The following is a 57,671-nucleotide window of genomic DNA, read 5'->3' on the forward strand; positions in this document are numbered from 1 at the left end:
ATAATTTTCTTAATATGCTGCCTACTGCCCTACGCTTCTCTCCATAGAACGCTTGTCTTCGGTATTTGGGCGCGAAAACTATGTGATATTTACAGTTCCATCGGGTGTGCGCTAAGCTCTTTTCGTCCCCCATTGGGACCCCCTTTTGATTTCTTGTTGAACTTTTGCAGTTGCCAGACCGCAAGATGTTTTAACAAATCAAAAGGGGTTTTAATAACTGGCTTAAAGCTGAAAGCTTTCCGGAACCCCCAGCCTAGCTGGGGGTTTTCCATAGACAACAAAAAAACGGCTCCTGAATCAGGAGCCGTTGATGTTTCTGGCAAACGGATTTCAGGCCGCGCTGTCTTCTTTACCTTGCGCATCGGGCAGTTTCGGCGCCGGTACGTTGCTTTTATTGTCGAGACGCGTCACCAGCAACTGATCGATACGGTAGTTGTCGATATCCACCACTTCAAATTTGTAGCCGGAAAACTTCACCGAATCAGTACGTTTTGGGATCTTGCGCAGCATAAACATCATAAAGCCGCCAATGGTTTCATAGTTGCCGGATTGCGGAAACTCATCGATATCCAGCACGCGCATGACGTCGTCAATCGGCGTGCCGCCGTCAACCAGCCAGGAATTTTCATCGCGCGCCACAATTTGCTCTTCCAGTCCCTGGCCGACCAGGTCACCCATTAGCGTGGTCATCACATCGTTCAGCGTAATGATACCGACGACCAGCGCGTATTCATTCATAATGACCGCGAAATCTTCGCCCGCCGTTTTGAAACTTTCCAGCGCCTCAGAAAGGGTCAGCGTATCCGGCACAATCAAGGTATTGCGAATTTGCACGCCGCTATTCAGCGCCATACTTTGGTTCGCCAGCACGCGGTTCAGCAGATCTTTGGAATCTACATAGCCGATGATGTGGTCGATATCTTCATTACACACCAAAAATTTTGAGTGCGGATGTTCGGCTACCTTTTTCTTCAGGCTTTGTTCGTCTTCGTGTAGATCAAACCAGATGATACTTTCGCGCGACGTCATAGAAGACGGTACGGTGCGGGATTCAAGTTCAAACACATTTTCAATCAGTTCGTGCTCTTGCTTGCGCAAGACGCCCGCCAGCGCGCCGGCTTCCACCACCGCGTAAATATCATCAGAAGTAATGTCGTCTTTCCGCACCATTGGAATTTTGAACAGGCGGAAGATGTTGTTTGCCATGCCGTTAAACAGCCACACCAGCGGGCGAAAAACGAACAGGCAGAAGCGCATCGGGTTGATGATACGCAAAGCCACAGCTTCTGGCGCAATCATACCGATGCGTTTCGGGGTTAAATCCGCGAACAGGATAAACAGCCCCGTCACCAGCGAGAAAGAGAGAATAAAGCTCAACTGCTCGGAGAGTTCTGGCGACATATAGTGCGAGAAAAGGGCGGAAAAGGCGGGCGAAAATGCCGCATCGCCGACGATACCGCCAAGAATAGCGACGGCGTTCAGGCCAATTTGCACAACGGTGAAAAACATGCCGGGATTTTCCTGCATTTTCAATACGCGTTGTGCGTTGATACTGCCTTCATCAGCTAATAACTTAAGTTTAATCTTACGTGATGCGGCAAGCGAGATCTCGGAGATGGAGAAGAACGCACTTACAGCGATCAGGCAGAATATAATGAATATACTGTTTAACATATCTTATCCGGCGAAACGCCAGATCCTCGGAAGGGAAGTTTATAAATCCGTGTGGTAACGTTTAATGAAAACCGGCTCGTAGCAGTGAGCCGATAAGTTCAGGGCTAGTATAGCGTAAGCTACTGTAAAGTCGCCAGAGGGTTCATTTTCAACTCCGACAAGTTCCCCCTACGCCTGCGTCGTCACGCGTCACGCGTCAGGCGGCAGGCAAACGCCGATCCCGCCAATCCCGCAGTAACCGTATGGATTTTTGTGCAGATACTGTTGGTGTTCATCCTCGGCGTAGTAAAACGGCGTCGCATGGGCGATTTCCGTGGTAATAGGGCGATGGTCTCCGGCGGCGGCCATTGCCGACTGAAAGCGCTCGCGACTGGCGTGAGCGGCGGCATTCTGTTCCGGCGTTAAGGGATAAATCGCAGAACGGTATTGCGTACCGTGATCGTTACCCTGTTGCATCCCCTGCGTCGGATCGTGATTTTCCCAGAAGGTCTGTAAAAGCTGCTCATAACGGATAACGGCAGGATCGTACACTATCCGTACCGCTTCGGCATGACCGGTCTGCCCGGAGCAGACTTCCCGGTAGGTTGGATTAGGCGTGTAACCGCCCGCATACCCTGCTGCGGTGCTATATACGCCGGGCAATTGCCAGAATAAACGTTCTACGCCCCAGAAACAGCCCATCGCGAAGTAGGCGATCTCCATCCCGGCAGGGACATTGGTCATAGAGTGTTCATTTACCGCATGCAGAGTGGCGATTGGCATCGGGGTGTTGCGTCCTGGTAACGCATCTGCTTGAGTAACCAGATGTTTTTTATCAAATAAACTCATGAACTATTCTCCCGAAAGCGTTAATTGGCGTTAAGGTTGTAACGAGACGCATCTTTGCACACAATAACAACATTAATGTATCTGGATTTAACCATAAGAAATATTTGGGCAGTCGTCTGCTTTTCAATCGAAATTGTTGATTTTATGTTAAGCCGCGGAGCGGTAGTGTGATTTTTTCCAGGGGTGGGAATAGGGGATATTCAGGAGAAAATGTGCCACATATCCGTCAGTTATGTTGGGTTAGCTTACTGTGCCTGAGCAGTTCTGCGGTAGCCGCAAATGTTCGTCTGAAAGTCGAAGGGCTATCCGGAGAGCTGGAAAAAAACGTTCGCGCACAGCTCTCTACGATTCAGAGCGATGAGGTGACGCCGGATCGGCGCTTTCGCGCCCGAGTTGATGATGCGATTCGCGAAGGGCTTAAAGCGTTAGGCTATTACGAACCCACTATCAAATTCGACTTGCTTCCACCGCCTGCGAAAGGACGGCAGGTATTAATCGCCAGGGTTACGCCCGGCCAGCCGGTGTTGATTGGCGGTACAGAAGTCATTTTACGCGGCGGCGCGCGTACGGACAAAGATTATCTGGCCTTACTGAAAACGCGTCCGGCAATCGGCACGGTGCTCAACCAGGGGGACTATGACAATTTTAAAAAGTCGTTAACCAGCGTGTCGCTACGCAAAGGCTATTTCGACAGCGAATTCATTAAAAGTCAGTTGGGAATTGCTCTGGGCCGTCATCAGGCGTTTTGGGATATTGATTATGATAGCGGTGAGCGCTATCGCTTCGGGCCTGTCACCTTCGAAGGTTCGCAGATTCGTGATGAATATTTACAAAATCTGTTGCCGTTTAAAGAGGGTGATGAGTACGAATCGAAAGATTTGGCGGAACTAAACCGCCGGCTTTCCGCTACCGGATGGTTTAATTCTGTTGTGGTGGCGCCGGAATTTGAGAAATCGCGTAAAACAAAAATTCTGCCGTTAAAAGGCGTGGTATCACCGCGAACCGAAAACACGATTGAAACCGGGGTGGGGTACTCCACCGACGTCGGGCCGCGCGTGAAAGCGTCGTGGAAAAAACCGTGGATGAACTCCTACGGTCATAGCCTGACCACCAGCACCAGTATTTCTGCGCCGGAACAGGTGCTGGATTTTAGTTATAAAATGCCGCTGCTGAAAAACCCGCTGGAGCAATACTATCTGGTACAGGGCGGTTTTAAACGTACCGATTTGAATGATACGGAGCAGGACTCGACCACGCTTGCCGTGTCGCGTTACTGGGACCTTTCCAGCGGTTGGCAGCGGGCGATTAACCTGCGCTGGAGTTTCGACCACTTTACCCAGGGGAACGTCACCAATACCACCATGCTGTTCTACCCGGGCGTGATGATCAGCCGAACCCGCTCGCGAGGGGGACTGATGCCAACCTGGGGCGATTCGCAGCGCTACTCGGTAGACTATTCGAATACGGCCTGGGGCTCCGACGTGGATTTCTCCGTACTGCAGGCGCAAAACGTCTGGATTCGGACTTTGTACGATCGCCACCGTTTTGTGATGCGCGCCAATTTGGGCTGGATAGAAACCGGTGATTTCGACAAAGTTCCGCCGGATTTACGTTTCTTCGCCGGGGGCGACCGCAGTATTCGCGGCTATAAATACAAATCTATTTCGCCTAAAGATAGCGACGGCAATCTTAAAGGCGCCTCAAAACTGGCAACCGGATCGCTGGAGTACCAGTATAACGTCACCGGCAAATGGTGGGGGGCGGTGTTTGTCGATAGCGGCGAGGCGGTTAGTGATATTCGCCGTAGCGATTTCAAAACCGGGACCGGGGTCGGCGTGCGCTGGGCGTCGCCGGTTGGGCCTGTCAAACTCGATTTTGCCGTACCGGTCGGCGACAAAGACGAACACGGTTTACAGTTTTATATCGGTCTGGGGCCTGAATTATGAGTTTATGGAAGAAAATAAGCCTCGGCGTGTTGATTTTCATTGTGGTGTTACTGGCGAGCGTTGCGTTTCTGGTCGGGACGACGACGGGGCTGCATCTGGTATTCGGTGCGGCGAACCGCTGGGTGCCGGGGCTGGATATTGGGCAGGTCACCGGCGGCTGGCGGGACTTATCGTTAAAAAATATCCGCTATGAGCAGCCGGGCGTTGCGGTAAATGCGGGCGAAATTCATCTGGCCGTCGGGCTTGATTGCCTGTGGCGCAGTAGCCTGTGCGTCAATGATCTGGCGCTAAAAGACATTAATGTCGCTATCGACAGCAAAAAAATGCCTCCTTCCGAACCGGCGCAAGAAGAGGAAGAAAGCGGGCCGCTGAACCTCTCCACGCCCTGGCCCATCACGCTGTCGCGCGTGGCGCTGAATAACATCAATATCAAGATTGATGACACTACCGTTTCGGTGCTGGATTTTACCTACGGGCTGGCATGGCAGGAGAAAAACCTGACCCTGAAACCGACGCGGCTTCAGGGACTGCTGATCGCGCTGCCGAAGGTCGCTGAGGTGGCGCAGGAAGAGGTGGTTGAACCCAAAATCGAGAAACCTCAACCGGATGAAAAGCCGCTTGGCGAAACGCTAAAAGATCTGTTTGCAAAACCGGTAATGCCGGAGATGACCGATGTTCACCTGCCGCTCAATCTGAATATCGAGTCATTTCGCGGCGAGCAGCTACGCATCACCGGCGATACCGATCTGACGGTGCGCACGATGCTGCTTAAAGTCAGCAGTATCGACGGTAATATGAAGCTGGATACTCTGGATATCGACGCCAACCAGGGCACGGTGAAAGCCTCCGGTACGGCGCAGCTCGCCAATAACTGGCCGGTTGATATTACGCTCAACAGTACGCTGAATATCGATCCGCTAAAGGGTGAAAAGATCAAACTCAAGGTCGGCGGCGCGTTACGCGAACAACTGGAGGTCAGGGTGAACCTTTCCGGGCCGATGGATGTCGCGCTTCGCGCCCAGACGCGGCTGGCGGAGGCCGGTTTACCGCTCAATCTTGAGGTCGTCAGCCAACGCATTGCCTGGCCATTGACGGGTGATACCCAGTTTCAGGCTGACGATCTGAAGCTCAAACTGAGCGGTAAGATGACCGACTATACGTTGTCGATGCGAACCGCCGTGAAAGGACAAGATATTCCGCCGGCGACCATCACGCTGGATGCTAAAGGGAATGAGCGGCAGATTAATCTCGATAAACTCACCGTCGCCGCTCTGGAGGGAAAAACCGAACTGAAAGCGCTGGTGGACTGGCAGCAGGCGATTAGCTGGCGTGGCGAACTGACGCTGAATGGCATCAATACCGCTAAAGAGATCCCGGACTGGCCCGCGAAACTTAACGGCGTCATGAAAACCAAAGGCAGCCTCTACGGCGGCACCTGGCAGATGGATGTCCCGGAGCTCAAGCTGACCGGTAATGTGAAGCAGAACAGCGTTAACGTCAACGGGACGCTAAAGGGCAACAGCTACATGCAGTGGACGATCCCGGGGCTGCACCTTGCGCTGGGCCCAAACAGCGCCGATATAAAAGGCGAGCTTGGCGTTAAGGAGCTGAATCTTGACGCCGCCATCGATGCGCCAGGGCTGGATAATGCGCTGCCAGGGCTGGGCGGCATGGCAAAAGGAATCGTTAAAGTCCGCGGTACGGTAGAAGCGCCGCAGCTGTTGGCGGATATCACCGCCCACGGTCTGCGCTGGCAGGAGCTGTCTATCGCCCAGGCGCGCATCGAGGGCGATATTAAATCCACCGATCAGATAGCGGGCCATCTCAACGTTCGCGTAGAGCGGATTTCGCAGCCCGACGTTAACATCAATCTGGTGACGCTTGACGCCAAAGGCAGCGAGAAGCAGCATCAGCTACAGCTCCGTGTTCAGGGAGAACCGGTATCCGGTCAACTCTCCCTGACAGGCAGTTTTGATCGCGAGGAGGCGCGCTGGAAAGGGACGTTAAGCGACACCCGTTTCCAGACGCCAGTGGGGCCATGGTCGTTGACCCGCGCGATTGCGCTGGACTACCGTAATAAAGAACAGGAAATCAGTATCGGGCCACATTGTTGGCTGAACCCGAACGCCGAGCTGTGCATCCCGCAAACCATTGATGCGGGCGCCGCAGGACGGGCGTTGGTCAATCTCAACCGCTTTGATCTGGCGATGCTGAAGCCATTTATGCCTGATACCACTCAGGCCAGCGGGGTCTTTAGCGGGAAAGCGGACGTGTCGTGGGACACCACCCAGGAGGGATTGCCGCAGGGGAAGGTCACACTTTCCGGTCGTAACGTGAAGGTCACGCAGACCGTCAATGACGCGCCGTTACCGGTCGCGTTTGAGACGCTGAACCTCAGCGCCGATCTGCACAATAATCGCGCCGAGCTGGGATGGCTGATTCGCCTGACGAACAATGGTCAATTCGATGGCCAGGTGCAGGTAACCGATCCTCAGGGGCGGCGCAATCTCGGCGGTAACGTCAACATGCGCAATCTCAATCTGGCGATGGTCAACCCTGTCTTTTTGCGCGGCGAAAAAGCGGCGGGAATGTTAAACGCCAGGCTACGTCTGGGCGGCGATGTGCAAAGCCCGCAGTTGTTTGGTCAGTTGCAGCTTAGCGCGCTGGATATTGACGGTAATTTTATGCCGTTTGAGATGCAGCCGAGCCAGCTCGCCATGAACTTTAGCGGTACGCGCTCGACGCTCGCTGGTATCGTGCGAACACAACAAGGGCAAATTAACCTGAACGGTAACGCCGACTGGAGCCAGATTGACAACTGGCGCGCGCGGGTGACGGCGAAAGGCAGTCGGGTGCGGATTACCGTTCCGCCGATGGTGCGCCTGGATGTCTCGCCGGATGTGGTCTTTGACGCGACGCCTTCGCTGTTCACGTTGGATGGGCGTGTGGACGTTCCGTGGGCACGAATTGTGGTGCACGACCTGCCGGAGAGCGCGGTCGGCGTCTCCAGCGATGTGGTTATGCTCAATAATGACCTGCAACCAGAAACGCCGCAGACAGCATCTATTCCCATCAACAGTAATCTGACGGTACATGTCGGCAACAACGTGCGCATCGACGCCTTCGGGCTTAAAGCGCGTTTGACCGGCGATTTGAAAGTCGCGCAGGATAAGCAGGGGCTGGGGCTAAATGGTCAAATCAATATTCCTGACGGCCGATTCCGCGCCTACGGCCAGGACCTGCTTGTTCGTAAAGGCGAGCTGCTGTTCTCCGGCCCGCCGGATCAGCCGCTGCTCAATATCGAAGCGATCCGTAACCCTGACGCCACCGAAGACGATGTCATTGCGGGCGTGCGCGTCACAGGCACAGCTGATGAACCCAAAGCGGAAATCTTCTCCGATCCGGCGATGCCGCAGGCTGAAGCGCTTTCTTATCTGCTGCGTGGGCAGGGGTTGGACAGCAATCAGAGTGATAGCGCAGCAATGACTTCCATGCTTATTGGCCTGGGGGTTGCGCAAAGTGGTCAGGTTGTGGGTAAAATCGGAGAGACATTCGGTGTAAGTAATCTGGCGCTGGACACGCAAGGGGTGGGCGATTCGTCCCAGGTTGTGGTCAGCGGCTATGTACTGCCGGGTCTACAGGTGAAGTATGGTGTAGGGATATTTGACTCTCTGGCGACGCTCACGTTACGTTATCGCCTGATGCCTAAGCTATATCTGGAAGCAGTGTCTGGCGTAGATCAGGCACTTGATTTGCTCTATCAGTTTGAGTTTTAGCAATGCGAATATTTGTCTATGGCAGTTTACGACAGAAACAAGGCAACAGTCACTGGATGACCAATGCCCAATTGCTTGGCGATTACCGTATCGATAACTACCAGTTGTATAGTCTGGGCCACTATCCAGGCGCAGTTCCGGGAAACGGAGCGGTATACGGTGAAGTTTATCGAATTGATAACGCCACGCTGGCCGAACTTGATGCTTTGCGCACCAGGGGCGGTGAATACGCACGCCAGTTAATCCAGACGCCTTACGGCAGCGCATGGATGTATGTATATCAACGTCCTGTTGATGGGTTAACTCTGATTGAAAGCGGTGACTGGTTAGACAGAAACCAGCCCTGAACTGAACACGCCACCCTCGGGTGGCGTTGTTTTTTACATTCTGGCTGATGGCGTTAACGCCGGGCATGGTGAGCTCTTATTCTGCCGTAGATCAATAATGACGCGCCGCCCAGGATAACAATGCATCCGAGAACCATAAATCCCTGCATATAGCTGCCGGTTGTCCGGTAAAAATAGCCGACCATTAGGCCTGCCAACGTACCGCCGCCGCCGGCGCCGATGCCATTAATAATACCGGAGGCTGGGCCAATCGCATGGGGTTTAACGTTCGACTGGATAATCGACCAGATATTGGGGGTAAAGCTGGCGGCATAATAACCCATCGCCAGGGTAATGAGCGTGATTTTAAAGCCCGGCGCATCGACAAATGGCAGGAGAAATAACATCACGCCGGGGATTAGTAGGCCCAGTGAAGCAATAAGTACACGTTTTTGTGTCTTATCACTGATCCATGAGATGGGGATTGCCAGTATAACCGCAGTCAGATAAGGCAGAGAACTGACCAATGCTTTACTGAATCCGGTATAGCCGAGAGAATTGACAACCATGGGGATCCATAACGTAATTCCCCAGAACAACATCCCTTGAGTGATGTAGGTAAAAATAAGGAGTAGGAAGGGGGTTCCGCCCAGCGATTCCAGAGTAAGTTTAGTTTTCTCTGTTGGCGCCGGCGCACGATAATAAGGCGCTTCTTCCTGTTTTTTCAGCATTGTTATATAAAGTGGAACCACAACAACAATGCCGATCATACCAGTGATAATAAAAACATTTCGCCAACCGAAGGCAGCATCCAGCGGGGACAAAATCATAAATCCCAGGCCTAATGCCAGGAACTGTCCATAATACTGGATAATGCTGTTCGCCTGCGTCCGTTCTTTGTCTGAAAACCAGTCGCTGGCGAAGCGGGACTGCTGCGGCCAATAAATGCCTTCGGTAATGCCAAGCACCAGCCGACAAATCAAAATAACGTACACTGACGAGGTAAATCCGACAAAAACGGTCGCAATCGACCAGATTAGCACCATCAGAATGACTATTTTTTTCGGATCGTATCGCTGGGTAAATACGCCGCCAAAAATATTTGAAAAGGCATAGCCAATAAGAAATATGGTTAATACAATGCTGGCCGTTGCGCCATCAATATTCAGGTCGTGTGTAATCGTAGGTAACGTAACGGAAAGATTAGAACGGTCAAGATAAGCAACAAAAAGGCCGAACATTAATGTCGCGCCGATCCGTAGCCATTTTTGCATTGAGGTCATTTTTCAACTCCGTTTGGCCGCGTGCCAAAATCAATTTGACGAAATAATATCTCACCGGATTTTATGGTCATTTGTGGTACCAGCACATGCGTCCCCGTGAGCGTTTCACCATGAATATCGGCAAATTCAACATGCCTGTTTTTTAATTTAAAGATGGCGATATCGGCAAATGCCCCAGGGGCCAGCGTACCAATTTCTGCTGCCATACCCATTAAAACTGCTGGGGTATGGGTACAGGCGTTAATGACATCGGCAAGCGTGACGCCGAGTGCTAAATATTTCGATAAAATCCATGGTAAGGCGTAAACAGGCCAGGCGAGTTTAGTGATGGTTGAGAGATCGCTACTGATGATATCCGGAAGAAAGCCATTGGCGATGGCCCGGCGTGCCGTGTTCATTGAAAAATGGCTGCGACCATTGGCGGCATCAAATATAACGCCTCGTTCTCTTGCATGACGGACTTCGGCTAAGACCGCGCCTTCATTAGTAAGAATGGTGCTACCTTTGCCGTGAAACGCATGAGCGATAATATCGCCGCGGCGTAGCAAGGAGACAAGTTCTTTCATGGGAACGACGGGATGAGTCGAGTGTATTGCTACGGGGCACCTTAAATCGTTGGCAATACGAAGGGATTCAGTCAGCGGTTTTAAGCCATATTCAGCAATGTCCTCAGTCTGAACCTTGAGTTTTAATCCCTGAAGAACGTTGCGATACTGGCGAAACAGCGCGTGGATCTTATTTTCATCAATATTGTCAGGATCATAATTTTCTTGTGACCAGATTTGGCCCGGCGGCGACACGGTCAGAAACGCTTTGATTCGAACTTTGCTGGCGCAAATCACCGTTCGGTAGAAGGCATCAAAGTTTGCCGTACCGGCAGAACCTGCATCCACGACGGTGGTGACGCCATTCGGCGGCATGTACATATCAGGCCTGACGCCGCCTTCCGTCGCATCATAAAAAACATGCGTGTGATAATCGATAAGACCGGGAGTGACGATCATGCCGTCGGCATGGATAATCCGGGTCTCCGAAGTTACAGGATATTTATCGGCATCAACGATAATATCGTTAATGATGCGTAACTTGTTAATCTCATTAATATTACGAGCGGGATCGATGATATGTCCACCGGTAATTAATATATCATTTTTCATCATAATCTCTTAAAATAGTAAATAATTATGGCAGCCCTTGAAAATATATTAAAAAGTGTGTTTTGAGCGGATGTTATGTTGGATTGAAAATACAGTTATTGGTAGGGAGAGCTTAGGATACCTTATTAAAAAGGTAATCGGGCTTATGCACTAAATAAGAATTTAGCGCTTGCTAATATTTAGGGCGTAAGTCCATGGGAGTCTGGGGGCATTCGCAAAACAATTATTATCTTAAGCTTTTTAGAGAAAACGTGAGCGTATTCAACCCTTTTTAATAAAAAATAAGGTAAAGTCTTATTCATTCTGTGAATGTTAAACTAATAATGATAAAAATTGTGTTCTATTCATTAGCCAATAAAAAGGCCCTCATTACTATGAGAGCCTTTATCTTGACGATTATGTAAAAGCGAACTTATTTCTTCGCTGCGCGCTCGAAAGAGGCAACGATTTCCGCTTTAGCCGCTTCGGCGTTGTCCCAACCGTCAACTTTCACCCATTTGCCTTTTTCGAGATCTTTATAATGCTCGAAGAAATGAGTGATCTGCGCTTTCAGCAGTTCCGGCAGATCGTTCACATCTTTAATGTGATCGTACTCTTTGCTCAGTTTGGTGTGCGGTACGGCAACCAGTTTCGCATCTTCACCGGATTCGTCGGTCATTTTCAGTACGCCAACCGGACGGCAACGGATGACGGCGCCTGGCTGCAGCGGGTACGGCGTCGGGACCAGAACGTCTACCGGGTCGCCGTCCAGAGACAGGGTATGGTTGATGTAACCGTAGTTGCACGGATAGAACATCGCGGTGGACATGAAGCGGTCAACGAACAGCGCGCCGCTCTCTTTGTCAACTTCGTATTTGATCGGATCTGCGTTAGCCGGGATCTCGATAACGACGTAGATATCTTCCGGCAGTTCTTTACCCGCCGGGACGTTGAGTAAGCTCATGTCTGTTTCCTTTGAAGTTATGACAAACAAGTGGCGAGTATTATAGCCAACTCACGCCGAAAGTCTTCGCTTGTTTTCGTTTCCGCCTCATCTGGCGCGTCGTTGCGGAGCATAAACGACAAAGGTTAAGAACCGAAAAAATCACGGGCCTGATAAGGCAACGCCGCCATCGGACATCTTATTGCCCAATGGCGGCTTCATGCGTTATTCCGCATGGTGGTAAAGATTACGCGTCCGGGTATTCGCGGATAAAGCGTTCCACATCGTCAACCATATGGCGGTTGCCGACGAAGAACGAGCGGCGCTGGTGCAGGCTTTCCGGAATGATATCCAGAATACGTTCTTTACCATCGCTTGCTTTGCCACCGGCCTGTTCCGCGAGGAACGCCATCGGGTTGCATTCATACAGCAGACGCAGTTTCCCCTGCGGATGGCTGGCGGTGCTGGGGTAGAGATAGATGCCGCCTTTCAGCAGGTTGCGGTGGAAATCGGCCACCAGAGAGCCAATGTAACGTGAGGTATAAGGGCGACTTGTTGAACTATCCTCTTCCTGGCAGAATTTGATGTACTTCTTCACGCCATTCGGGAACTTAATGTAGTTGCCTTCGTTAATGGAGTAGGTTTTACCCTTTTCCGGGAAACGCATACGTTCTTGGCACAGACAGAACACGCCCAACGACGGATCGTAGGTGAAAGCGTGTACGCCGCAGCCGGTGGTGTAAATCAGCATGGTGGACGAGCCATACACGACATATCCCGCAGCGACCTGTTTGTTGCCGGGTTGCAGGAAATCTTCTTCGGTGACCGGCGTGCCGACGGGCGTCACGCGGCGATAAATCGAGAAAATCGTACCGACAGAGACGTTAACGTCGATGTTAGAAGAGCCATCCAGAGGGTCCATCAGCACCACATATTTCGCGTGTTCGCAGCCTTCAAAGACGACAATTTCGTCCTCTTCTTCCGATGCGATGCCCGCTACAATATCGCGCGCTTTTAGTGCAGCTTTCAGTTTCTCGTTCGCGAACAGATCGAGTTTCTGCTGAACCTCGCCCTGTACGTTCTCAGCACAGCTGGCACCCAGGATATCGACCAGACCGGCCTTGTTGATATCGCGGTGGATGATCTTGGCGCCCAATTTTATTGCCGACAGCAAAGCAGTGAGCTCACCGGTAGCCTGAGAGAACTCGTGCTGCTTTTCGACAATAAATTCACCTAACGTTTTCATAACACTTTCCCTGCAATTGATTGGAGTAAAGCGACCGTAACAATCTTAACAAACATTTCAGATGATGCGCTCAGGTGAATCGCGCCAGCAAAGTACAGATTTACCTGAAATGCGTTTCTCACTTGCCAGACATGTGCGTAAAATGGCTCGCAGATAAAAAAAGGATAGTGACGTATGCGCATTCATATTTTGGGAATTTGTGGCACTTTCATGGGGGGGCTGGCGATGCTGGCTCGCTCGCTTGGTCATGAAGTAACGGGTTCGGACGCCAATGTGTATCCGCCGATGAGTACCTTACTTGAGAAGCAAGGCATTGATCTGATCCAGGGTTATGACGCCAGCCAGCTCGATCCGCAGCCAGATCTGGTGATTATCGGCAATGCGATGACGCGCGGGAATCCGTGCGTGGAAGCGGTGCTGGAAAAAAACATTCCCTTTATGTCTGGTCCACAGTGGCTGCATGACTTTGTGTTGCGCGACCGCTGGGTACTGGCGGTCGCCGGTACCCACGGTAAAACCACGACCGCAGGCATGGCGACCTGGATACTGGAAGCGTGCGGGTACAAACCGGGCTTCGTGATCGGCGGCGTACCGGGCAATTTTGAGGTTTCCGCACGCCTGGGCGAGAGCCCATTCTTTGTTATCGAAGCGGATGAGTACGACTGCGCGTTCTTTGATAAACGTTCTAAATTTGTGCATTACTGCCCGCGGACGCTGATCCTCAACAACCTTGAGTTTGATCATGCCGACATCTTCGACGATCTGAAAGCGATCCAGAAGCAGTTCCACCACCTGGTGCGCATCGTGCCGGGGCAGGGGCGCATCATCTGGCCGGAAAACGACATCAACCTGAAACAGACCATGGCGCTGGGCTGCTGGAGCGAGCAGGAGCTGGTGGGCGAGCAGGGACACTGGCAGGCGAAGAAGCTGACTACGGATACTTCCGAGTGGGAAGTGTGGCTGGACGGCGAAAAAGTCGGCGATGTGAAATGGGGCCTGGTCGGCGAACATAACATGCACAACGGTCTGATGGCGATTGCCGCCGCGCGCCACGTGGGCGTCGCGCCCGCAGAAGCAGCCAGCGCGCTGGGGTCATTTATTAACGCTCGCCGCCGTCTGGAGCTACGCGGTGAAGCGAACGGCGTGACGGTGTATGACGATTTTGCTCACCATCCTACGGCAATTCTGGCCACGCTGGCGGCGCTGCGCGGTAAAGTGGGCGGCACCGCGCGCATTATCGCGGTACTGGAGCCGCGTTCTAACACGATGAAGATGGGGTTATGCAAGGATGACCTGGCGCCGTCGTTAGGGCGTGCGGATGAAGTGTTCCTGCTGCAGCCGCCGCATATTCCGTGGCAGGTTTCAGAAGTGGCGGACGCCTGCGTACAGCCTGCTCACTGGAGTGGAGATGTCGATACGCTGGCGGATATGGTGGTGAAAACCGCACAGCCTGGCGATCACATCCTGGTGATGAGCAACGGCGGTTTCGGCGGCATCCATCAGAAATTGCTGGATGGGCTGGCGAAAAAAGCACTGGTTGTGGGGTAAAAAATGCCCGGTGGCGCTGCGCTTACCGGGCCTACAATACGTACATTCCCGTAGGCCGGATAAGGCGTTAGCGCCGCCATCCGGCAGACGCTATCAACATGTAAAATTACCCTTCGTTTTCCGCCAGCTCGCGCAGATACTGGAAGATCTGACGCGCTGATTTCGGCGGTTTGTTGCCTTCTTTCTCTTTCTTCGCATTGCGGATCAATGAACGAAGCTGTTGACGATCGGCGTGCGGCCACAGGGTCAGTACTTCGGCTACCGCGTCATCGCCTTCGACGATCAGACGATCGCGCAGATGCTCAAGCTTGTGAAACAGCACCACCTGCTGATTATGGCGGTTCTTCAGCTTGTCCAGCGCCTGGCGAATAGGTTCAACGTCGCGTTGGCGCAGCATTTTTCCGATAAGCTGCAACTGGCGGCGGCGTCCTTCCATTTTGATTCGCTGGGCCAGTTCAATGGCGTCGCGCAGATCGGCGTCCAGCGGGATCTTATCCAGCGCGTTTTTCCCCAGATCCACCAGTTCCGCGCCCAGGCGTTTTAATTCCTCGGCATCGCGTTTAATTTCACTTTTACTGACCCAGATAATTTCATCGTCTTCGTCTTCGATGTCATCACCGGGAACGTCGTCGAGCCAGTCTTCGGGCTGCTTTGTCATGTCAGGCTCCTTAAAAAAAGAGGCTAATGTTACCAGTTAAGATGCGCACTGAAAAACGGTTCTCTGTTAGACTTCAGAGAAACTCTCTCTACATTATGGCATTTGCAATGAAAGTAATCTCACAAGTTGAAGCGCAGCGTAAGATTCTGGAAGAAGCAGTTTCGACAGCGCTGGAGTTAGCCTCAGGCAAATCGGATGGGGCGGAAGTCGCCGTCAGCAAGACTACCGGCATTAGCGTCAGCACCCGTTATGGTGAAGTAGAGAATGTCGAATTTAATAGCGACGGCGCGCTGGGAATTACGGTGTATCACCAGAACCGCAAAGGCAGCGCCTCTTCGACGGATTTAAGCCCGCAGGCGATTGCCCGTACCGTGCAGGCCGCGCTGGATATCGCGCGTTACACGTCGCCGGACCCGTGCGCAGGCGTGGCGGACAAAGAACTGCTGGCGTTTGACGCGCCGGATCTGGATTTGTTCCACCCGGCAGAGGTTACGCCAGACGAAGCCATTGAACTGGCCGCGCGTGCGGAACAGGCTTCTCTAAAGGCGGATAAACGCATCACCAATACCGAAGGCGGTAGCTTTAACAGCCATTACGGCATTAAAGTGTTCGGCAACAGCCACGGTATGTTGCAGGGATATTGCTCCACGCGCCATTCGCTCTCAAGCTGCGTCATCGCCGAAGAGAACGGCGATATGGAGCGTGATTACGCTTACACCATCGGCCGGGCAATGGCGGATCTGCAAGCGCCGGAATGGGTCGGGGCCGAGTGCGCGCGCCGTACCTTATCCCGCCTGTCGCCGCGCAAGCTCTCCACCATGAAAGCGCCGGTCATTTTCGCCAATGAAGTGGCGACAGGGCTATTTGGTCATCTGGTCGGGGCGATTGCCGGCGGCGCGGTATACCGTAAATCCACTTTTCTGCTCGACTCGCTGGGCAAACAAATTCTGCCGGAATGGTTAACCATCGAAGAACACCCGCATCTGCTAAAAGGGCTGGCGTCTTCACCGTTCGACAGCGAAGGCGTGCGTACGGAGCGCCGGGACATTGTGAAGGATGGCGTACTGACGCAATGGTTGCTGACCAACTATTCCGCCCGCAAACTGGGGCTGAAAAGTACCGGTCATGCTGGCGGCATTCATAACTGGCGTATCGCCGGGCAGGGGCTGAACTTTGAGCAGTTACTGAAAGAGATGGGTACCGGCCTGGTGGTGACGGAACTGATGGGCCAGGGCGTCAGCGGTATTACCGGCGACTACTCCCGCGGCGCTGCGGGATTCTGGGTTGAAAATGGTGAAATCCAGTACCCGGTAAGTGAAATTACCATTGCCGGTAATTTAAAAGAGATGTGGCGTAATATTGTCACCGTAGGCGATGATATTGAAACGCGCAGTAATATACAATGTGGTTCGGTATTGTTACCGGAGATGAAAATCGCCGGACAATAATACCCGTCATACTTCAGGCTGCAGGCGCGTTGGCTGCCTGCAACTCGAATTATTCAGGGTATTACACTTATCGTTAATAATAAAAAGGAAGTGAGCAATGCGTAAAAGCCTGTTAGCTATTCTTGCTGTGTCATCGCTGGTATTCGGTTCGGCTGTTTTTGCTGCCGATCTTGAAGATAATATGGATATTCTCAATGATAACCTGAAAGTTGTTGAGAAAACGGATAGTGCCCCTGAGCTGAAAGCGGCATTAACTAAAATGCGCGCGGCCGCGCTGGATGCTCAAAAAGCTACGCCGCCAAAGCTGGAAGATAAAGCGCCGGATAGCCCGGAAATGAAGGATTTTCGTCACGGTTTTGACATTCTGGTCGGCCAAATTGATGGCGCGCTGAAGCTGGCGAACGAAGGTAACGTTAAAGAAGCGAAAGCGGCGGCGGAAGCGCTAAAAACCACCCGCAATACGTATCATAAGAAGTATCGTTAATTTTTGTGGGATGGCGGCTTCGCTTTATCCGCAGGTCGCCATCCGGCAAAATGTAATACCCATCACACTTTCTCACTTTATACGACAACGTCATTGTTTCGCCATTTCCTCTTTATGCCGCGATAGATCTCACACTTTCCCGGCGATAATTCATCAATGCCGCTTTTTCTGTGGCGCAGATCACCTATCCCACTCGCGTTTCCACTTCGAGGTGGAAAATAACTCGCTACAAACTTTTAACCCTTACCGCTAGTTTTATCTCATTGCCATTAATGGGGTGAGACGCGTGGATAACGGAGCAGTAAAACACGATGCCGGTGAGCGAATTAACGAACTGGCTGAACAGGTGTTAACGCAGGTGGATGGCCTGCTGGGGCGACATCACATTGTCCCCAATGCGGTACAGACGCAAATGCTGACCTCGCACGTTCGCGCGATGGCGCACCGGTCAATTACCGGCGAGCCTTTACCGGAAGTCGATGCCAGCTTGTTTGATGAAATCTCAGCCGAATCAATGGCGCTCGCCCGCGAAATCGTGGCGGCGTTTGGCAACCTTCCTGACGAAGAAGCCTGGCTATTATCGGTACATTTTGAAGTCGCGAAAGACAACCTCTAAGGAGCAAAAAATGGAACAGATTACCGTCGTAATTGGCGATCGCCTGGGTAAAGGCCAGAAAGTGGCGGCAGGCGTGGAAAAAGCGGGCGGTCGCGCGGTCGTCGTACCGGGCGTCGCGGCAGACATGAAGCTGGGCGATGTGATGAAAGCGGAAAACGCCACCTTCGGCATTTCATTTTGCGGCAGCGGCGGCGCGGGCGCTATCACCGCGCAAAACAAGCATGGCTACAAAGCCAAATATGGGATGCGGTCAGTAGATGAAGGAGTCACCGCTATCAATGAGGGCTGCAACGTGTTGGGTTTCGGCTTTATGGATAAAGAAGAGCTCGGCGAGCGCCTGGTGCAGGCGTGGCAAAAGAAATACGGCGCCTGATGATGAAAGAGCAATTCACCACCACGGTGAGAGTAAAAGGCAAGGGCGACGCCAAAGCACGCGCCTTTGCCGATGCGCTGAACCATGTTCAGTCGGCGGTGATGAGAGAGTCGCCGTATATCTTACTGCGTATTGAGCCACAGGATGTGCGGATTGTTCAGGCGCATGAGTCGGTGCGTAAAGAGGCCTTTCTGTTTTTCTTTTTGCGCCGGGAACGACGCACTTACAGCGTGGAGCTGGATGTGGCCGTCAACGTGACCGCCATCAATCTCGACAGGGTGGATTTCGTCGCGAAACGCTGATTTTTATTAAAAAGGCATAGTTATGTTCCTGATAATACTAATTAAATCTCTCATTATCGGCGCGCTGGTCGGCGTAGGGGTGGGCGCTGGGGCTGCACGTATGTTTCACGCGCCAACCACGCAGGGGATGGGCGCGTTCCGTACGTTGGGCGAACTCAACTCTTGTGAAGGCGACCCGGCATCTCACTTCTCCTTTGGACTGGGTTTCTTCTTTAACGCCTGGGCGTCGTCTGTGGCGGCCGGATCGTTCACCCAGGATGTCGATCACCGCATCATCCCTAACTGGGGCGCGGCGGCGCTAATGATCAAAAACCGTAACGTCGGCGAGACGCTGCACGACCCGAAAAAAATGGCGATCGCCTGCGCCGTCATCGGCATGATCGTCGTGACGTTCCTTAACCTGACCGCCTCATCCGTGCCAGAAGCGCTACAGGTGACGGCGGTTAAGGTGCTGGTACCGGCGGCAAACCTGCTGGTCAACATCGTCATGCCTGTGATTTTCTGGTTAGCGGCGATCGACGCTGGTAAAAAATCGGGTTTCTGGGCCACCGTTTTCGGCGGCGCGGCGCAGCTCATCATGGGGAACGCCGTACCGGGGCTGGTGCTGGGTATTTTGATCGGCAAAGGCGTAGAAGAGAGCGGCTGGAACCATGTCACCAAAGTGATGATGGTTGCCATCGTTTTGCTGTTTGTGTTGAGCGGTTTCTTCCGCGGCTTCGACATGAAAATGATCGAGTCTTTCAACATGACGGTACCGAACTGGCTTGAACTGATCCACAACTCGCTCAGCGGCAAATAACGGAGACCACAATGGAAGAGAATAAAGGTTTTTGGTATGCCGACTGGTCGTTCCCGATCTTTGTTGGCCTGCTCTCCTCCGGCGTTTTCGCCGGGACGCATATGTACTATCTGTACGGTATCGGCGCATTTAACGAAGTCGCTTTTGTGGCGATGTTGAAAGCGGGGATGGATACCGGCGTCTACGGCGCGGTCGCCGCTTTCGGCGCCAGCTTTTTATTTGCCCGCATTATCGAAGGTTCGCTGGTCGGGATTCTGGATATCGGCGGGGCAATTCAGACTGGCGTGGGCTTAGGGGTTCCGGCGTTACTGCTGGGGGCTGGCTTTGTCTTCCCGGTGGCGAACTTTATCGCTTCGCTGATAACCGGTCTGGTGATTGGCCTGGCGATTGGCTACATCATTATTCTGGCGCGTAAGTTCACTATTAATCAGAGCGACTCCACGTACGGGGCGGACGTCATGATGGGGGCCGGTAACACTTCAGGCCGTTTTCTGGGGCCGTTGATTATCCTCAGCGCCATGACGGCATCGATTCCTATTGGTCTGGGCTCTCTGGTGGGCGCGCTGCTGTTTTATATCTGGCAGAAGCCGATTACCGGCGGCGCGATTTTAGGCGCGATGATCCTCGGTTCCATCTTCCCGGTTTCGATTAGCTAACTGTTGATTTGTAGGTCGGATAAGGCGGTTGCGCCGCCATCCGGCAAAGGAGAGAACGATGTTTGATTTACTCCTGCGCCATGCGCGTCTGGTCGATGACACGCTGACTAATATTGCCCTTCAGGATGGCAAAATCGCGGCGTTGGGTGACGTTGATGGTCCGGCGCTGAAAACCATTGACCTGCGCGGCGAATGTTACGTTAGCGCGGGTTGGATTGATTCTCACGTTCACTGCTACCCGAAATCGCCGATTTACCACGACGAACCGGACAGCGTGGGTATTGCCACTGGCGTTACCACAGTGGTGGATGCAGGCAGCACAGGCGCTGATGATATTGACGATTTTTACACGCTGACTCGTGACGCGGCCACCGAGGTTTATGCGCTGCTGAATGTTTCACGCGTTGGGCTTATTGCCCAAAACGAGCTGGCTAACATGGCCAATATTGACGCTGATGCGGTTCGGCAGGCGGTAAAACGCCATCCGGATTTTATCGTCGGCCTCAAGGCGCGGATGAGCAGCAGCGTGGTAGGCGTTAACGGCATCACGCCGCTGGAACGCGCTAAAGCCATGCAGCAAGAAAACGGCAACCTGCCGCTGATGGTACATATTGGCAATAACCCGCCGGATCTGGACGAAATAGCGGAGCGTCTGACGGCGGGCGATATCATTACCCACTGTTACAACGGTAAGCCGAACCGTATTCTTCGGCCTGACGGCGAGCTGCGCGCCTCGGTGACACGAGCGCTGGCGCGCGGCGTGCGTCTGGACGTCGGGCATGGTACCGCCAGCCTGAGCTTTGCGGTGGCTAAACGCGCTATTAGCCTGGGGATTTTACCGCATACCATCAGTTCCGATATCTACTGCCGTAACCGCATCAACGGCCCGGTACATTCGCTGGCTAATGTGATGTCGAAATTCCTCGCCATCGGCATGTCGCTGCCGCAGGTCATTGCGTGCGTGACGGCCAATGCCGCCGATAGCCTGAATCTGAAAACCAAAGGACGTCTTCAGCCAGGTCTGGATGCCGACCTGACCCTCTTTACGCTTAAACGCCAGCCCACCGTGTTGGTAGACGCGGAAAACGACAGCTTACAGGCTGAAGAATTGCTGACGCCGCTTGCCGCGATACGCGCAGGCAAGGGCTATATGACCGAACAAGGGAGCGCGGAACATGCCTTCGATTTTTGAGAAGTATCAATTAAAACAGGTGATTAACGCCTCCGGACGTATGACGGCGCTCGGCGTCTCCACACCGCGCCCGGAAGTGATAGACGCGGCGATGGCCGGAATGAATCAGTATTTCGAGATGAAAGATCTGGTGAATAAAACCGGTGAGTACATTGCGAAATTGCTGGAAGTGGAAGGGGCGACGGTAGTCTCCTGCGCCAGTGCGGGCCTTGCCCAGTCGGTTGCCGCGGTACTGGTTCAGGACAGCGACTGGCTGCTGGAAAACCTGCACGTTACACCGATTGAAAATAACGAAATCGTCCTGCCAAAGGGCCACAACGTCAACTTTGGCGCGCCGGTGGGAACGATGGTGGCGCTGGGCGGCGGCAAACTGGTGGAAGCCGGTTACGCCAACGAATGTTCCGCCGCCCAGTTGGCGGCGGCCATTACGCCGCGCACGGCGGCTATTCTCTATATCAAATCTCACCACTGCGTACAGAAAAGTATGCTCAGCGTGGAGCAGGCTGCGGTGGTGGCGCGCACGCATAATCTGCCGCTGATTGTGGACACGGCGGCGGAAGAAGATTTGCAGTGCTACTACCGCGTGGGCGCAGATCTCGTTATCTATAGCGGCGCAAAAGCGATTGAAGGGCCGACCAGCGGGCTGGTGATTGGCAAAACACAGTATGTTGAGTGGGTAAAACGTCAGTCAGCGGGCATTGGCCGGGCGATGAAGGTCGGCAAAGAGGGAATTGTTGGCCTGACCTGCGCCATTGAATTGTACCTGCGGGCGCAAAAAGAGAGCGGCGCGGAGATGGTAGAAAAAATGGCGCCCTTTATCGACACGTTGAACACGTTTAACGGCGTCAGCGCCCGCGTGGTGTGGGACAGCGCCGGACGCGATATCGCGCGCACGGAAATTAAGTTTGATGAAGCCGTTACCGGCATCGCCACAGGCGACCTGGTCGACGCGCTGAAGCAAGGGGAATACGCGATTTACTTTCGCGGATACAAAGCCAACGAAGGGATTATTGAAGCGGATGTCCGCAGCGTCGATCGCGCGCAGTTAGCGATTGTGGCGCGTCGTATTGGCGAGGTGATTAATCAGGAGAAACAAGCATGAAACTGACCCCTAACTTTTACCGCGATCGCGTTTGCCTGAACGTACTGGCCGGTTCGAAAGATAACGCCCGGGAAATCTACGCGGCGGCGGAAGGTCATGTGCTGGTTGGCGTGCTCTCCAAAAACTATCCGGATGTGGCAAGCGCAGTCGCGGATATGCGTGAATATGCGGCGCTTATCGACAATGCGCTCTCCGTCGGATTGGGGGCAGGCGATCCTAACCAGTCGGCGATGGTGAGCGAAATCTCGCGTCAGGTACAGCCGCAGCATGTCAACCAGGTGTTTACCGGCGTAGGGGGCAGCCGGGCGCTGCTGGGGCAAAACGAGACGGTGGTGAACGGTCTTGTCTCGCCGACCGGCACGCCGGGGCTGGTGAAAATTTCCACCGGCCCGCTAAGCAGCCGCGCGCCGGACGGCATCGTACCCATAGAAACGGCGATTGCGCTACTCAAAGACATGGGCGGCAGCTCTGTTAAATACTTTCCGATGGGAGGACTCACCTGTCGCGACGAGTATAAAGCGGTGGCTGACGCCTGCGCCCGCCATGATTTCTGGCTGGAACCGACGGGCGGTATCGATCTGGAAAACTTCGCCGAGATTCTGCACATCGCCCTTGATGCAGGTGTAAGCAAAATCATTCCTCACATTTATAGTTCGATTATTGATAAGGTGAGCGGCAACACCCGTGCGGACGATGTGCGTCAGTTACTCGCTATCGTCCGGTCGCGTGTCGGCTAATCATGAGGAGAGAGACGTGCGATTCCCCAACCAACGTTTAGCGCAGCTATTTGCGATGCTGCAAAACGAGACGCTGCCGCAGGACGAGCTGGCGCAGCGGTTGTCGGTCTCCACGCGTACCGTTCGGGCGGATATCGCCGCGCTGAACATGTTGCTGACGCCGCATGGCGCGCAATTTACTCTCAGTCGCGGCAACGGGTATCAACTCAAAATTGATGATCCGGCACGTTATCAATCCCTGCAAACGCAGCAATCTCCCACGCTGGCGCGCGGTCCGCGCACCAGCCAGGAGCGGATCCACTATTTGCTGGCGCGTTTTTTAACCTCCGCCTTCTCGCTGAAGCTGGAGGATTTAGCAGATGAATGGTTTGTCAGCCGTGCGACGTTGCAGAACGATATGGCGGACGTGCGCGAGCATTTGCTGCGTTATCATCTGACGCTGGAAACGCGTCCGCGTCATGGCATGAAATTGTTTGGCGGAGAGATGGCGATTCGCGCCTGTCTGACCGACCTTTTATGGACGCTGGTGCAGCAGGAGCCCTCCCATCCGTTAATTGTTAGTACCACGCTGAACACCGAGGTGTCTCAACGGCTGCAGTCTCTTTTGCCGGATATTTTCTCTCATTGTCAAATCCGCCTGACCGATGAGGGCGAGCTGTTTCTGCGTTTATACTGCGCGGTGGCGGTACGGCGTATTCGCGAGGGGTATCCGTTATCGGAATGCGTGGCAGAGGAGGTCGATGAAAAGGTGCGCCATGCGGCGCATGAGATTGCGGAGCTACTACAACAGCTGGCTGACAAGCCGCTGTCGGAGCCGGAAGTAAGCTGGCTGAAGGTGCATATTGCCGCCCGCCAGGTACAGGAGATTGCCCCCAGCGCCATTAATGCCGATGATGAAGAGGCGCTGGTGCACTATATCCTCAATTTTATTAATACCCAGTACAACTATAACCTGTTGAATGATAAACAGCTTCACGCGGACTTGCTGACCCACATCAAAACGATGATCACCCGCGTGCGCTACCAGATCATGATCCCCAACCCACTACTGGAAAATATTAAGCAGCACTATCCGATGGCGTGGGATATGACGTTGGCGGCGATATCGAGTTGGGGAAAATACACGCCGTATACCATTAGCGAAAACGAAATCGGTTTTCTGGTGCTGCATATTGGCGTTGGGCTGGAACGTAGTTACAACATTGGCTACCAGCGGCAGCCGCAGGTACTGCTGGTGTGCGATGCTGGTAATGCGATGGTGCGGATGATTGAAGCGGTACTGGCGCGGAAATACCCGCAGATTGAGATTGCCCGCACTCTGACGCTACGCGACTATGAGGCGCGGGACAGTATGGTGGAGGATTTTGTGATTTCCACAGCGCGGATCGGCGAAAAAGATAAGCCGGTCATCATGATCGCGCCCTTTCCTACCGACTATCAATTGGAGCAGATCGGTAAGCTGGTGCTGGTGGACAGAACCCGTCCGTGGATGCTGGATAAATATTTCGATGCCTCGCATTTTCGCATCGTGGAGGGGGAAATAAATCAACAGACGCTGTTTAAAACGCTGTGCGATCAGTTGCACGAGGAAGGCTTTGTTGATGCGGCGTTTCTCGATTCGGTTATTGAACGTGAAGCTATCGTCAGTACGTTATTAGGCGACGGGATTGCCTTGCCACACGCGCTGGGGCTGCTGGCGAAGAAAACGGTGGTTTATACGGTGCTCGCGCCGCAGGGGATTGCCTGGGGTGACGAAACGGCGCACGTTATTTTTTTACTCGCCATCAGCAAAAGTGAATATGAAGAGGCGATGGCCATCTACGATATTTTCGTCACTTTCCTGCGCGAACGCGCCATGACGCGCCTCTGCGCATGTCAGAATTTTACGCAATTTAAAACGGTCGCAATGGAGTGTGTGAGTCGCTTTTGAGAGGCGTTATCCAGAATTCGATGTAATGCGAATGTAATGCTAAACTGCATTACACATTCGATTCTCCTGGAGGCATAATGGCCACGCTGAACGTCCGTCTGGATGACAAACTCAAAAATGAGGCTTATGCCGTGCTGGAAAAACTGAACATTACTCCAACGGAAGCCGTGCGATTACTGTTCCAGTACGTCGCGGAAACGGGGCGCATGCCAGTGAAAACCGTCACTCTTAGCGACAGTGAAGATGCACTGATTCAGACAGTTCGGGAGAGGCTGTCTAGTCCGCAAAAGGGAATCAAGGTTAGTCTGGATGACTTATGAACTGGAATTCGACCCGAGGGCCTTAAAAGAGTGGCATAAGCTGGGCGATACGGTGAAGGCTCAGCTTAAGAAAAAGTTGGCTGATGTGCTATTGAACCCCAGAATCGACTCTGCCCGTTTAAACGGTCTTCCTGACTGCTATAAAATTAAGCTTAAATCGTCCGGTTATCGTCTGGTGTACCAGGTTCGGGATGACGTTGTGATTGTGTTTGTTGTTGCGGTCGGCAAGCGAGAACATTCAGCCGTCTATCACGATGCAAACAAACGGCTTTAGCGATCAACGCAAATGATGCACTACTTGGTTGCTGCTACCGCGCCAGATAAGCGCCGGGTCTTTCAGATCCTGCACAAATTTGCCATCGACCAGCACGTTGATGAGATTGACCACCTGCATCTGTGCGGCGTTGAGTTCATCGAGCCTGTAGCCGGTCCACACCCAGATATCTTTCCCCGGGCACTCCGCGTGGATGCGTTGTACCAGTGCCAGGATATCCGGTACGTTTTGCGGATGCAGCGGATCGCCGCCCGACAGCGAGATCCCCTGACGGTGAATGCGCGTGTCGTTCAGATCGGCAATGATCTTATCTTCCATCTCTTTGGTAAACGGCTGGCCGGAATTGAGCCGCCAGGTGCTTTTGTTATAGCAGCCAGGGCATTCATGCACGCACCCTGACACAAACAGGGTGCAGCGGGTACCGGGGCCGTTAACGATGTCGACGGGATAGTATTGATGGTAGCGCATAGCGGGTGTCCAGAAAGCATGTAGGCCGGATAAGGTGCTTGCACCGCATCCGGCAACATTGTGATGCCTGATGACGACGCGATTGCGTCTTATCAGGCCTACGGTCTTTGCAAACGGAAATTAACCTATCTGCCCGTTGCCTAAATGCTTCACGCGGCGCTTCACTTCTTCCTGCTTACCGGCGTTAAACGGACGCGCGTCCGGGCTGCCTAAATAACCGCACACGCGACGGGTAACCGAGACGCGCGCGGCGTCGTGGTTGCCGCATTTCGGGCAGGTGAAACCTTTACTGGTACATTCGAACTCGCCGGTAAAGCCGCACTCGTAGCATTCATCGATCGGCGTGTTGGTGCCGTAATACGGTACATGCTGATAGCTGTAATCCCAGACATCTTCCAGCGCTTTCAGGTTGTGCTGAATGTTCGGGTATTCGCCGTAGCAAATGAAACCCCCGTTCGCCAGCGGCGGATACGGCGCTTCGAAACTGATTTTGTCGTACGGGTTGACCTTCTTCTCCACGTCGAGGTGGAAGCTGTTGGTGTAGTAACCTTTATCGGTTACGCCCGGCACCACGCCGAACTCGGCGGTATCCAGACGGCAGAAGCGGTCACAGAGGTTTTCACTTGGCGTGCTGTACAGACTAAAGCCGTAGCCGGTCTCGTCTTTCCACTGATCCACGGCCTGGCGCAGACGCTCCACAATCGCGATGCCTTTAGCGCGAAGTTGCTCGCTGTCGTACAGGTGTTCGCCGCCGAACAGCGCGTTAATGGTTTCATGGATACCAATGTAGCCCAGAGAGATGGACGCACGACCATTTTTAAAGATTTCAGACACGTCGTCGTCCGCTTTCAGCCGCACGCCGCAGGCGCCTTCCATATACAGGATAGGCGCGACACGGGCTTTCACGCCTTCAAGGCGGGCGATACGGGTCATCAGCGCCTTCCGCGCCAGCGCCAGACGTTCATCCAGCAGTTTCCAGAATGCGGTTTCGTCGCCTTTTGCTTCCAGCGCGATGCGCGGCAGGTTAAGGCTAATCACGCCCAAGTTGTTACGCCCGTCGTGGATCTGCTCGCCGTTTTCGTTCTCCCACACGCCGAGGAAACTGCGGCAGCCCATTGGCGTTTTGAACGAACCGGTGACTTTGACCACCTGATCGTAGTTGAGAATGTCCGGATACATGCGCTTGCTCGCGCACTCCAGCGCCAGTTGTTTAATGTCGTAGTTCGGATCGCCAAACTTGTGGTTCAAACCATCGCGGATAGCGAAGACCAGTTTTGGGAACACGGCGGTTTTGCGATTTTTACCCAGACCGGCGATACGGTTACGCAAAATAGACGCCTGGATCAGACGCGACTCCCAACTGGTGCCGAGGCCAAAACCAAAGGTCACGAAAGGCGTCTGGCCGTTAGCGGTGTGCAGCGTGTTAACTTCGTATTCCAGCGACTGGAAGGCGTCGTAGCACTCTTTTTCGGTGCGAGAACGCGCATACCCTTCGGCATCCGGGATCTGCCACTCATCGGCGGTTTTGCGGTGCTTGTTATAGCTTTCGGTGACAAACGGCGCCAGCACTTCGTCGATACGGTTAATGGTGGTGCCGCCATAAATATGGCTGGCGACCTGCGCGATAATCTGCGCGGTAACGGCAGTGGCGGTAGAGATAGATTTTGGCGGTTCGATCTCGGCGTTACCCATCTTAAAGCCCTGGGTCAACATGCCTTTCAGGTCGATCAACATACAGTTGAACATCGGGAAGAACGGCGAATAGTCGAGATCGTGATAGTGGATATCGCCGCGCTCATGCGCTTGTACTACGTCACGCGGCAACAGGTGCTGGCGGGCATAGTGTTTGGCGACAATCCCGGCCAGCAAATCGCGCTGGGTGGGAATGACTTTACTGTCTTTGTTGGCGTTTTCATTGAGCAACGCGGAGTTAGTTTGCTCTACCAGGCCGCGAATTTCCTGGTTCAGACGACCACGCTTTTCACGCTGAATGTCACGATCGTGACGGTATTCGATGTAGGCGCGGGCAAGCTGTTTGTACGGGCCGGACATCAGTTGGTTTTCAACCGCAGTTTGGATCTCGTTAATATCCACCTGACTGCGTGCGTTCATTTGGCTGCTAACGACTTCTGCGACGGTGGCACAGTAATCTGCGTCATCGACTCCCGCTGCTTTAGCTGCACGTAGAATGGCTTCCTTAATGCGCTCTGATTTGAATGGCACTTTACAGCCATCTCGTTTCATCACATGCGGTGTCATGATCACTCCATATTTGTAAGAACAGGTTATCCACAGAGGCCGGGGAAGCCATAACAGGTTTATTCATCTCTTTTCCAATGACTTCCCGCAATCCTGACCCAGGTTATCCACAATTCACCTTGTGTCGAGTGAACAGGTGTTGTAGCAATTGTAGTCAATTAATACAACATATTGGGTCGGCGTGCATTTTAAAGTCTATATGTAGTGATTTGCATCAAGGATGTTTGCAATTTTATTGATGTAGAACAAGGTAAAAATCAGAGCGTACAGATGGCGGGCGCTGTAGCGTTTGTAAAAGATAGCAAGAAAAATCTGATTAATTATTCAACAAAAACAGACAGTAACCTGGAGCAACGCCACAGCCCGTGTCAATAGGTTTGTGGCGTTTATCCGTATAAGGACGTCGCGTTAGCGTTGTAACCACCAGATGGCTTCAAATGGGCGGAGCGTCATCGCGGCTGGCTGGCTGGCGACCTCGCCATAATTATGCAGTAGCGCCTGCCACTGTCCTTTGATATGCGGTGGATGCCACTCCTGACACTGGTCGCTCAGATTGGCGACAACCAGCAGGGTTTGCCCCTGCCACTGGCGACGATAACACCATACTGATGGGCTACCCGGGAGGAGATCCTGATAATCGCCCCAGATCATTACAGGCTGGGTTTTACGTAGCGCAATCAGCTTTTGATAGGTGTAAAACACCGAGTTTTCATCGCGTAATGCCGCCGCGACATTAACCTCCGTATAGTTATCGCACAGGCTTATCCACGGCTCGCCCTGGGTGAAACCGGCGTTTTTACCGTTGTCCCACTGCATCGGCGTGCGGCTGTTGTCGCGGGATTTACTGGCCAGGATAGCCAGTAGTTCGTCGGGGTCGCGTCCGGCGGCGCGTAGCGCGGCAAACATGTTATGGCTTTCCACGTCGCGATAATCGGTGATGCGGGTAAAGTGTGGGTTGGTCATGCCGATTTCTTCGCCCTGATAGATATAAGGCGTCCCTTGCATACCGTGCAGCGCCATCGCCAGCATTTTCGCGGCTGGAACCCGGTATTCACCCTCGTCGCCAAAGCGGGAAACGATGCGCGGCTGATCGTGATTACACCAGAATAACGCGTTCCAGGCGACGTTATGCATCCCCTGTTGCCATTGGCGGAACAACGCTTTCAGCGCCACATAATCAGGTTTTGCCAGCGTCCACTTTTCGCCATTGGGGTAATCCACCTTCAGATGATGAAAATTGAAGGTCATCGAGAGTTCGTCGCCGCTAAGCGCGGCATATTGCTGGCAGTTTTCCAGCGTGGTAGAGGACATTTCGCCTACCGTCATCAGATTACGCGGCGTAAAAACGTCACGGTTCATTTCGCGTAAAAACGTATGCGTGCGCGGTCCGTCGGTATAAAAGCGGCGTCCGTCGCCCGTCGGATCGTCAGGAAAATCCTGATCTTTGGCGATCAGGTTCACCACGTCCAGACGCAGGCCATCCACGCCGCGATCGGCCCAGAATTCGCAGACCTTTTTCAGCTCGGCGCGCACGGCGGGGTTTTCCCAGTTCAGGTCGGCCTGTTCAGGCGCGAAAAGGTGTAAATAATATTGTTCGCTCTGGCTATGCCAGCGCCAGGCGCTGCCGCCAAATTTGGATTGCCAGTTATTCGGGCAGACATCCGGCGTGCCGTCGCGCCAGATGTAAAACTGACGGTATGGGCTCTCTTTGTTCAGCGCTTCGCGAAACCAGGCGTGCTGGGTAGAAGTATGGTTAAACACCATATCCAGGATGATGCGAATGCCGCGTGCTTTCGCCTGCGCGACCAGCTCGTCAAAATCATCCAGCGTGCCGTAGGTCGGGTCGATAGCCGTATAATTTGCGACGTCATAACCGTTATCCACCTGTGGCGAGATATAAAACGGCGTGAGCCAGATGGCGTCCACGCCGAGTCGCTGTAGATAGTCAAGGCGCTGCGTGACGCCGCGTAAATCGCCGGTGCCGCTGCCGGTCGTGTCCTGAAAACTTTTCGGGTAGATCTGATAAATAACGCCGTTTTGCCACCAGAGGGGAATAGTCATTGTAGTTTCCTGCAAGTACGTTGGGACGCAACTGCGCCCCGAAGAAGAATTAGACAATTTGTAATGTGCCCTGACGATGCTTACGCTGATAGATAAAGGTGGTCAGAATCACCGGGATAACGATCGCGATAACCATCGCCATCGCAAACACCTGCCAGTAAGTCGGCTGGATAGAGAGAATGCCCGGCAGGCCGCCAACGCCGATGCCGTTTGCCATTACGCCATTCAGACCACAGAGCAGACCGGCAAGGCCAGAGCCGATCATCGCGCACAGCATCGGGAAGCGATATTTGATGTTGATGCTGTACATTGCCGGTTCGGCCACCCCCAGATAGGCGGAGATCGCCGCCGGAACGGAAATTTCACGTTCATTGTGTTTACGGCTGGAGATGATAATGCCCACCACGGCGGAGGCTTGCGCGATATTCGACAGCGCAATCAGCGGCCAGACTGGCGTACCGCCCATGCTCTGAACCATCTGCATATCGATAGCGAGCGTGGTCTGGTGGACGCCGGTAATGACCAACGGGGCATACAGGAAGCCGAACAGCGCCGCGCCTATCGGGGCGAAACTGCCGGTCATCAGATAACGTACCGCAAAGGCCACGCCGTCGCCGATCATGCGACCAAAGGGGCCGATAAAGGCGTGGGCGAGAAAGACGGCCAGTATCAACGAACACACCGGGACGACGACCAGGTAGAGATAATCCGGCACGATGCGTTTCAACCGCGTTTCAATAAATCCAAGCGCCAGTCCTGCCAGTAGCGCCGGGATAACCTGCGCCTGGTAGCCTATTTTCTCAATACTAAATACGCCGAAGTTCCAGACGTCCGGCGTTTGCTGGCCCAGCAGATACGCATTCATCAACTGCGGCGACACCAGCGTCACGCCGAGCACGATACCAAGAATCGGCGTGCCGCCCATTTTTTTCACCGCCGACCAGCAGATCCCCACCGGCAGATAGAAAAAGATCGCTTCGCCGATCAACCATAAAAAATCATAAAGCGTTTTTAGCGCCGGATGCATCTGCGCCAGTGTTTGACCGTGGCTCATCGGCACATCGCCGATCACGTTACGAAAGCCTAAGATCAAACCGCCGCTGATCAATGCCGGTAGTAGCGGAAAGAAGATCTCCGCGAAGTGGGAAATTAACTGCTCATGCCACTTCATGTTCTGGCGAGCGGCTTTTTTTGCCTGCTCTTTATCAGCATACGCTTTGCCGGTGGTCTCCAGCAGCGCGTTATAGTAATCGCCGACTTCGGTGCCGATCACCACCTGAAACTGCCCGGCGTTGGTGAAACAGCCTTTAACCATCGGCAATTGTTCGATCTCTTTTGGTCGGGCGTTCGCGGGCTGGTGGAGCACAAAGCGCAGGCGAGTAATGCAGTGGCTCACCGTGGCGATGTTGTCGCGCCCGCCAACCAGGTCAATCAGCCGGTCGATATCGGCTTGTTTTACTTTGCTCATCGTAAAGCCTCATGGCAGAGGAGGTAAGTTATGGGTTGGCGCAAGAGTAGCTCTTCAACGTTGGTTTAAAAATGGGAACGTTCCCGAAACGCGGCGACGATCACAAATTACGCATGGTATTCCGTTTAATCAGCCACTCAGGCGAGGGTAGAAGGAATGACGATCCGGCGCGGATCGCAGCGGCCATTGATCTGTTCGATCAGCTGCAAAGCCGCCTGCCGTCCGGCTTCAGCATAGCCAGGATCGACAGTGACGATCTCCGGATGCAGGAATTTTATCAGCGGCGTATTCCCGATGCTTGCCAGTTGCAGCGTCTCAATACGTTGCTCCTGTAAATACTTACTGGCGCCCAACGCCAGCGTATCGGTGGCGCAGACTAACGCGGTGGTATCCGGCATGATGACACTTGCCGTATGCTCATAGCCCTGCTTCATGGCAAGACCGGGAAGGGCGGCGACGGGATGAAGTTTATGTTTTTTGCAAAACGCCAGGTATGCGTCATGCCGACGTTTGCCGGTGGTAATATCGCTATGAGGAACGCCCAGAAAGCTAATGTTGCGGTGTCCCTGCTCATACAGCCGCTGCATAAGGATATGAATCGCGCCCTCGTCGTCGTAACAGACGGAGGCAAAACCTTGCGCATCTCTTGCCAGCAGCACCAGCGAGGCTTTCCAGGGGGCGATCAACTCTTCTGTGATGCCGGTAAAGCCAAACAGCACCACGCCATCAATGTTACGTCGCCTGAGCATGCCCAGATGTTCCATTACCAGCATCGGCGAGAACTGACTTTCCATCATAATAGGGTCGTAGCCCTGTTCATAAAACGCAGGCAGCATGGTCTGAACCGCGAGGTTTTCAGACAACGAATCAAGGCGAGTGACGATAATAGCGACCACTTTATCGCTTTGTCCCCGCATCGCACGGGCGGAGCGGGACGGAGAGAAACCGTGTTGATTCATCACCGCTTCGACACGCTCGCGGGTACGTTTGCTTACGCCGCTTTCATTGTTAAGCACGCGGGAAACGGTTGATTTCCCTACGCCGCTCAGGCGGGCAATGTCTTTGATAGTGAGCCGGTTTTGCATCCTGTTTTCCCGTGGCGTGACGCTGATGGTGATAAAAAGAGTAACTTTACTCAAGCGAAGGGCAATGGGCAAAGTCTGGTTTATCGTTGGTTTAATTACGTAACGGTATGATACCGCCATAATTGCCACAAAACTTATGGATTTATGCGTATAATCCGCGGCGCAAATTATTTACTTACCGGAGGCGACATGGACCCTGAACCCACCCCTCTCCCGCGATGGAGAATTTTCCTTTTCCGGTAAGCCTGCCTCTGCTGTCTTACCGGTGTGTAAGACAGTGACACAATAACGTCCCTGTTTTTATTTAAACATTGCTCATCGGGCAAGGCTTTGCCGCGCCTGAAGAATTTTCTGCGCCTGACTTCGGCGCGGAGGGATTACCTATGCTAAAAACCATTACCCGCCAGCTTTTTGCCCGGCTTAATCGTCATTTGCCTTATCGTCTGGTTCACCGCGATCCGCTGCCCGGCGCGCAGACCGCGGTAAACGCGACTATCCCGCCTTCGCTGAGCGAGCGCTGTCTGAAAATCGCGGCAATGGAGCAGGAGACGCTCTGGCGCGTTTTTGATACGCACCCGGAGGGATTAAACGCCGCCGAGGTGACGCGTGCGCGTGAAAAGCATGGCGAAAACCGCCTTCCGGCACAGAAACCCTCGCCGTGGTGGGTGCATCTGTGGGTATGTTATCGCAATCCTTTCAACATTTTACTCACGATTCTTGGCGGCATTTCTTATGCCACGGAGGATCTGTTTGCCGCAGGCGTTATCGCCCTGATGGTCGGTATCTCAACGCTGCTGAATTTTGTGCAGGAAGCGCGCTCGACGAAAGCGGCGGACGCGCTAAAAGCGATGGTGAGCAATACCGCTACCGTACTGCGGGTTATTAATGAAAATGGCGAAAACGCCTGGCTGGAATTACCCATCGATCAACTGGTGCCCGGCGATATTATTAAGCTGGCGGCGGGGGATATGATCCCGGCGGATTTACGGATTATCCAGGCGCGCGATCTGTTTGTCGCCCAGGCGTCGCTGACCGGCGAATCTCTGCCGGTCGAGAAAGTCGCCACGACGCGTGAGCCCCGGCAAAATAACCCGCTTGAGTGCGACACGCTGTGCTTTATGGGGACGAACGTCGTGAGCGGAACGGCGCAGGCCGTGGTGATGGCGACCGGCGCCGACACCTGGTTTGGTCAATTGGCGGGGCGCGTGTCGGAACAAGATAACGAGCAGAACGCTTTCCAGAAAGGAATTAGCCGCGTCAGTATGTTGCTGATCCGCTTTATGCTGGTCATGGCGCCGGTAGTACTGATTATTAATGGTTACACGAAAGGTGACTGGTGGGAAGCGGCGCTATTTGCGCTCTCGGTCGCGGTAGGACTCACCCCGGAAATGTTGCCGATGATCGTCACCTCTACCCTCGCGCGCGGGGCGGTGAAGCTCTCGAAACAGAAAGTTATCGTGAAGCACCTTGATGCGATTCAGAACTTCGGCGCGATGGATATTCTGTGCACCGATAAAACCGGCACATTGACGCAGGACAAAATTATGCTGGAAAATCATACAGATATTTCCGGTAAGCCCAGCGAGCATGTACTGCATTGCGCCTGGCTGAACAGCCATTATCAGACCGGTCTAAAAAATTTACTGGATACGGCGGTCCTGGAGGGAGTAGACGAAACCGCCGCGCGTCAGCTCTCCGGACGCTGGCAGAAAATCGATGAGATTCCGTTTGATTTTGAGCGTCGCCGGATGTCGGTGGTGGTCGCCGAAGATTCGAATGTGCATCAACTGGTCTGCAAAGGCGCGCTACAGGAGATCCTGAACGTGTGTACTCAGGTGCGCCACAACGGCGATATTGTGCCGCTGGACGACAATATGCTGCGCCGGGTGAAACGCGTTACCGACACGCTGAACCGTCAGGGGCTACGCGTGGTCGCCGTCGCGACCAAATACCTGCCTGCGCGTGAGGGCGATTACCAACGTATCGATGAGTCTGACCTCATTCTGGAAGGGTATATCGCTTTTCTCGATCCGCCGAAAGAGACCACCGCGCCGGCGTTGAAAGCGCTGAAGGCGAGCGGAATTACGGTGAAAATTCTCACCGGCGACAGCGAGCTGGTAGCGGCGAAAGTTTGCCATGAGGTTGGGCTGGATGCGGGCGATGTCGTTATTGGCAGTGATATTGAAGGATTAAGCGACGACGCGCTGGCGGCGCTGGCCGCCCGTACGACGTTGTTTGCGCGTCTGACGCCGATGCATAAAGAGCGCATCGTCACTTTGCTCAAACGCGAGGGGCATGTGGTCGGTTTTATGGGCGACGGGATTAACGATGCCCCGGCGTTGCGGGCAGCGGATATTGGTATCTCGGTAGATGGCGCGGTGGACATCGCCCGTGAGGCGGCCGATATTATCCTGCTGGAAAAGAGCCTGATGGTGCTGGAAGAAGGCGTCATTGAAGGTCGTCGTACTTTTTCTAATATGTTGAAATATATCAAGATGACGGCCAGCTCAAATTTCGGTAACGTGTTTAGCGTGCTGGTAGCGAGCGCTTTTTTGCCGTTCCTGCCAATGCTGCCGCTGCACTTGCTGATTCAAAACCTGCTGTACGATGTATCCCAGGTGGCGATTCCGTTTGATAATGTCGATGAAGAACAAATTCAAAAGCCGCAGCGCTGGAATCCGGCGGATTTGGGGCGCTTTATGGTCTTTTTCGGTCCGATCAGCTCGATTTTCGACATTTTGACCTTTTGTCTGATGTGGTGGGTATTTCATGCGAATACGCCAGAAACGCAAACCTTGTTCCAGTCCGGCTGGTTTGTGGTGGGATTACTATCGCAAACGCTGATTGTGCATATGATCCGTACCCGTCGTCTGCCGTTTATTCAAAGTCGCGCCGCCTGGCCGCTGATGGCGATGACGTTGTTGGTGATGGTCGTGGGAGTTTCGTTGCCGTTTTCGCCGCTGGCGTCTTACCTGCAGTTGCAGGCGCTGCCGTTAAGCTATTTCCCGTGGCTGATTGCTATTCTGGCGGGCTATATGACGTTAACCCAGTTAGTGAAAGGGTTTTACAGCCGACGTTATGGCTGGCAGTAAACACTTTCGTCGGGGATTCGCCAGCGTGCTTAATCCCCGATATCGCTAACCAAACCAGATGCCCGTAAAGCTCGACAAGTTTAACGCGATCGGCTTTATCTTTAAATTTCAGGGCTTATTCAAGCAACTGTAGAATGCTATATGCAGGCATAAAAAAGAGGAATGTCCAGCTAAGTTTGTAAAATACATTCTCTGCCCCCGAGCCAGAACGAGAGGAGGAGATGTCCCACCGCTGGATATGTTTTGCGGATATGCGACGAAAGCGGCGAATATAGCTAATGCAATAAACTAAGTAAGGAGGAATCGCTAAGGCGGCAGTGGGTTTAGGAAACATAAGGGTAAGCAATATGGCTGCGATAATGAAGCATAAAAAGACGATCTTCGCAGTAGATTCTATCTGTTTTAATTCCTGGCGTATGCTTTCAGCATGTTTCTCCTGCCAGCGACGGAGCGTGCTGTTGCTAAATCCATATTCTTCGCATAACGCCTTATTCGGCACGCCGTTTTTAGACTGTTGCAGAAAATCGGCGATTTGCTCCTCGGTAAAACGCGCTCTTACCATTGCCGCCTCTCCATGGCTGTTGGTGCCCCGAACCGGGCAAACTTGCGCCGCCCGGCGGGGATGACGTCCGGCGCTTAGCGACGAACAGCGATCGCTTCAATCTCAATTTTCACGTCTTTCGGCAGACGGGCAACTTCCACGCAGGAACGCGCCGGGAAGGTCGCGTTGTGCTCGGTGAAGAACGCTTCGTAGGTGGCGTTGACGGTCGCGAAATCGTTCAGGTCTTTCACGAAGACGGTCGTTTTCACAATGTCGCCTACTTTCAGGCCAGCGGCTTCCACGATAGCTTTAACGTTTTCCAGCGACTGACGTGCCTGAGCGGATACGTCTTCCGCTACGGCGCCGGTTTTCGGATCGACCGGAATCTGACCGGAAGTGATTACCATGCTACCCAGGTCTACGCCCTGTACGTAAGGGCCGATTGCTGCTGGTGCATTTTCCGTCGCAATAGTTTTGCTCATGATTTCTCCTGAATTACAGCGGTAATAGAATGTCCCCGCTCATTATAGGGAGCCGGGATCTCATAACCAACCCCCATTAGTTGGCCAGCACCACATTATGCGAAAACTCTTTTTCACAGTATTTGCATTTGAGGGCGATATCATTGGCGCGTTTTTTCACTGCAAAGCTGGAGGATACCGGTTCCGCGTGGCTGATGCAGTTGCTGTTCGGGCAAACCAGCACATTATTAATACGCTCTGGCAGGCTGGGGCGCGATTTCCCGACCACGTCGTAGTTGTCGATGCGGTTAACGGTGGCCTGCGGCGCGTACAGAGCAAGTTGGTTAACCTGCTCATCGGTGAGGAAGGTGTTTTCTATTTTGATTAAGTCTTTACGCCCCATCTCGCCAGACGGGAGATTCAGACCGATAGTGATTCGCTGATCGGTCTCGGTCAATTTAAACAGACTCAGCAGTTTAAAGCCTACCTGCGCAGGGATATGGTCAATCACGGTGCCGCATTTAATGGCTTCAACCTGCAGTTTGTTATCGTGTGTCATCGCTTTTCTCCCTTACAGACTCAGTTCGCTATTCAGTACCAACGCCAGTAACGCCTGGCGAGCGAAAATACCGTTGCCCGCCTGTTGGAAGTACCAGGCGTGTGGCGTTTTATCCACATCCGTGGTGATTTCATCAATCCTCGGCAGCGGGTGCAGCACTTTCATATTTTCACGCGCGCCGTTCAGGTCGCTGGCGCGCAGAACAAACTGCGCCTTCACATTGGCGTACTCCGACGGGTCGAGACGCTCTTTCTGTACGCGAGTCATATAGAGGATGTCGACGTCGGCCATGACCTCTTCAATAGAACCATGCAGGCTCCAGGCCATCCCTTTTTCATCCAGCATATCCAGAATGTACTGCGGCATCGCCAGCGCGTCCGGCGCGATAAAATAAAAACGGTTGCCGCTAAATTTCGCCAGCGCCTGGGTTAGCGAATGCACGGTGCGGCCATATTTCAGATCGCCGACCATCGCGATATGCAGGTTATCCAGACGGCCCTGCGTTTCCTGGATGGTGAACAGATCCAACAGAGTTTGCGTCGGATGCTGATTCGAACCGTCGCCCGCATTGAGCACCGGCACCTGACCGGAAAACTCCGTCGCCAGACGTGCCGCGCCTTCTTGCGGATGGCGCATCACAATCGCGTCCACGTAAGTGCTAATCACTGAGATCGTGTCGGCTAACGTTTCTCCTTTTTTCCCCAGCGACGTGTTGGCGCTGTCGGAGAAGCCCACTACGCTGGCGCCCAGGCGATGCATTGAGGTTTCAAACGACAGGCGGGTACGCGTGGAGGCTTCGAAAAAGCAGCTGGCGATCACTTTATGTTTCAAAAGCTCCGGCTGCGGGTTGGCTTTTAATTTCGCCGCCGTCGCCAGTACCAGATTAAGATCGTCGCGGCTGAGGTCGTTTATGGAAATGATATGTTTTTGATATAGCGGGTTAGCCATGTTTATCTCCTGACGCCTGGGCAAAAAAAAGCCCCTCAATTGAGGGGCTTGGTATTGGTTTTCAACGGAAAGAAAAACGGCAGGCCTGCGTCTTTTTTCAGACGCGGTAAGACAGAATGTCGTACACACTGAACCATGCTTCCTCCCGGCAAATTGTCCGCGATTATACTCAGCTCTGTTTTGGGATCAAGCGAATTAATGCATGATTTACTTGTCGCAAACGGTTCTTATGAATTTAAATTCATTTTAAGCAAATAATTAATTTGTTTGTGTACCAGCGCCGTGCGCTGAACGACCTGTGGTGCGACCCAGACAATACTGCTACCGGCAACGACGCCGAGAATTTCCGGCAATGCGTGGTAATCCAGAATTCTCGCGACGGCGCGACCATAACCTGCCGCCGTATGGATAAGGATAAATTCGCTATTATGTTCAACGCTGACGACCATTTCGGCTATTGAACGTCCGGCATCCGGCGAAGGACGCTGCTGGGGATTTACGGAATAAATCTTTTGTCCTTTCGCATTTCTGATTTTTATTGCGCCCAGCAGCTTGAGCAGGCGCGAAACCGTAGACTGACTGATACCTTCAAATCCCTCATTTTGTAAATCGCGGCGAATCTCCTCCTGGGACAGGTAACTTTTTTCACTAATCAGGCGCTGACAAACCGCCAGTTGCTGTTGTTCTTTGGCGGAGTAATCATCGTATTCCTTCATAAATGCACCTTATCTTTATTATTGATATCAACGGACTGGCGAAATTCATCACATTTGTCACATTGATTGCGGATCAATCGGGCGGTTTTGCAGGAAAATGAGAAGCTGATCAAAAAAGGTGACGGCGTGCCTGATGGCGCTGTGCTTATCAGTCCTGTCGGATAAGACGCGTCGCCATCTGGCTCGTTACATCATCGCTCCGATGCTCAGTACCGCCATATTCAGCAATGTCAGGATCAGCAACAGCGGCGCGACCCATTTCAGATAGCGAACATAGGGAACCCGCGCGATCGCCAGACCGCCCATGACCACGGCGGAGGTGGGCGTAACCAGGTTCACAATCCCGGAGGCCGACTGGTAGGCGGTTACGACCAAATCCCGCTGTACGTGGGCAAAATCCGCTAACGGCGCCATAATGGGCATCGTCAATACGGCAAGACCGGAAGAGGAGGGCACCAGGAAGGAGAGCAATACTTCCAGCCAGTAGGTTACGTTTATGAAAATGGTGGTAGAGAGGCCGGAAACCAGACTTTCCGCGCTGTGCAAAATGGTGTGGGTAATCATACCGTTATCCATGACCACCACAATGCCGCGCGCGATACCAATAATTAGCGCCACGCCGAGCAAATCCCGCGCGCCGTCGATAAAGGTACTGGTGAACGCTTCCTCGCCCATCCGCGTTATCACGCCAACGATAATCGCCGCCGCCAGAAAGACGCCGGAGATTTCCGCCATCCACCAGCCGAGAACCGCCACGCCGTAAATCATCACCGCGAAAGAGGCGGCGAAGATCAGCAGCACCCATTTCCGGGTAGCCGTAAACTCCAGCAGTGTATTGGCGCGATTGCCGAGGAAATGGGCGCGGTTTTCCGCCATTTTATCCGCCACGATAGAAAGCTCAGGATGGGCGCGGACTTTGCGCGCATAGCGCATTACCCAAAACACGCACAGTACGTAGCCGACAATTAACAGCAGTACACGCATCAGCATGCCCTGCGTAAAAGGGATGCCGGCGGCGTTGGCGGCAATGACCGTGGCGAAAGGATTAATGGTCGAACCGAGCGTGCCTATCCCCGCGCCGAGCAGTACGGTTGCCGTCGCCACTAACGGATCGAAGCGGGCCGCCATCATGACCGGCACCAGCAGCGTGTAGAAGGGCAACGACTCCTCCGCCATGCCATAGATAGTGCCGCCTGCGGCGAACAGCGCCATCAGAATGGGGATCATCCACTCATCTTTGCCGTTGAGTTTGATAGTTACCCGTTCAATACCGGCATCAATCGCCCCCGTTTTATTCACCACCCCCAGAAAGCCGCCGATAATCAAGACAAACAGCGCGACGTCAATGGCGCCGGCGGTGTAGGTTTCGTGGTTATAGAGGCCGTCAATCGGCGCCAGTAAAACAGCGGTAATCCCTTGCGGATGCGCGTCCACGGGGGCATACGTTCCCGCCACCGGCACCTCTTTTCCCAGCGTGGCGTTCATCGCCATTTGGTATTTTCCCGCCGGCACAATCCAGGTCATCACCGCGACCAGGGCAATAAGAATAAACAGGATGGTATAAGCGGTGGGAAATTTAAATTTACCCATGATGTTCTCTCCTGATATCACGGATATGCGCCGCGAGGGCGCATATCCTGTGGGATTAGTCGCCGAGCGTCGCCACCATGACCGCTTTGATGGTGTGCATCCGGTTTTCCGCTTCATCGAAGACCATCGAGCCTGCGGACTCGAACACCTCTTCCGTGACCTCCAGTCCTTTCAGGCCGTAAGCCATTTCGATTTCGCGTCCCACTTTGGTGTGCTCGTTATGGAAGGCGGGCAGGCAGTGCATAAACTTCACATCAGGATTACCGGTAGCGTTTACCACCTGCTGGTTGACCTGATATGGCGTCATCAGACTGACGCGCTCCGCCCAGGCTTCTTTGGGTTCTCCCATCGAGACCCAGACGTCGGTATAGAGGAAATCCACACCGTGAACGCCATCTTCAACGCTCTCCGTTAAGGTGATACGAGCGCCGGTAACGCTGGCGATTTCCCGGCACTGCGCGACCAGCGCGGCATCAGGCCAGAAGGACTTTGGCGCTATCAGACGGATATCCATGCCCATCTTCGCCGCGCCCACCATCAGCGAATTGCCCATGTTGTTGCGCGCGTCGCCCAGGTAGGCGAAGCTCAGTTCCGGCAGCGTTTTGCCCGGCGCATGTTCCAGCATGGTCATCAGATCGGCCAGGATCTGTGTGGGGTGAAATTCATCGGTCAGGCCGTTCCAGACGGGAACGCCCGCGTATTCCCCCAGCTCTTCCACAATGTGTTGACCAAATCCGCGATATTCGATGCCGTCATACATCCGCCCCAGGACGCGAGCAGTATCTTTCATGGACTCTTTATGGCCGATCTGCGAGCCGCTTGGGCCGAGATAAGTCACCTGCGCGCCCTGGTCGAACGCGGCGACTTCAAACGCGCATCGGGTGCGAGTAGAGGTTTTTTCAAAAATCAGCGCGATGTTTTTGCCGATCAGTGTTTGCTTTTCGCATCCGGCTTTTTTTGCGGCTTTCAGCTCAATAGCCAGATCGATGAGGTGTTGGATTTCCGCCGGGGTGTAGTCAAGCAGCTTCAAAAAGTTACGATTTTTCAGTGAAATAACCATTACAATATCCTTGTTAAAATGAATTGCCTGATGGCGCTGCGCTTATCCGGCCCACGGTTATGCGCGCTCTGTAGGCCGGATAAGGCGGAAGCCGCCATCCGGTAAAAAGCCTTATGCGTCAACGTCGGCGGTTTCACACCGAATCAAAGTACCTTTCTCGCCCGCGAGAATGGCTTGCCCATCCGCCAGCGAGCCGATTCCGGCAATGCCGCAGCAATGGCTGACAAACTCAGCGCAGGCGGTCACTTTCGGGCCCATCGAACCGGCGTCGAACTGCATTTCACGAAGCAGCTCCGGCGTAACCTGCGCCAGCGGGCGTTGGGTGGGTTTGCCCCAGTCGAGATACACCGCGTCGACATCGGTCAGAATGAGCAGCGCGTCGGCGTGAATTTGGCTGGCAAGCAGGGCGGCGGACAGATCTTTGTCGATCACCGCCTCGATACCGTGGTAGCCATCGGCTTTTTCCACGACCGGCACACCGCCGCCGCCGTTACAGATAACCAGGTGATCGCGGCTAATCAGCGCGCGGATGGCATCGTTTTCCACAATGCGTTTCGGCTGCGAGGAGGGCACAACGCGGCGGAAGGCGTTACCGTCGGCTTTGAATACCCAGCCCTTTTCTGCCTGTAACGCACGGGCCTGCGCTTCGTCGTAAATGGGGCCGATATATTTGGTTGGATTGAGGAATGCCGGGTCGTTGGCATCGACTTCGACCTGGGTGAGCAGGACGCTGATTTCACGCTCCGGCAGATGATTCTTCAGCGCCTGTTGCAGCATGTAGCCAATCATGCCCTGGCTTTCCGCACCGAGAATATCGAGCGGGTAGGGCGTAACGTTAGCGTAGGCGCTATTTTGTAGCGCCAGCAGCCCTATCTGTGGGCCGTTGCCATGCACTAACACTACGCGCCATTGCCGGGTAAGCTGGGCGATGGTTCTGGCCGCCAGTTCGATATTTTTACGCTGAATATCAGCCTCCAGCGGTTCGCCGCGTTTGAGCAGCGCATTGCCGCCCAGCGCGACGACCAGTGTGCGTTTGTTTTCCATAACGTCTCCTTTAAATACCATCGCGTTCCAGTGGACAGCTCATGCAGCGTGCGCCTCCGCGCCCGCGACCCAGTTCATCGCCGGGAATGGGAAGGACGGTAATGCCGGCTTTGTCGTATTTTTCGTTGGTCCAGATGTTGCGCTCATAGCCCACCACCACGCCGGGACGCAGGGTGAGCACGTTATTGGCGTCATTCCACTGTTCGCGCTCAGCTTCAAATGCGTCGCCGCCAGTGGTGATTAAGCGCACCTGATCGATGCCAAGCGCTGTTTCAAGAGCATGAACCAGCGTGCTCTCCTGGGTTCGTTTCAGACCGCCGCGTCCGTCTGGCGTCAGCGTCCAGCACTGAACGTCCGGGCGAACGACTTCCGGATAGACAGAGAAGGTGTCGATATCAATGTGGGTCATGACGGTGTCAAGGTGCATGCAGGAGCGATGTTTTGGCAGTTCAACGGCAATGACGCGTTCCGCCTGACGATGTTTAAACAATGCCTGCACCAGGAACTCGACACCCTGCGGCGTAGTACGTTCAGACATACCGATCAACACCGCGCCGCGGCCAATCACCAGCACATCGCCGCCCTCTAAAGTGGCGTGGTCGTAATTAATGTTCTCGTCGCCGAAATATTTAATGAAATCACCGTCTGCGAATTGTGGATGCCAGCGATAAATAGCACGTAAATTATTCGTTTCACGTTGGCGTGCAGGTTTCGCCATGGGGTTAATTGAGACGCCGTTATATATCCAGCAGGACGTGTCACGGGTAAATAGGTGATTCGGTAATGGCTTCATAATAAAGTCATTAATATCGTGAGTATCGACCACCATATTTTTTATGGAGGCGGGGATTTCGCCGTAAGTTAAACCGCCGCTTAAATGGCGAGCCAGTTCACGGTGCGGCATATCCGCCAGCCAGGCGCGAATATCTGCGGCAAAGGTGGGCCCAAGGCGATAATCGGAAATTTGCGTATCCAGTAGCCAGGCTTTAGCGTCAGCCACATCCAGTGTTTGGGTGAGCAGGTCGGTTAACAGCAACACTTCTATCCCTTGCTGGCGCAGCGTGTTGGCAAAAATGTCATGCTCTTCGCCAGCGCGCTCTACGGATAATACATCGTCAAAAAGTAATTCCTGACAATTTGAAGGGGTAAGTCTTTTTAGGCTGAGATTGGGACGATGCAACATTACGCTGCGTAATTGACCGATTTCAGAACCGACAAAATGCTTTTCCATCATTATACCTTTTACATAATTTCAAGAATAAAGAAGGAGTGGCTGCAAATATTTAGCGTGCTTGCAGTCGCGGCGTTTCAGTTAAATTCGGGAGCAATGATTGAATTTTATTTGGGTTGTTAATGTGATGAGATTCACATCAATTAAGGAGTGCTATTTTTCTTACTTAATATATGAGCCGGGTCAGAGAAATTCAAAAAACAATAAGGCATTAAATGAATTACTACGCAGCTATATGGTTTGTTATTTTTTATTGTTAATTATTTGTTTGTTGTATTGAATGATATTTAAATCTTAACCACTTGAAAATAAAGTGATTATTTTTAAGGGTTGCATAACTATGCGTGAGGGGGATTTTATTATCGGGGATATTTAAATAATTTAAAAATAACTATGGATATAGAAGTCATTTATGCAGGGAGAGCGAATTGTGATCGCTAAAACGTTTTTATGTTAACGCCTTTAATATCAAAGCGTTGTTAGTGATGGCAATTTGGCTCCGCTGAGGTTAATGCATAGGTACTGCATAAAGTTGGGCGAACTATTAACAATATATAAACACCGCTGGCGATAAACATGCGCTGGCGCAAAATCGATGAGAGTAAGGGTAGTATGGCAGCCATTTTTCTCGTATAAAGAGAAAAATAAAACGCTGTTTTAACTAAGGAGATGCGATGATTGTTGGCAATATTGAACATCTGGAGGCCTGGCTGCCGACGGCGTTACGGCAGGCGATTGAGCACGTCAACGCGCATGTCACGGCAACGACCGCGCCAGGTAAGTATGACATTGACGGCGACAGGCTGTTTTATATGATTTCTGAAAATATGACGGAGCCGGGCGAATCGCGCAGCGCAGAGTATCACGCCCGTTATCTTGATATTCAGATTGTGCTACAAGGTCAGGAAGGGATGGCATTCAGTACCCGGCCTGCGGGAACGCCGCACACGGACTGGTTGGCGGATAAAGACATTGCATTTTTACCGACGAGCGTCGACGAGAAAACCGTCGTCCTGAACGAAGGTGACTTTGTGGTGTTTTATCCCGGCGAAGTGCATAAGCCCCTGTGCGCGGTGGGAGAACCGGCGCGGGTACGTAAAGCGGTTGTGAAAATGCTGATGGCGTAATATTTTGTGCCGGATGGCGGCGCCTGCACGTTGCGATCTTGTAGGCCAACCGCCATCCGGCATCATAACGACATTATTTAGACAGCGTCGCTACCATTACCGCTTTGATGGTATGCATTCGGTTTTCCGCTTCATCAAAGGCAATGCTGGCCGCAGACTCAAAAACCTCGTCGGTCACTTCCATCCCGCCATGTAAACCGTACTCTTCGGCCATTTTTTTGCCGAGCGTGGTTTCGTCATCATGGAACGCAGGCAGACAATGCAGGAACTTAACCTGCGGATTGCCGGTTAACGCCATCATCTGGCTGTTGACCTGATAATCACGCAGCAGGGCAATACGCTCCGCCCATTTCTCTTTGGGTTCGCCCATAGAGACCCAAACATCGGTATAGATAAAATCCGCGCCTTTTACGCCCGAGGCAATATCTTCGGTCAGGGTGATGGCGCCGCCGTTCTTTTTCGCCATGGCGCTGCACTCCGCCACTAACGCGGCTTGCGGCCAGCAGGCTTTTGGCGCGACCAGACGGAGATCCAATCCTGTTAACGCGGCGGCTTCCAGCATGGAGTTACCCATGTTATTGCGTGCGTCTCCGGCATAGACCAACGTCATCTCGTTAAAGGCTTTACCCGGCAGATGTTCCTGCATGGTGAGCAGATCCGCCAGTAATTGCGTTGGGTGATACTCATCGGTTAAACCGTTCCATACCGGCACACCGGAATATTCAGCCAGCGTTTCGACGATCTCCTGGCCATATCCTCGATACTGAATACCGTCAAACATCCGGCCCAGGACGCGGGCAGTATCTTTGATGGACTCCTTATGACCGATCTGGCTCCCGCTGGAACCCAGGTACGTCACGCGCGCCCCCTGATCGTATGCGGCAACTTCGAAAGAGCATCGTGTCCGGGTCGAGTCTTTTTCGAAGATGAGCGCAATATTTTTACCCACCAGCTTTTGTTCTTCTTTACCGTTTTTCTTATCGGCTTTCAGTTTGGCAGCAAGCTGCAACAGAGCAGTGAGTTCACTGGCGGTGAAATCAAGTAACTTTAAAAAAGGTTTTTGGTAAAACGTAGACATACTTCCCTCACATGGCTTAGGCCTCTCATTGAATTAAAATTCACTTTATATGGATGATTATTCATTTGCAACCCTGTTTGATAAAACTTTTCTCGATAAGGTGGAGGCAACGTCGGCGGTATGTGACAATAAGAGTATCGGCAGGACATCTATGAGGAACGAGCTATGGCAAACCCGGAATTACTGGAAGAGCAGCGTGAAGAAACGCGGTTAATTATTGAAGAGTTACTTGAGGACGGCAGCGATCCGGATGCGCTGTACACTATCGAGCATCACCTTTCCGCTGACGATTTCGAAACGTTGGAAAAAGCCGCGGTAGAAGCCTTTAAACTCGGCTATGAAGTGACGGAGCCGGAAGAGCTGGAAGTGGAAGAGGGCGATACGGTTATTTGTTGCGACATCCTCAGCGAGTGCGCGTTGAACGCCGAACTCATCGACGCTCAGGTTGAGCAACTGATGAACCTGGCGGAAAAATATGATGTCGAATACGACGGCTGGGGAACCTATTTCGAAGACCCTAATGGCGAAGAGGGTGACGACGACGATTATGTCGATGAAGATGACGACGGCGTGCGTCACTAAAGCTGCATAGTATGACGGTACGGCAGCGTCTGCTGTCGTATTTTTTTACAGGTTACGTATGAATTACCCGCAAATACTCTCTCCGGTGCTTAATTTCCTGCATTGCCCGACGCCGCAGGCGTGGATTGTCCAGGCCCGCGATCCGCAAAATCTTCCTCTTCTGCTTACCGATCACTTGATCTGCGAACTGAAGGCTGCGCAAACCGCGTTGCTGTTGGTGCGTAAATATGTCGCCGATAAATCGGGCGCCGACGCGCTGCTCGCCTGGCTGCAACCTTACGAGGCGTTCGCGTTTCGTCAGGGGCCGGAGCCGGATTTTGTTGCCCTGCATAAACAGATTAGCAAAAGCGCCATGCCGCAAACTGATGACCCCTGGGGTCGTCAGCTTATCGACCGTATGGTGTTATTGATTAAAGAGGAGTTGCACCATTTTTGGCAGGTACGCGAGGTCATGCAGGCCAGAAACATTCCTTATGTGAAAATCACCGCCAGCCGCTACGCAAAAGGAATGTTGAAAGCGGTACGCACGCACGAACCGCTCACCTTAATTGATAAGCTGATTTGCGGGGCGTATATCGAAGCCCGCTCCTGCGAACGTTTTGCCGCTCTGGCCCCCTGGCTGGATGAGGATTTACAGACGTTTTATCTCTCGCTTCTGCGCTCCGAAGCGCGGCATTATCAGGATTACCTGGCGCTGGCGCAGCAGATTTCCGCCGAGGACATTTCTGCGCGCGTGCGCTATTTTGGCGACGTGGAAGCTGACCTTATCTTGTCGCCAGACCGCGAGTTTCGTTTTCATAGCGGCGTGCCAGCCGCCGGATAAAGCGTAAAATTAAAGATTAGCGTTTTTATCTTTTACGCTGTCGCCGTCTGCAAAATTTGTGGTGGTCATCCGCCCGGCATCAAGCTGCTGGCGAGCAGGAAAAGTCATTTTCATGATATTCTGTCCTGAGTAAAGCCTGCCCTGCGGCAGGCAAAAAGAACTCACTCAGTGTTATATTCCCGAAAGGTGACCGTGAACAATGCCATTATTGCATCAATCACTACGGGTTTTTGTGTTGAAATAGTTACTGTTTCACGCCTTTTGACGCTTCAGAGCAGGTCTTGCCAACAAAGGTTTGTTTAATTTTGTTGATGGAGGTTGTTTTATTACCTCCTGCATCGACATCCGATTTCATGGTCATCGCAAATTCTGTATCGCTTATTTTCGTCGTTTCTACAATAGAGTGCGATTTGACATCAGGATTATTACACACAGTCTCATTGATCAGTTTGGTATCCGTACTTTCTACAAATGTTGTCGTGCAACCGCCTGCACTGGTAGAAAAACCCTTCACCATTTTTTTAGAATCTTCAGACATTTTAGGGGTATAACACATAAGCGTCGCTATGCCCGAATTTTTTTCATCCATTAATACTTCTTTTGTATCTGGATTGATGGTGCGCATTTCTATATTTTCCATTTTCCATTCGCCGGGCTGTATATCTAATGCATATACATTAGAGATACTAATAAACATAGCGGGGAAAACAATTGCTGATAATAGGCGTTTCATTTATAACTTCCTTGAATAATAAGTGATTCCCGGATAACAGGATGTTTCCGGGATTACTTATATCAGCAAAAATAATACCTGGCGAGGATAAATAAACGCCTGGTTTTCAGAGATCCTTTAACATCCTCACTTCGCAATCGACATGTCCGGTGCAGCCGAGCGGTTCGCTAATATGTTCAAATCCTAAACGTTCGTATAGCGCAATCGCCTCGCGTAAAAAAGCCGTTGTTTCCAGATAGCAGCGTTTAAAACCCTGTTCACGGGCATGATCCAGCGCCATCAGCGCCAGCTTTTTCGCCAGCCCCTGACCACGAATTACCGGTAAAAAATACATTTTTTGCAGTTCACAAATGTCTGGTTCGCTACAGGATAACGGCGCCACGCCGCCGCCGCCCACCACACAACCGTTTTGCTCTACCACCCAGTAGGCCGCGCCCGGTTGGCTATAAACCTGATACAGTTCATCCAGATTGGGGTCGGCAACGGTATAACCTTTATCGGCGGTAAGTCCGTATTCCGCTGAAACCTGACGGATGACACGGGCAATAGCGGCATTGTCGGCGGTAGTGATTCGGTGCACCGTGAGCGTTGGCGAGGCGACATTATTCATAATATGGCTCAATTTTTAAAATTTATTTATAGATTACTTTAATACCACCGTCTTGAGTTACGCGCAAGGAGATCCTGAATCAGACAAAATAAAAGGCGGAAAAATTAAACAAAAATAGTATCGTAGTCAAATCAGTAACAATTTACTGGTTTTTATTATTAATTCTAATAGATTGTAATTCAGGGATATGATTCATGAATAACGTTATCAGTAGTAAAGATAACCATAATCACACGTTGGTGTTTACAGGCAAGGGCGGAAAGTATTTTGTTATTTGCCTTGTGAATTTCTTGTTGACGTGTATCACGTTTGGAATCTATGCGCCGTGGGCGATGGTGAAATGTCGACGTTATATTTATACTAATATGACGCTAAACAATCAGCCTTTTGCTTACAAAGCCACGGGCGGCGCATTATTTATTAGTGTGTTGTTAGTTTTTATTATTTATATTGTTAGCCTCTCTTTTATTGAACACGGTCATCCCGGTCTCGGTTTTACGCTATTCGGCTTATTAATTGCGATTATTCCTTTTATGGCGGTGAAAGGATTACAGTATCAGGCGATGATGACTTCGCTTAATGGCGTACATTTTGGATTCCAGTGTTCCATGCGGCGCGCCTGGTGGTACATGTTCGCTCTTCCGGTACTCCTGATGGTGGCGCTTTATATTGTTCTTTATATTATCTCACTGGTAACCATCGCCGTCGGCGGTTTAGTGTTCAATATCGTTTTTCTCGGTTTGCTGGCTATTATTGGGATAGGGGTCATTAACGGTATTACCTACAGCAAATGGATGACCTTGTTTGGCAATGGCGCAAACTTTGGCATTCATCGTTTCTCGATTCAGGTTAATGTTAAAACGTGCATCAGAGGGTGCGTGTTGGCAATGTTGACCCTTTTTCCTTTTGCTGTCGTGATTGGTTATCTAATCGCGCCGGTGTTCACCGACATGATTCTTTTGAGTATGATGGGGAATGCGCAGGCAGGAGGGGCGCTTATTCTGCAATATTATGGCCAGATAATGGCATGTTATTTCCTCTATTTTCTCGCGATTATTGTGGTAACCAGTTACTTATATGTGGCGTTACGCAACCTGTTTTTAAACAATTTGTCACTGGCGAACGATTCGATTCGTTTTCATTCCTCTGTCACTGCACACGGTATGCTGTGGCGGTTACTGGTGGTGTTTGTGATTTCCGGCGTGACCTTAGGGCTGGCTTATCCGTGGTTGAAAATTTGGCTGGTGAGCTGGCTGGCGCAGAATACACAGGTCCAGGGCGATCTGGATTCGCTTGAGTTAACCAATGATGAGAAGCCGCTGGAAAACAGCCCGCTAATGTGGATTTCTCGTGGCATCATGCCTTACTTCCCGTTTATCTGATGTAAAAAGGCCGACGTTTACGTCGGCCCATAATTCATGTTGTCGGATGGTGGCGTGAATGCCTTATCCGGCCTACCGATCGCGCCATGTCAATAAGCGAACGTGTAGGCCTGGTAAGCGAAGCGCCATCAGGCTTTCAGATTACAGCGCGCTAATAACCGCCTGCTGCTCAATCAGCTTCGCTTTGGCTTCTGCATAACCGTCCAGCTTCTCACGCTCTTTGGCGATCACCGCTTCCGGCGCGCGGGCAACGAAACCTTCGTTGGACAGTTTGCCTTCGATACGGGCAATCTCGCCTTCGATTTTCGCCACTTCTTTCGCCAGACGCGCCAGCTCATCTTCTTTGTTGATGAGGCCCGCCATCGGGATTAGCAGTTCGGCACCGTCGATGATTTTGGTCATGGAAACCGGACCTTTGTCATCGGCTGGCAGCACGGTGATGCTTTCCAGACGCGCCAGGTTCAGCAGGAAGCTACGGTTGTCGTTAACACGACGAACGGCTTCTTCACTACAGCCGCGCAGCAGCAGTTCCAGCGGTTTGCCCGGGGCGATGTTCATTTCCGCACGAATGTTACGTACGGCAACGATCGCCTGCTTCAGCCACTCGGTATCGGCCAACGCGGCTTCATCCACCTGCGCGGCGTTATATTCCGGGAACGGCTGCAGCATAATGGTATCGGCGGTAATGCCACAGATAACCTTCACGCGCTGCCAGATGGTTTCGGTGATGAACGGAATGATCGGGTGCGCCAGACGCAGCAAACCTTCCAGCACGGTGACCAGCGTATGGCGGGTGCCACGCAGTTCAGACTCGGAACCCCCGGTCATTACCGGTTTGGTCAGCTCCAGATACCAGTCGCAGAACTGGTTCCAGGTGAACTCGTACAGGATGCCTGCGGCGATATCGAAGCGGAAGTTATCCAGTGCTTCGCGGTAGGCTTTAACGGTCTGGTTGAATTCCGCCAGGATCCAGCGGTCCGCCAGCGACAGGGTCATTTCGCCGCCGTTGAAGCCGCAATCCTGCTCTTCAGTGTTCATCAGCACAAAGCGGCTGGCGTTCCACAGCTTGTTACAGAAGTTACGGTAGCCTTCCAGACGCTTCATATCCCAGTTGATGTCGCGGCCGGTCGAGGCTAGCGCCGCCAGGGTAAAGCGCAGGGCGTCGGTGCCGTGCGGCTCGATGCCGTTCGGGAACTGCTTCTCGGTACGCTTGCGGATTTTCTCCGCCATCTGCGGCTGCATCATGTTGCCGGTGCGTTTCTCCAGCAGTTCCGGCAGGGAGATGCCGTCCACCATATCCAGCGGGTCGATAACGTTACCCTTGGATTTGGACATCTTCTGGCCTTCGTCGTCGCGAATCAGACCGGTCATGTAGACAGTATGGAACGGCACCTGCGGCTTGCCGTTTTCATCTTTGATGAAGTGCATGGTCATCATGATCATGCGGGCAATCCAGAAGAAGATGATATCGAAGCCGGACACCATCACGCTGGTGGGATGGAACTGACGCAGGGCGTCGGTGTTTTCTGGCCAGCCGAGGGTGGAGAAGGTCCACAGCGCGGAGGAGAACCAGGTATCAAGAACGTCTTCGTCCTGACGAAGCTGAACGTCGGCACCGAGGTTATTTTCCTGACGCACTTCGTCTTCGGTACGGCCAACGTAGACGTTGCCGTCGTTGTCATACCATGCCGGGATACGGTGACCCCACCACAGCTGACGAGAGATACACCAGTCCTGAATATCGCGCATCCAGGAGAAGTACATGTTTTCGTACTGCTTCGGCACGAACTGAATGTCGCCGTTTTCAACCGCTTCCACCGCCGGTTTCGCCAGCACGTCTGCACGGACGTACCACTGGTCGGTCAGCATCGGTTCGATAACTACGCCGCCACGGTCGCCGTAAGGGACGGTCAGATCGTGCGGTTTAATTTCTTCCAGCAGGCCCAGCGCGTCAACGGCAGCAACGATGGCCTTACGGGCAGCAAAGCGTTCCAGCTTCTGGAACTCAGCCGGAATCTCGCTGGAATAAACGTTAGACTCTTCACCTTTGGTATCGAACACTTCCGCGCTTTCGCGAATGTCGCCATCAAAGGTCAGGATGTTGATCATCGGCAGGGCGTGACGTTTCCCGACTTCATAGTCGTTAAAGTCGTGCGCCGGGGTGATCTTCACGCAGCCGGTACCTTTTTCCATATCGGCGTGTTCGTCGCCCACAATCGGAATGCGGCGGTTAACCAGCGGCAGAATAACGAATTTGCCAATAAGATCCTTATAACGCGGATCTTCCGGGTTCACGGCCACGCCGGTATCGCCCAGTACGGTTTCCGGACGGGTGGTGGCGACGACCAGGTAATCTTTACCGTCTGCGGTTTTCGCGCCGTCGGCCAGCGGATAGCGGATGTGCCACATCGAGCCTTTGGACTCGCGGTTTTCCACTTCCAGGTCAGAGATGGCGGTGCGCAGCTTCGGATCCCAGTTCACCAGGCGTTTGCCACGGTAAATCAGGTCTTCTTTGTACAGGCGGACAAAGACTTCTTTCACGGCATTGGAAAGGCCTTCGTCCATGGTGAAGCGCTCGCGCTCCCAGTCAACGGAGTTGCCGAGACGGCGCATCTGACGGGTAATGGTGCCGCCGGATTCCGCTTTCCACTGCCAGATTTTGTCGATAAACGCATCGCGGCCGTAGTCGTGACGGGTTTTACCTTCTTCAGCGGCAATCTTGCGCTCAACCACCATCTGGGTTGCGATCCCGGCGTGGTCGGTGCCGACCTGCCACAGGGTGTTTTTACCCTGCATACGCTGGTAACGGATCATGGTATCCATGATGGTTTGCTGGAAAGCATGTCCCATATGCAAACTGCCGGTGACGTTCGGCGGCGGGATCATGATGCAGAAGGACTCTTTGCTTTCGTCGCCGTTAGGCTTGAAATAGCCCTGCTTTTCCCAGTGCTCGTAAAGCGGCTGTTCGATATCTTGGGGGTTATATGTCTTTTCCATTATTTCCAGGTTGCCGTATTCAGGTTAAAACCAGCCACGCGGTAGGCTTTGTAGCGTTCGCGCGCCAGTTGTTTCAAAGTTTCTTCGTAAGGGACGAAGTCTACCACTTCTGTGAAAGCGGTGGCAAAATCTGCAAAGCTTGTACGCAGGCTGATTAAAATATCGCGCGGGCTGCTGTTGCGTTTTTGCGGCCAGGCGATTTCAACCGGCGCGCCGCCGCGTGGGCCTTCGCCTGCCAGATTGTGCGGGACAAAACTTTCCGCCGGTCTTGCCCACAGCGCTTCATCCAGCCGAATGGCCTGCTTCTCATCTTCGCAGGCGATCAGCACGCGCTTGCCAGCGCGCCAACGTTCTGCGGCAATTTCACACACCAGTTGTTCAACGGCGCTTAAACCGTTGACGGTGGTGTCATTGTCCAGAAGATAGAACGTCGCATTCTTCATATATGAGGCTTCTTGTGGTGGATTTAAATGCGTTGCCATGATGCACCCCGTAGGCCGGATAAGCGTGGCGCCATCCGGCAAAACGCCTGATGGTGGCGCTAATGCGCCTTATCAGGCCTACGGGGTAATCTCAAACTTACTCTTCGCCGTTAAAGCCCGCACGATTGAGCAGGAACTGCGACAGCAGCGCTACCGGACGACCGGTGGCACCTTTGGCTTTACCGGAACGCCAGGCGGTACCGGCGATATCCAGGTGCGCCCAGTTGTACTTACGGGTAAAGCGCGACAGGAAGCAGCCCGCGGTGATAGCGCCGCCAGGACGACCACCAATGTTCGCCATATCCGCAAAGTTGGACTCCAGTTGTTCCTGGAACTCATCGCCCAGCGGCAGACGCCACGCGCGGTCGCCCGCTTGCTCGGACGCGCCGATCAGTTCATGCGCCAGCGGGTTATGGTTCGACATCAGACCGGTAATGTGATGGCCCAGCGCAATCACGCAGGCGCCGGTTAGCGTCGCGACGTCAATGACCGCTTCCGGTTCGAAGCGCTCAACGTAGGTCAGCACGTCGCACAAAACCAGACGGCCTTCGGCGTCGGTGTTCAGGACTTCAACGGTTTGATCAGACATAGTGGTCAGCACGTCGCCAGGGCGATAAGCGCGTCCGCCCGGCATGTTTTCACAGCCCGCCAGTACGCCGATAACGTTAATCGGAAGCTTAAGCTCGGCGACCATACGCATCACGCCGTAAACCGCCGCCGCGCCGCACATGTCGTACTTCATCTCGTCCATCCCTTCAGATGGCTTGATGGAGATGCCGCCGGAGTCGAAGGTCAGGCCTTTACCTACCAGCACGATCGGGCGCGCGTCTTCGGACGGATTGCCCTTGTACTCAATCACCGACATCAGCGATTCATTCTGCGAACCGTGGCCGACCGCCAGATAAGCGTTCATACCCAGTTCGCGCATTTGCTGTTCGCCGATCACGCGGGTGATGACATTTTTGCTGTAGCTGTCGGCCAACTGGCGCGCCTGTGACGCCAGGTAGGCGGCGTTACAGATATTGGGCGGCATGTTGCCGAGATCTTTCGCAGCCTTAATCCCGGCGGCGATGGCCAGACCGTGCTGAATGGCGCGTTCGCCGCTGGTGAGCTCACGGCGGGTCGGCACATTAAAGACCATCTTACGTAGCGGGCGGCGCGGCTCGCTCTTGTTGGTCTTGAGTTGATCAAAGCTATAAAGCGTCTCTTTGGCCGTTTCGACGGCCTGACGCACTTTCCAGTAGTTGTTGCGGCCTTTAACGTGCAGTTCGGTCAGGAAACAGACGGCTTCCATCGAACCAGTATCATTCAGAGTATTTATCGTTTTCTGAATAACCTGCTTATACTGACGTTCATCAAGCTCGCGCTCTTTGCCGCAACCAATGAGGAGGATTCGCTCGGAAAGAACGTTAGGAACATGGTGCAGCAACAGAGTCTGCCCCGGTTTTCCTTCCAGTTCGCCGCGACGCAGCAATGCGCTGATGTATCCGTCGCTAATTTTGTCGAGCTGTTCTGCAATCGGAGAAAGGCGACGCGGTTCAAAGACGCCCACGACAATGCAGGCACTCCGCTGTTTCTCCGGGCTACCGCTTTTTACACTGAACTCCATGCACTATGCTCCTGAATCTTAAAGACAACAGTGGTGGCTACAGCTATACTCGTCGTCTTTCAAGTTGCAGATGCGTTGGCTGCGCCTGCTCACCCCTGTCGCTTACCTGATGTAAGCTCCGGGGCTCCACAGTCCTGCCGCCTGCCTGCAACTCGAAATCCATTAGAGTATAGAAATTGAAAGCTTTCGTAACTCATATCCGCTGTTGCGGTGACTTCGTGTTAATCTTAACGTTATTACGGCATTGGCACGTCAGAACAAGTTCTGAGAGGTGAATCCGCTGAGTATAATGATCTTAGCGATGATTTCGACGACTCAAGAGAATAAATGACGTTTAAGCCATGAAACAAGCTAAATTCCAGCAAAAAAATGGTTTTTTACGGGCGTATTTAAAGTGATAATCATAAGATATCTGGTGCGGGAGACGCTCAAAAGCCAGCTGGCGATACTCTTCATCTTACTTTTGATCTTCTTTTGTCAAAAGTTAGTGAGGATTCTCGGCGCGGCGGTTGACGGCGATATTCCCGCAAATCTGGTGCTCTCGCTTCTGGGGCTGGGCGTACCGGAAATGGCGCAGCTCATCCTGCCTTTAAGCCTGTTCCTGGGGCTGCTGATGACGCTGGGCAAACTGTATACCGAAAGTGAAATTACGGTCATGCACGCCTGTGGGTTGAGCAAAGCCGTGCTGGTAAAGGCCGCCATGGTACTGGCGTTATTTACCGGTATCCTTGCGGCGGTTAACGTGATGTGGGCCGGCCCCTGGTCGTCAAAACACCAGGATGAAGTGCTGGCGGAGGCGAAAGCGAACCCCGGTATGGCGGCGTTGGCGCAGGGGCAATTCCAGCAGGCGACCAACGGCAGCTCGGTGCTGTTTATCGAAAGCGTTGACGGCAGCGACTTCCACGATGTTTTCCTGGCGCAAATTCGTCCTAAGGGCAATGCTCGTCCTTCTGTGGTAGTGGCCGATTCCGGACACCTTACTCAGTTGCGCGATGGTTCCCAGGTTGTCACCTTAAACAAAGGGACGCGTTTTGAAGGGACGGCGTTGCTACGCGATTTTCGCATCACCGACTTCCAGAACTATCAGGCGATTATTGGTCATCAGGCCGTGGCGCTGGACCCGAACGATACCGACCAGATGGACATGCGCACGCTGTGGAATACCGACAACGATCGCGCTCGCGCCGAGCTGCACTGGCGTATCACGTTAGTCTTTACCGTATTTATGATGGCGCTGATGGTCGTGCCGCTCAGCGTGGTGAATCCACGTCAGGGGCGCGTCTTGTCTATGTTGCCCGCTATGCTGCTTTATCTGCTGTTCTTCCTGATCCAGACCTCCATTAAATCGAATGGCGGTAAAGGCAAACTGGACCCGGTTATCTGGATGTGGGCGGTCAACCTGATCTATCTGGCGTTGGCGATTGGTTTAAACCTGTGGGATACGGTGCCGGTTCGCCGCCTGCGTGCCCGTTTTCTGCGTAAAGGAGCGGTATAATGCAGCCATTTGGTGTGCTTGACCGCTATATCGGTAAAACCATTTTTACCACCATCATGATGACGTTGTTCATGCTGGTGTCGCTCTCCGGGATCATCAAGTTTGTCGATCAGCTGAAAAAAGCGGGGCAGGGTAACTACGACGCGCTGGGCGCGGGTATGTACACCCTGCTCAGCGTACCTAAGGATATCCAGATCTTCTTTCCTATGGCGGCGCTGCTTGGCGCGCTGCTGGGGCTGGGGATGCTGGCGCAGCGTAGCGAACTGGTGGTGATGCAGGCATCGGGTTTCACCCGTATGCAGGTGGCGCTGTCGGTGATGAAAACGGCTATCCCCCTGGTGCTGTTAACCATGGCGATCGGCGAATGGGTCGCCCCGCAGGGCGAGCAGATGGCGCGTAACTATCGTGCGCAGGCGATGTATGGCGGCTCGCTGCTTTCCACCCAGCAAGGTCTGTGGGCGAAAGACGGGAATAACTTTGTCTATATTGAACGGGTGAAGGGCGACGAGGAGCTGGCCGGCATTAGTATTTACGCTTTCAACGATCAGCGTCGTTTGCAGTCGGTGCGTTACG

54 protein-coding genes and 2 pseudogenes (1 of these 56 running past the window's edge) are annotated in these 57,671 nt (G+C 53.0%); 26 read left to right on the plus strand and 30 right to left on the minus strand.

The annotated features are described in order from the left end of the window. The 4 genes from AAYN39_RS19570 to msrA all read right to left on the minus strand — a co-directional run. The coding region (locus tag AAYN39_RS19570) for a transposase (RefSeq protein WP_171897985.1) at positions 1-133 on the minus strand (133 nt) is incomplete at its 3' end. Next, on the minus strand, positions 90-362 hold the full coding sequence (locus AAYN39_RS19575; RefSeq protein WP_138082281.1) for a hypothetical protein: 273 nt from the start codon (positions 360-362) through the stop codon (positions 90-92). The genes AAYN39_RS19575 and AAYN39_RS19570, both read right to left, overlap by 44 nt. Then, positions 331-1,674, minus strand: a complete 1,344-nt coding sequence (locus AAYN39_RS19580; RefSeq protein WP_000934974.1) for a hemolysin family protein — start codon at positions 1,672-1,674, stop codon at positions 331-333. Before AAYN39_RS19580 ends, AAYN39_RS19575 begins: the two co-directional genes overlap by 32 nt. Positions 1,675-1,863: 189 nt before the next feature. After that, entirely contained in the window at positions 1,864-2,502 is a 639-nt protein-coding gene (gene msrA, locus AAYN39_RS19585) for a peptide-methionine (S)-S-oxide reductase MsrA (protein WP_000051467.1), read from the minus strand. A gap of 212 nt (positions 2,503-2,714) precedes the next feature. Here msrA and tamA point away from each other — a divergent pair, with 212 nt between their 5' ends. The 3 genes from tamA to AAYN39_RS19600 are packed head-to-tail and all read left to right on the plus strand — an operon-like array spanning position 2,715 to position 8,571. Next, positions 2,715-4,448 carry an autotransporter assembly complex protein TamA gene (tamA, locus tag AAYN39_RS19590; RefSeq protein ID WP_001120231.1) on the plus strand — a complete coding sequence of 578 codons (1,734 nt, stop codon included), beginning with the start codon at positions 2,715-2,717 and terminating at the stop codon, positions 4,446-4,448. After that, positions 4,445-8,224, plus strand: coding sequence for an autotransporter assembly complex protein TamB (gene tamB, locus AAYN39_RS19595; RefSeq protein WP_000060812.1), 3,780 nt, complete (start codon positions 4,445-4,447; stop codon positions 8,222-8,224). Before tamA ends, tamB begins: the two co-directional genes overlap by 4 nt. Positions 8,225-8,226: 2 nt before the next feature. Beyond that, positions 8,227-8,571: a gamma-glutamylcyclotransferase gene (locus tag AAYN39_RS19600; protein WP_001219167.1), complete on the plus strand. Its 345-nt coding sequence runs from the start codon at positions 8,227-8,229 to the stop codon at positions 8,569-8,571. Between the two features lie 53 nt (positions 8,572-8,624). Here the strand turns inward: AAYN39_RS19600 and AAYN39_RS19605 are convergent, their stop codons facing one another. The 4 genes from AAYN39_RS19605 to fbp form a co-directional block, all read right to left on the minus strand. Beyond that, complete coding sequence (locus AAYN39_RS19605; RefSeq protein WP_000203124.1) at positions 8,625-9,833, minus strand: MFS transporter; 1,209 nt, start codon at positions 9,831-9,833, stop codon at positions 8,625-8,627. Beyond that, the gene (locus tag AAYN39_RS19610; RefSeq protein WP_000977198.1) at positions 9,830-10,993 is read right to left on the minus strand and encodes a metallo-dependent hydrolase; all 1,164 of its coding nucleotides are present in this window, start codon (positions 10,991-10,993) and stop codon (positions 9,830-9,832) included. The genes AAYN39_RS19605 and AAYN39_RS19610 overlap by 4 nt, the downstream gene beginning before the upstream one ends. Positions 10,994-11,402: 409 nt before the next feature. Continuing rightward, complete coding sequence (gene ppa / locus AAYN39_RS19615) at positions 11,403-11,933, minus strand: inorganic diphosphatase (protein WP_000055079.1); 531 nt, start codon at positions 11,931-11,933, stop codon at positions 11,403-11,405. A 226-nt stretch (positions 11,934-12,159) separates the two neighbouring features. After that, on the minus strand, positions 12,160-13,158 hold the full coding sequence (gene fbp, locus AAYN39_RS19620) for a class 1 fructose-bisphosphatase (protein WP_000853761.1): 999 nt from the start codon (positions 13,156-13,158) through the stop codon (positions 12,160-12,162). A 174-nt stretch (positions 13,159-13,332) separates the two neighbouring features. Between fbp and mpl the strand changes: the two genes are divergently transcribed. Beyond that, positions 13,333-14,706, plus strand: a complete 1,374-nt coding sequence (gene mpl / locus AAYN39_RS19625) for a UDP-N-acetylmuramate:L-alanyl-gamma-D-glutamyl-meso-diaminopimelate ligase (RefSeq protein ID WP_001219848.1) — start codon at positions 13,333-13,335, stop codon at positions 14,704-14,706. Positions 14,707-14,812: 106 nt separating this feature from the next. Here the strand turns inward: mpl and yjgA are convergent, their stop codons facing one another. Beyond that, positions 14,813-15,364, minus strand: coding sequence for a ribosome biogenesis factor YjgA (gene yjgA / locus AAYN39_RS19630; protein ID WP_000166287.1), 552 nt, complete (start codon positions 15,362-15,364; stop codon positions 14,813-14,815). Between the two features lie 95 nt (positions 15,365-15,459). Between yjgA and pmbA the strand changes: the two genes are divergently transcribed. The 13 genes from pmbA to AAYN39_RS19695 all read left to right on the plus strand — a co-directional run bounded on the left by pmbA (position 15,460) and on the right by AAYN39_RS19695 (position 25,597). Further along, positions 15,460-16,812, plus strand: a complete 1,353-nt coding sequence (gene pmbA / locus AAYN39_RS19635) for a metalloprotease PmbA (protein ID WP_000852994.1) — start codon at positions 15,460-15,462, stop codon at positions 16,810-16,812. Positions 16,813-16,909: 97 nt separating this feature from the next. Further along, complete coding sequence (gene cybC, locus AAYN39_RS19640; protein ID WP_001232231.1) at positions 16,910-17,296, plus strand: cytochrome b562; 387 nt, start codon at positions 16,910-16,912, stop codon at positions 17,294-17,296. Positions 17,297-17,573: 277 nt separating this feature from the next. Continuing rightward, a complete protein-coding gene (locus AAYN39_RS19645; RefSeq protein ID WP_001255103.1) occupies positions 17,574-17,912 on the plus strand; it encodes a glycine dehydrogenase in 339 nt (112 codons plus the stop codon). Positions 17,913-17,922: 10 nt separating this feature from the next. Further along, a complete protein-coding gene (locus AAYN39_RS19650) occupies positions 17,923-18,285 on the plus strand; it encodes an SFCGS family glycine-rich protein (RefSeq protein WP_000435389.1) in 363 nt (120 codons plus the stop codon). Next, the gene (locus AAYN39_RS19655) at positions 18,285-18,587 is read left to right on the plus strand and encodes a DUF4312 family protein (RefSeq protein WP_000975186.1); all 303 of its coding nucleotides are present in this window, start codon (positions 18,285-18,287) and stop codon (positions 18,585-18,587) included. The genes AAYN39_RS19650 and AAYN39_RS19655 overlap by 1 nt, the downstream gene beginning before the upstream one ends. Positions 18,588-18,609: 22 nt before the next feature. Beyond that, positions 18,610-19,386, plus strand: coding sequence for a DUF4311 domain-containing protein (locus tag AAYN39_RS19660; protein WP_000478578.1), 777 nt, complete (start codon positions 18,610-18,612; stop codon positions 19,384-19,386). Positions 19,387-19,397: 11 nt separating this feature from the next. Beyond that, positions 19,398-20,042: a DUF4310 family protein gene (locus tag AAYN39_RS19665; RefSeq protein WP_000392129.1), complete on the plus strand. Its 645-nt coding sequence runs from the start codon at positions 19,398-19,400 to the stop codon at positions 20,040-20,042. A gap of 58 nt (positions 20,043-20,100) precedes the next feature. Next, positions 20,101-21,234: an amidohydrolase/deacetylase family metallohydrolase gene (locus tag AAYN39_RS19670; protein WP_000459938.1), complete on the plus strand. Its 1,134-nt coding sequence runs from the start codon at positions 20,101-20,103 to the stop codon at positions 21,232-21,234. After that, on the plus strand, positions 21,218-22,336 hold the full coding sequence (locus AAYN39_RS19675; protein WP_001139189.1) for a DgaE family pyridoxal phosphate-dependent ammonia lyase: 1,119 nt from the start codon (positions 21,218-21,220) through the stop codon (positions 22,334-22,336). Before AAYN39_RS19670 ends, AAYN39_RS19675 begins: the two co-directional genes overlap by 17 nt. After that, entirely contained in the window at positions 22,333-23,073 is a 741-nt protein-coding gene (locus AAYN39_RS19680; protein WP_000779260.1) for a KDGP aldolase family protein, read from the plus strand. The genes AAYN39_RS19675 and AAYN39_RS19680 overlap by 4 nt, the downstream gene beginning before the upstream one ends. 16 nt (positions 23,074-23,089) lie before the next feature. Continuing rightward, positions 23,090-25,003, plus strand: coding sequence for a BglG family transcription antiterminator (locus AAYN39_RS19685; protein ID WP_001212152.1), 1,914 nt, complete (start codon positions 23,090-23,092; stop codon positions 25,001-25,003). Between the two features lie 77 nt (positions 25,004-25,080). Further along, positions 25,081-25,323, plus strand: a complete 243-nt coding sequence (locus tag AAYN39_RS19690) for a type II toxin-antitoxin system RelB/DinJ family antitoxin (protein WP_000212724.1) — start codon at positions 25,081-25,083, stop codon at positions 25,321-25,323. After that, the gene (locus AAYN39_RS19695) at positions 25,313-25,597 is read left to right on the plus strand and encodes a type II toxin-antitoxin system RelE/ParE family toxin (RefSeq protein ID WP_000220578.1); all 285 of its coding nucleotides are present in this window, start codon (positions 25,313-25,315) and stop codon (positions 25,595-25,597) included. The genes AAYN39_RS19690 and AAYN39_RS19695 overlap by 11 nt, the downstream gene beginning before the upstream one ends. A 3-nt stretch (positions 25,598-25,600) precedes the next feature. Here AAYN39_RS19695 and nrdG read toward each other — a convergent pair whose 3' ends face one another. From nrdG to treR, 5 genes are all read right to left on the minus strand, one after another. Further along, on the minus strand, positions 25,601-26,065 hold the full coding sequence (nrdG, locus tag AAYN39_RS19700; protein WP_001268860.1) for an anaerobic ribonucleoside-triphosphate reductase-activating protein: 465 nt from the start codon (positions 26,063-26,065) through the stop codon (positions 25,601-25,603). Between the two features lie 120 nt (positions 26,066-26,185). Then, positions 26,186-28,324, minus strand: a complete 2,139-nt coding sequence (gene nrdD / locus AAYN39_RS19705) for an anaerobic ribonucleoside-triphosphate reductase (RefSeq protein WP_000187820.1) — start codon at positions 28,322-28,324, stop codon at positions 26,186-26,188. Positions 28,325-28,732: 408 nt separating this feature from the next. Beyond that, entirely contained in the window at positions 28,733-30,385 is a 1,653-nt protein-coding gene (gene treC, locus AAYN39_RS19710) for an alpha,alpha-phosphotrehalase (RefSeq protein ID WP_000155051.1), read from the minus strand. Between the two features lie 49 nt (positions 30,386-30,434). Then, positions 30,435-31,853 carry a PTS trehalose transporter subunit IIBC gene (gene treB / locus AAYN39_RS19715; protein ID WP_000048823.1) on the minus strand — a complete coding sequence of 473 codons (1,419 nt, stop codon included), beginning with the start codon at positions 31,851-31,853 and terminating at the stop codon, positions 30,435-30,437. A gap of 137 nt (positions 31,854-31,990) precedes the next feature. Continuing rightward, the gene (gene treR / locus AAYN39_RS19720) at positions 31,991-32,938 is read right to left on the minus strand and encodes a trehalose operon repressor TreR (protein ID WP_001181306.1); all 948 of its coding nucleotides are present in this window, start codon (positions 32,936-32,938) and stop codon (positions 31,991-31,993) included. A gap of 383 nt (positions 32,939-33,321) precedes the next feature. Between treR and mgtA the strand changes: the two genes are divergently transcribed. Then, positions 33,322-36,030, plus strand: a complete 2,709-nt coding sequence (mgtA, locus tag AAYN39_RS19725; RefSeq protein WP_001775586.1) for a magnesium-translocating P-type ATPase — start codon at positions 33,322-33,324, stop codon at positions 36,028-36,030. 115 nt (positions 36,031-36,145) lie between these two features. Here the strand turns inward: mgtA and AAYN39_RS19730 are convergent, their stop codons facing one another. The 5 genes from AAYN39_RS19730 to pyrL all read right to left on the minus strand — a co-directional run bounded on the left by AAYN39_RS19730 (position 36,146) and on the right by pyrL (position 38,676). Then, a complete protein-coding gene (locus AAYN39_RS19730; RefSeq protein WP_000251083.1) occupies positions 36,146-36,592 on the minus strand; it encodes a transposase in 447 nt (148 codons plus the stop codon). Between the two features lie 74 nt (positions 36,593-36,666). Next, entirely contained in the window at positions 36,667-37,053 is a 387-nt protein-coding gene (gene ridA / locus AAYN39_RS19735; RefSeq protein WP_000047544.1) for a 2-iminobutanoate/2-iminopropanoate deaminase, read from the minus strand. Positions 37,054-37,129: 76 nt separating this feature from the next. After that, a complete protein-coding gene (gene pyrI, locus AAYN39_RS19740) occupies positions 37,130-37,591 on the minus strand; it encodes an aspartate carbamoyltransferase regulatory subunit (protein ID WP_000148566.1) in 462 nt (153 codons plus the stop codon). Positions 37,592-37,603: 12 nt separating this feature from the next. Continuing rightward, positions 37,604-38,539 carry an aspartate carbamoyltransferase gene (gene pyrB / locus AAYN39_RS19745; RefSeq protein ID WP_000013055.1) on the minus strand — a complete coding sequence of 312 codons (936 nt, stop codon included), beginning with the start codon at positions 38,537-38,539 and terminating at the stop codon, positions 37,604-37,606. A gap of 35 nt (positions 38,540-38,574) precedes the next feature. Next, complete coding sequence (gene pyrL, locus AAYN39_RS19750; protein ID WP_000249504.1) at positions 38,575-38,676, minus strand: pyr operon leader peptide; 102 nt, start codon at positions 38,674-38,676, stop codon at positions 38,575-38,577. On the opposite strand from pyrL, the pseudogene AAYN39_RS19755 reads away from it, so the two are divergent. Continuing rightward, a pseudogene (locus AAYN39_RS19755) lies at positions 38,656-38,797 on the plus strand (hypothetical protein). The gene pyrL and the pseudogene AAYN39_RS19755 sit on opposite strands and share 21 nt — an antisense overlap. Here the strand turns inward: AAYN39_RS19755 and AAYN39_RS19760 are convergent. The 5 genes from AAYN39_RS19760 to arcA all read right to left on the minus strand — a co-directional run bounded on the left by AAYN39_RS19760 (position 38,767) and on the right by arcA (position 44,180). Next, positions 38,767-39,255: an arginine repressor gene (locus AAYN39_RS19760; RefSeq protein ID WP_000666047.1), complete on the minus strand. Its 489-nt coding sequence runs from the start codon at positions 39,253-39,255 to the stop codon at positions 38,767-38,769. The pseudogene AAYN39_RS19755 and the gene AAYN39_RS19760 overlap by 31 nt on opposite strands. A 186-nt stretch (positions 39,256-39,441) precedes the next feature. Then, complete coding sequence (locus AAYN39_RS19765; protein ID WP_000514432.1) at positions 39,442-40,845, minus strand: YfcC family protein; 1,404 nt, start codon at positions 40,843-40,845, stop codon at positions 39,442-39,444. A gap of 55 nt (positions 40,846-40,900) precedes the next feature. Beyond that, entirely contained in the window at positions 40,901-41,905 is a 1,005-nt protein-coding gene (gene argF / locus AAYN39_RS19770) for an ornithine carbamoyltransferase (protein WP_000237033.1), read from the minus strand. A gap of 111 nt (positions 41,906-42,016) precedes the next feature. Further along, entirely contained in the window at positions 42,017-42,949 is a 933-nt protein-coding gene (arcC, locus tag AAYN39_RS19775) for a carbamate kinase (RefSeq protein ID WP_000428744.1), read from the minus strand. A gap of 10 nt (positions 42,950-42,959) precedes the next feature. After that, a complete protein-coding gene (arcA, locus tag AAYN39_RS19780; RefSeq protein ID WP_000410841.1) occupies positions 42,960-44,180 on the minus strand; it encodes an arginine deiminase in 1,221 nt (406 codons plus the stop codon). Positions 44,181-44,854: 674 nt separating this feature from the next. On the opposite strand from arcA, the gene AAYN39_RS19785 reads away from it, so the two are divergent. Continuing rightward, positions 44,855-45,307, plus strand: coding sequence for a YhcH/YjgK/YiaL family protein (locus AAYN39_RS19785; protein WP_000635207.1), 453 nt, complete (start codon positions 44,855-44,857; stop codon positions 45,305-45,307). A gap of 73 nt (positions 45,308-45,380) precedes the next feature. On the opposite strand, the gene argF (AAYN39_RS19790) is transcribed toward AAYN39_RS19785, so the two are convergent. Continuing rightward, entirely contained in the window at positions 45,381-46,385 is a 1,005-nt protein-coding gene (gene argF / locus AAYN39_RS19790; protein ID WP_000103040.1) for an ornithine carbamoyltransferase, read from the minus strand. A gap of 165 nt (positions 46,386-46,550) precedes the next feature. Between argF (AAYN39_RS19790) and rraB the strand changes: the two genes are divergently transcribed. Continuing rightward, positions 46,551-46,967 (plus strand): ribonuclease E inhibitor RraB, encoded by a 417-nt coding sequence (gene rraB, locus AAYN39_RS19795; RefSeq protein WP_000002940.1) that lies wholly within the window; start codon positions 46,551-46,553, stop codon positions 46,965-46,967. 11 nt (positions 46,968-46,978) lie between these two features. After that, positions 46,979-47,790, plus strand: a pseudogene (gene miaE / locus AAYN39_RS19800) (tRNA isopentenyl-2-thiomethyl-A-37 hydroxylase MiaE). A gap of 244 nt (positions 47,791-48,034) precedes the next feature. Here miaE and AAYN39_RS19805 read toward each other — a convergent pair. Both AAYN39_RS19805 and AAYN39_RS19810 read right to left on the minus strand, forming a co-directional pair. Continuing rightward, positions 48,035-48,523, minus strand: a complete 489-nt coding sequence (locus AAYN39_RS19805; protein WP_000826193.1) for a DUF3617 domain-containing protein — start codon at positions 48,521-48,523, stop codon at positions 48,035-48,037. A gap of 106 nt (positions 48,524-48,629) precedes the next feature. Continuing rightward, entirely contained in the window at positions 48,630-49,133 is a 504-nt protein-coding gene (locus tag AAYN39_RS19810) for a GNAT family N-acetyltransferase (RefSeq protein WP_001681535.1), read from the minus strand. A 194-nt stretch (positions 49,134-49,327) separates the two neighbouring features. On the opposite strand from AAYN39_RS19810, the gene AAYN39_RS19815 reads away from it, so the two are divergent. Next, complete coding sequence (locus AAYN39_RS19815) at positions 49,328-50,515, plus strand: YjgN family protein (protein WP_001066967.1); 1,188 nt, start codon at positions 49,328-49,330, stop codon at positions 50,513-50,515. A 141-nt stretch (positions 50,516-50,656) separates the two neighbouring features. Here AAYN39_RS19815 and AAYN39_RS19820 read toward each other — a convergent pair whose 3' ends face one another. The 3 genes from AAYN39_RS19820 to pepA all read right to left on the minus strand — a co-directional run bounded on the left by AAYN39_RS19820 (position 50,657) and on the right by pepA (position 55,603). Next, on the minus strand, positions 50,657-53,512 hold the full coding sequence (locus tag AAYN39_RS19820) for a valine--tRNA ligase (RefSeq protein WP_000416348.1): 2,856 nt from the start codon (positions 53,510-53,512) through the stop codon (positions 50,657-50,659). Further along, on the minus strand, positions 53,512-53,955 hold the full coding sequence (gene holC / locus AAYN39_RS19825) for a DNA polymerase III subunit chi (protein ID WP_001523689.1): 444 nt from the start codon (positions 53,953-53,955) through the stop codon (positions 53,512-53,514). The genes AAYN39_RS19820 and holC overlap by 1 nt, the downstream gene beginning before the upstream one ends. Positions 53,956-54,091: 136 nt before the next feature. Further along, positions 54,092-55,603, minus strand: coding sequence for a leucyl aminopeptidase (pepA, locus tag AAYN39_RS19830; protein ID WP_000397157.1), 1,512 nt, complete (start codon positions 55,601-55,603; stop codon positions 54,092-54,094). A gap of 280 nt (positions 55,604-55,883) precedes the next feature. Here pepA and AAYN39_RS19835 point away from each other — a divergent pair, with 280 nt between their 5' ends. From AAYN39_RS19835 to lptG, 3 genes are all read left to right on the plus strand, one after another. Further along, the gene (locus tag AAYN39_RS19835; RefSeq protein WP_212724070.1) at positions 55,884-55,934 is read left to right on the plus strand and encodes a hypothetical protein; all 51 of its coding nucleotides are present in this window, start codon (positions 55,884-55,886) and stop codon (positions 55,932-55,934) included. Positions 55,935-55,997: 63 nt separating this feature from the next. Further along, on the plus strand, positions 55,998-57,098 hold the full coding sequence (gene lptF / locus AAYN39_RS19840) for an LPS export ABC transporter permease LptF (RefSeq protein ID WP_000584132.1): 1,101 nt from the start codon (positions 55,998-56,000) through the stop codon (positions 57,096-57,098). Beyond that, positions 57,098-57,671, plus strand: partial view of an LPS export ABC transporter permease LptG gene (gene lptG / locus AAYN39_RS19845; protein WP_001182241.1) — the 5' portion only. The gene runs 509 nt beyond the window's last position; only the first 574 of its 1,083 coding nucleotides appear in the window; it begins with the start codon at positions 57,098-57,100; its stop codon lies off the right edge, out of view. The genes lptF and lptG overlap by 1 nt, the downstream gene beginning before the upstream one ends.

Source organism: Salmonella sp. K21076, from assembly GCF_039650795.1.
In the GTDB taxonomy this organism is placed as follows: Bacteria; Pseudomonadota; Gammaproteobacteria; order Enterobacterales; family Enterobacteriaceae; genus Salmonella; species Salmonella enterica.

Coding starts and splice junctions, on each gene's coding strand:
- mpl (WP_001219848.1), top strand. CDS start 13,333: ATGCGCATTCATATTTTGGGAATTTGTGGCACTTTCATGGGGGGGCTG.
- AAYN39_RS19820 (WP_000416348.1), bottom strand. CDS start 53,512: ATGGAAAAGACATATAACCCCCAAGATATCGAACAGCCGCTTTACGAG.
- AAYN39_RS19815 (WP_001066967.1), top strand. CDS start 49,328: ATGAATAACGTTATCAGTAGTAAAGATAACCATAATCACACGTTGGTG.
- AAYN39_RS19670 (WP_000459938.1), top strand. CDS start 20,101: ATGTTTGATTTACTCCTGCGCCATGCGCGTCTGGTCGATGACACGCTG.
- ridA (WP_000047544.1), bottom strand. CDS start 37,053: ATGAGCAAAACTATTGCGACGGAAAATGCACCAGCAGCAATCGGCCCT.
- treB (WP_000048823.1), bottom strand. CDS start 31,853: ATGAGCAAAGTAAAACAAGCCGATATCGACCGGCTGATTGACCTGGTT.
- AAYN39_RS19730 (WP_000251083.1), bottom strand. CDS start 36,592: ATGGTAAGAGCGCGTTTTACCGAGGAGCAAATCGCCGATTTTCTGCAA.
- AAYN39_RS19805 (WP_000826193.1), bottom strand. CDS start 48,523: ATGAAACGCCTATTATCAGCAATTGTTTTCCCCGCTATGTTTATTAGT.
- nrdD (WP_000187820.1), bottom strand. CDS start 28,324: ATGACACCGCATGTGATGAAACGAGATGGCTGTAAAGTGCCATTCAAA.
- AAYN39_RS19680 (WP_000779260.1), top strand. CDS start 22,333: ATGAAACTGACCCCTAACTTTTACCGCGATCGCGTTTGCCTGAACGTA.
- AAYN39_RS19665 (WP_000392129.1), top strand. CDS start 19,398: ATGGAAGAGAATAAAGGTTTTTGGTATGCCGACTGGTCGTTCCCGATC.
- nrdG (WP_001268860.1), bottom strand. CDS start 26,065: ATGCGCTACCATCAATACTATCCCGTCGACATCGTTAACGGCCCCGGT.
- yjgA (WP_000166287.1), bottom strand. CDS start 15,364: ATGACAAAGCAGCCCGAAGACTGGCTCGACGACGTTCCCGGTGATGAC.
- fbp (WP_000853761.1), bottom strand. CDS start 13,158: ATGAAAACGTTAGGTGAATTTATTGTCGAAAAGCAGCACGAGTTCTCT.
- pmbA (WP_000852994.1), top strand. CDS start 15,460: ATGGCATTTGCAATGAAAGTAATCTCACAAGTTGAAGCGCAGCGTAAG.
- argF (WP_000103040.1), bottom strand. CDS start 46,385: ATGTCTACGTTTTACCAAAAACCTTTTTTAAAGTTACTTGATTTCACC.
- tamB (WP_000060812.1), top strand. CDS start 4,445: ATGAGTTTATGGAAGAAAATAAGCCTCGGCGTGTTGATTTTCATTGTG.
- AAYN39_RS19605 (WP_000203124.1), bottom strand. CDS start 9,833: ATGACCTCAATGCAAAAATGGCTACGGATCGGCGCGACATTAATGTTC.
- arcC (WP_000428744.1), bottom strand. CDS start 42,949: ATGGAAAACAAACGCACACTGGTCGTCGCGCTGGGCGGCAATGCGCTG.
- AAYN39_RS19760 (WP_000666047.1), bottom strand. CDS start 39,255: ATGAAGGAATACGATGATTACTCCGCCAAAGAACAACAGCAACTGGCG.
- pyrI (WP_000148566.1), bottom strand. CDS start 37,591: ATGACACACGATAACAAACTGCAGGTTGAAGCCATTAAATGCGGCACC.
- argF (WP_000237033.1), bottom strand. CDS start 41,905: ATGGTTATTTCACTGAAAAATCGTAACTTTTTGAAGCTGCTTGACTAC.
- msrA (WP_000051467.1), bottom strand. CDS start 2,502: ATGAGTTTATTTGATAAAAAACATCTGGTTACTCAAGCAGATGCGTTA.
- treC (WP_000155051.1), bottom strand. CDS start 30,385: ATGACTATTCCCCTCTGGTGGCAAAACGGCGTTATTTATCAGATCTAC.
- AAYN39_RS19655 (WP_000975186.1), top strand. CDS start 18,285: ATGATGAAAGAGCAATTCACCACCACGGTGAGAGTAAAAGGCAAGGGC.
- rraB (WP_000002940.1), top strand. CDS start 46,551: ATGGCAAACCCGGAATTACTGGAAGAGCAGCGTGAAGAAACGCGGTTA.
- AAYN39_RS19600 (WP_001219167.1), top strand. CDS start 8,227: ATGCGAATATTTGTCTATGGCAGTTTACGACAGAAACAAGGCAACAGT.
- mgtA (WP_001775586.1), top strand. CDS start 33,322: ATGCTAAAAACCATTACCCGCCAGCTTTTTGCCCGGCTTAATCGTCAT.
- treR (WP_001181306.1), bottom strand. CDS start 32,938: ATGCAAAACCGGCTCACTATCAAAGACATTGCCCGCCTGAGCGGCGTA.
- AAYN39_RS19695 (WP_000220578.1), top strand. CDS start 25,313: ATGACTTATGAACTGGAATTCGACCCGAGGGCCTTAAAAGAGTGGCAT.
- cybC (WP_001232231.1), top strand. CDS start 16,910: ATGCGTAAAAGCCTGTTAGCTATTCTTGCTGTGTCATCGCTGGTATTC.
- ppa (WP_000055079.1), bottom strand. CDS start 11,933: ATGAGCTTACTCAACGTCCCGGCGGGTAAAGAACTGCCGGAAGATATC.
- AAYN39_RS19690 (WP_000212724.1), top strand. CDS start 25,081: ATGGCCACGCTGAACGTCCGTCTGGATGACAAACTCAAAAATGAGGCT.
- AAYN39_RS19675 (WP_001139189.1), top strand. CDS start 21,218: ATGCCTTCGATTTTTGAGAAGTATCAATTAAAACAGGTGATTAACGCC.
- AAYN39_RS19580 (WP_000934974.1), bottom strand. CDS start 1,674: ATGTTAAACAGTATATTCATTATATTCTGCCTGATCGCTGTAAGTGCG.
- arcA (WP_000410841.1), bottom strand. CDS start 44,180: ATGGAAAAGCATTTTGTCGGTTCTGAAATCGGTCAATTACGCAGCGTA.
- AAYN39_RS19575 (WP_138082281.1), bottom strand. CDS start 362: ATGCGCAAGGTAAAGAAGACAGCGCGGCCTGAAATCCGTTTGCCAGAA.
- AAYN39_RS19785 (WP_000635207.1), top strand. CDS start 44,855: ATGATTGTTGGCAATATTGAACATCTGGAGGCCTGGCTGCCGACGGCG.
- pepA (WP_000397157.1), bottom strand. CDS start 55,603: ATGGAGTTCAGTGTAAAAAGCGGTAGCCCGGAGAAACAGCGGAGTGCC.
- AAYN39_RS19660 (WP_000478578.1), top strand. CDS start 18,610: ATGTTCCTGATAATACTAATTAAATCTCTCATTATCGGCGCGCTGGTC.
- pyrL (WP_000249504.1), bottom strand. CDS start 38,676: ATGGTTCAGTGTGTACGACATTCTGTCTTACCGCGTCTGAAAAAAGAC.
- AAYN39_RS19610 (WP_000977198.1), bottom strand. CDS start 10,993: ATGATGAAAAATGATATATTAATTACCGGTGGACATATCATCGATCCC.
- pyrB (WP_000013055.1), bottom strand. CDS start 38,539: ATGGCTAACCCGCTATATCAAAAACATATCATTTCCATAAACGACCTC.
- holC (WP_001523689.1), bottom strand. CDS start 53,955: ATGAAGAATGCGACGTTCTATCTTCTGGACAATGACACCACCGTCAAC.
- AAYN39_RS19765 (WP_000514432.1), bottom strand. CDS start 40,845: ATGGGTAAATTTAAATTTCCCACCGCTTATACCATCCTGTTTATTCTT.
- AAYN39_RS19650 (WP_000435389.1), top strand. CDS start 17,923: ATGGAACAGATTACCGTCGTAATTGGCGATCGCCTGGGTAAAGGCCAG.
- AAYN39_RS19810 (WP_001681535.1), bottom strand. CDS start 49,133: ATGAATAATGTCGCCTCGCCAACGCTCACGGTGCACCGAATCACTACC.